This window comes from Microcoleus sp. B5-D4, assembly GCF_036705145.1.
Classification (GTDB): Bacteria; Cyanobacteriota; Cyanobacteriia; order Cyanobacteriales; family Microcoleaceae; genus Microcoleus.
In genome coordinates, this window is record NZ_JAUBTV010000053.1 from 1 (window position 1) to 51,838 (window position 51,838).

General features: G+C 45.5%; 40 protein-coding genes, 2 tRNA genes and 1 pseudogene. 20 read left to right on the top strand and 23 right to left on the bottom strand.

The features are described from left to right. Positions 1-69: 69 nt before the first annotated feature. The 3 genes from QUB10_RS22045 to QUB10_RS22055 all read right to left on the bottom strand — a co-directional run bounded on the left by QUB10_RS22045 (position 70) and on the right by QUB10_RS22055 (position 5,210). On the bottom strand, positions 70-1,287 hold the full coding sequence (locus QUB10_RS22045) for a GTPase (RefSeq protein ID WP_333205422.1): 1,218 nt from the start codon (positions 1,285-1,287) through the stop codon (positions 70-72). 100 nt (positions 1,288-1,387) lie between these two features. After that, positions 1,388-3,946: a GTPase gene (locus tag QUB10_RS22050; RefSeq protein ID WP_333205423.1), complete on the bottom strand. Its 2,559-nt coding sequence runs from the start codon at positions 3,944-3,946 to the stop codon at positions 1,388-1,390. Positions 3,947-3,959: 13 nt separating this feature from the next. Next, complete coding sequence (locus QUB10_RS22055; RefSeq protein ID WP_333205424.1) at positions 3,960-5,210, bottom strand: hypothetical protein; 1,251 nt, start codon at positions 5,208-5,210, stop codon at positions 3,960-3,962. Between the two features lie 215 nt (positions 5,211-5,425). On the opposite strand from QUB10_RS22055, the gene QUB10_RS22060 reads away from it, so the two are divergent. The 3 genes from QUB10_RS22060 to QUB10_RS22070 all read left to right on the top strand — a co-directional run bounded on the left by QUB10_RS22060 (position 5,426) and on the right by QUB10_RS22070 (position 8,658). After that, positions 5,426-6,829: an NB-ARC domain-containing protein gene (locus QUB10_RS22060; RefSeq protein ID WP_333205425.1), complete on the top strand. Its 1,404-nt coding sequence runs from the start codon at positions 5,426-5,428 to the stop codon at positions 6,827-6,829. Beyond that, positions 6,826-7,611: an exodeoxyribonuclease III gene (gene xth / locus QUB10_RS22065; RefSeq protein WP_333205426.1), complete on the top strand. Its 786-nt coding sequence runs from the start codon at positions 6,826-6,828 to the stop codon at positions 7,609-7,611. The genes QUB10_RS22060 and xth overlap by 4 nt, the downstream gene beginning before the upstream one ends. Positions 7,612-7,782: 171 nt before the next feature. Next, positions 7,783-8,658, top strand: a complete 876-nt coding sequence (locus QUB10_RS22070; protein ID WP_333205427.1) for an SDR family oxidoreductase — start codon at positions 7,783-7,785, stop codon at positions 8,656-8,658. Between the two features lie 174 nt (positions 8,659-8,832). Here the strand turns inward: QUB10_RS22070 and QUB10_RS22075 are convergent, their stop codons facing one another. Together QUB10_RS22075 and QUB10_RS22080 are read right to left on the bottom strand one after the other, a co-directional pair. After that, positions 8,833-9,954: an EAL domain-containing protein gene (locus QUB10_RS22075; RefSeq protein ID WP_333205428.1), complete on the bottom strand. Its 1,122-nt coding sequence runs from the start codon at positions 9,952-9,954 to the stop codon at positions 8,833-8,835. 618 nt (positions 9,955-10,572) lie between these two features. After that, positions 10,573-10,646, bottom strand: a tRNA-Pro gene (locus QUB10_RS22080). Positions 10,647-10,737: 91 nt separating this feature from the next. On the opposite strand from QUB10_RS22080, the pseudogene lipA reads away from it, so the two are divergent. From lipA to QUB10_RS22095, 3 genes and pseudogenes are all read left to right on the top strand, one after another. Continuing rightward, positions 10,738-11,613 (top strand): annotated as a pseudogene (gene lipA / locus QUB10_RS22085) (lipoyl synthase); the annotation flags it as partial. A 992-nt stretch (positions 11,614-12,605) separates the two neighbouring features. Further along, complete coding sequence (gene sigC, locus QUB10_RS22090; protein ID WP_333205429.1) at positions 12,606-13,871, top strand: RNA polymerase sigma factor SigC; 1,266 nt, start codon at positions 12,606-12,608, stop codon at positions 13,869-13,871. 465 nt (positions 13,872-14,336) lie between these two features. After that, a complete protein-coding gene (locus tag QUB10_RS22095; RefSeq protein WP_332943884.1) occupies positions 14,337-14,864 on the top strand; it encodes a transcriptional repressor in 528 nt (175 codons plus the stop codon). A 542-nt stretch (positions 14,865-15,406) separates the two neighbouring features. Here the strand turns inward: QUB10_RS22095 and QUB10_RS22100 are convergent. From QUB10_RS22100 to rpmH, 10 genes are all read right to left on the bottom strand, one after another. Continuing rightward, positions 15,407-16,996: a peptidoglycan-binding protein gene (locus QUB10_RS22100; RefSeq protein WP_333205430.1), complete on the bottom strand. Its 1,590-nt coding sequence runs from the start codon at positions 16,994-16,996 to the stop codon at positions 15,407-15,409. A gap of 785 nt (positions 16,997-17,781) precedes the next feature. Further along, on the bottom strand, positions 17,782-17,958 hold the full coding sequence (locus QUB10_RS22105; protein WP_242724391.1) for a hypothetical protein: 177 nt from the start codon (positions 17,956-17,958) through the stop codon (positions 17,782-17,784). A gap of 591 nt (positions 17,959-18,549) precedes the next feature. Then, positions 18,550-19,011: an SH3 domain-containing protein gene (locus QUB10_RS22110; protein WP_333205431.1), complete on the bottom strand. Its 462-nt coding sequence runs from the start codon at positions 19,009-19,011 to the stop codon at positions 18,550-18,552. A gap of 183 nt (positions 19,012-19,194) precedes the next feature. Beyond that, complete coding sequence (locus QUB10_RS22115) at positions 19,195-20,703, bottom strand: AAA family ATPase (RefSeq protein WP_333205432.1); 1,509 nt, start codon at positions 20,701-20,703, stop codon at positions 19,195-19,197. Positions 20,704-20,825: 122 nt separating this feature from the next. Continuing rightward, positions 20,826-21,338, bottom strand: coding sequence for a YceD family protein (locus tag QUB10_RS22120; RefSeq protein ID WP_333205433.1), 513 nt, complete (start codon positions 21,336-21,338; stop codon positions 20,826-20,828). Between the two features lie 97 nt (positions 21,339-21,435). Then, complete coding sequence (locus QUB10_RS22125) at positions 21,436-21,909, bottom strand: R3H domain-containing nucleic acid-binding protein (RefSeq protein WP_333205434.1); 474 nt, start codon at positions 21,907-21,909, stop codon at positions 21,436-21,438. An 11-nt stretch (positions 21,910-21,920) separates the two neighbouring features. After that, complete coding sequence (gene yidC, locus QUB10_RS22130) at positions 21,921-23,069, bottom strand: membrane protein insertase YidC (RefSeq protein WP_333205435.1); 1,149 nt, start codon at positions 23,067-23,069, stop codon at positions 21,921-21,923. 203 nt (positions 23,070-23,272) lie between these two features. After that, on the bottom strand, positions 23,273-23,665 hold the full coding sequence (locus QUB10_RS22135; RefSeq protein WP_333106065.1) for a PH domain-containing protein: 393 nt from the start codon (positions 23,663-23,665) through the stop codon (positions 23,273-23,275). Beyond that, on the bottom strand, positions 23,637-24,041 hold the full coding sequence (gene rnpA, locus QUB10_RS22140) for a ribonuclease P protein component (RefSeq protein ID WP_333205436.1): 405 nt from the start codon (positions 24,039-24,041) through the stop codon (positions 23,637-23,639). Before rnpA ends, QUB10_RS22135 begins: the two co-directional genes overlap by 29 nt. Before the next feature lie 42 nt (positions 24,042-24,083). Beyond that, entirely contained in the window at positions 24,084-24,221 is a 138-nt protein-coding gene (gene rpmH / locus QUB10_RS22145; protein ID WP_006632320.1) for a 50S ribosomal protein L34, read from the bottom strand. Positions 24,222-24,454: 233 nt separating this feature from the next. Between rpmH and QUB10_RS22150 the strand changes: the two genes are divergently transcribed. Next, positions 24,455-25,297 (top strand): restriction endonuclease, encoded by an 843-nt coding sequence (locus QUB10_RS22150; RefSeq protein ID WP_333205437.1) that lies wholly within the window; start codon positions 24,455-24,457, stop codon positions 25,295-25,297. An 80-nt stretch (positions 25,298-25,377) separates the two neighbouring features. Here the strand turns inward: QUB10_RS22150 and QUB10_RS22155 are convergent, their stop codons facing one another. Continuing rightward, complete coding sequence (locus QUB10_RS22155) at positions 25,378-25,644, bottom strand: hypothetical protein (RefSeq protein ID WP_333205438.1); 267 nt, start codon at positions 25,642-25,644, stop codon at positions 25,378-25,380. A 120-nt stretch (positions 25,645-25,764) separates the two neighbouring features. On the opposite strand from QUB10_RS22155, the gene QUB10_RS22160 reads away from it, so the two are divergent. From QUB10_RS22160 to QUB10_RS22200, 9 genes are all read left to right on the top strand, one after another. Next, on the top strand, positions 25,765-26,427 hold the full coding sequence (locus tag QUB10_RS22160; RefSeq protein WP_333205439.1) for a class I SAM-dependent methyltransferase: 663 nt from the start codon (positions 25,765-25,767) through the stop codon (positions 26,425-26,427). Between the two features lie 125 nt (positions 26,428-26,552). After that, positions 26,553-26,789 carry a DUF433 domain-containing protein gene (locus QUB10_RS22165; protein ID WP_333205440.1) on the top strand — a complete coding sequence of 79 codons (237 nt, stop codon included), beginning with the start codon at positions 26,553-26,555 and terminating at the stop codon, positions 26,787-26,789. Further along, positions 26,789-27,142 (top strand): DUF5615 family PIN-like protein, encoded by a 354-nt coding sequence (locus QUB10_RS22170; RefSeq protein WP_333205441.1) that lies wholly within the window; start codon positions 26,789-26,791, stop codon positions 27,140-27,142. The genes QUB10_RS22165 and QUB10_RS22170 overlap by 1 nt, the downstream gene beginning before the upstream one ends. 22 nt (positions 27,143-27,164) lie before the next feature. Beyond that, positions 27,165-27,875, top strand: a complete 711-nt coding sequence (locus QUB10_RS22175; protein ID WP_333205442.1) for a M15 family metallopeptidase — start codon at positions 27,165-27,167, stop codon at positions 27,873-27,875. 436 nt (positions 27,876-28,311) lie between these two features. Beyond that, positions 28,312-29,385, top strand: a complete 1,074-nt coding sequence (locus QUB10_RS22180) for a glucose-1-phosphate thymidylyltransferase (RefSeq protein ID WP_333205443.1) — start codon at positions 28,312-28,314, stop codon at positions 29,383-29,385. A 240-nt stretch (positions 29,386-29,625) separates the two neighbouring features. Continuing rightward, positions 29,626-30,183, top strand: a complete 558-nt coding sequence (locus QUB10_RS22185) for a hypothetical protein (RefSeq protein ID WP_333156789.1) — start codon at positions 29,626-29,628, stop codon at positions 30,181-30,183. A 237-nt stretch (positions 30,184-30,420) separates the two neighbouring features. Beyond that, the gene (locus QUB10_RS22190; RefSeq protein WP_333205444.1) at positions 30,421-32,559 is read left to right on the top strand and encodes a glycosyltransferase; all 2,139 of its coding nucleotides are present in this window, start codon (positions 30,421-30,423) and stop codon (positions 32,557-32,559) included. Positions 32,560-32,873: 314 nt separating this feature from the next. Next, entirely contained in the window at positions 32,874-33,944 is a 1,071-nt protein-coding gene (locus QUB10_RS22195) for a glycosyltransferase family 1 protein (RefSeq protein WP_333205445.1), read from the top strand. A gap of 94 nt (positions 33,945-34,038) precedes the next feature. Next, entirely contained in the window at positions 34,039-35,124 is a 1,086-nt protein-coding gene (locus QUB10_RS22200; RefSeq protein WP_333205446.1) for a glycosyltransferase family 1 protein, read from the top strand. Positions 35,125-35,230: 106 nt separating this feature from the next. On the opposite strand, the gene petG is transcribed toward QUB10_RS22200, so the two are convergent. Beyond that, entirely contained in the window at positions 35,231-35,350 is a 120-nt protein-coding gene (gene petG, locus QUB10_RS22205) for a cytochrome b6-f complex subunit V (RefSeq protein ID WP_006632329.1), read from the bottom strand. A 180-nt stretch (positions 35,351-35,530) separates the two neighbouring features. Between petG and QUB10_RS22210 the strand changes: the two genes are divergently transcribed. Continuing rightward, positions 35,531-35,911, top strand: coding sequence for a cytochrome c (locus tag QUB10_RS22210; protein WP_333205447.1), 381 nt, complete (start codon positions 35,531-35,533; stop codon positions 35,909-35,911). 64 nt (positions 35,912-35,975) lie between these two features. Here QUB10_RS22210 and QUB10_RS22215 read toward each other — a convergent pair whose 3' ends face one another. The 5 genes from QUB10_RS22215 to QUB10_RS22235 all read right to left on the bottom strand — a co-directional run bounded on the left by QUB10_RS22215 (position 35,976) and on the right by QUB10_RS22235 (position 45,589). Continuing rightward, positions 35,976-41,330, bottom strand: a complete 5,355-nt coding sequence (locus QUB10_RS22215) for an SdrD B-like domain-containing protein (protein WP_333205448.1) — start codon at positions 41,328-41,330, stop codon at positions 35,976-35,978. 695 nt (positions 41,331-42,025) lie between these two features. Beyond that, the gene (locus tag QUB10_RS22220) at positions 42,026-42,385 is read right to left on the bottom strand and encodes an NIL domain-containing protein (RefSeq protein ID WP_333205449.1); all 360 of its coding nucleotides are present in this window, start codon (positions 42,383-42,385) and stop codon (positions 42,026-42,028) included. A 228-nt stretch (positions 42,386-42,613) separates the two neighbouring features. Next, on the bottom strand, positions 42,614-43,492 hold the full coding sequence (gene cysW / locus QUB10_RS22225) for a sulfate ABC transporter permease subunit CysW (RefSeq protein WP_333205450.1): 879 nt from the start codon (positions 43,490-43,492) through the stop codon (positions 42,614-42,616). After that, positions 43,482-44,342, bottom strand: a complete 861-nt coding sequence (cysT, locus tag QUB10_RS22230) for a sulfate ABC transporter permease subunit CysT (RefSeq protein ID WP_333205451.1) — start codon at positions 44,340-44,342, stop codon at positions 43,482-43,484. The genes cysW and cysT overlap by 11 nt, the downstream gene beginning before the upstream one ends. Positions 44,343-44,443: 101 nt before the next feature. Then, positions 44,444-45,589 carry a sulfate ABC transporter substrate-binding protein gene (locus QUB10_RS22235; protein ID WP_333205452.1) on the bottom strand — a complete coding sequence of 382 codons (1,146 nt, stop codon included), beginning with the start codon at positions 45,587-45,589 and terminating at the stop codon, positions 44,444-44,446. Positions 45,590-45,971: 382 nt separating this feature from the next. On the opposite strand from QUB10_RS22235, the gene QUB10_RS22240 reads away from it, so the two are divergent. The 3 genes from QUB10_RS22240 to QUB10_RS22250 all read left to right on the top strand — a co-directional run bounded on the left by QUB10_RS22240 (position 45,972) and on the right by QUB10_RS22250 (position 48,341). Continuing rightward, the gene (locus QUB10_RS22240; protein ID WP_333205453.1) at positions 45,972-48,128 is read left to right on the top strand and encodes a WD40 domain-containing protein; all 2,157 of its coding nucleotides are present in this window, start codon (positions 45,972-45,974) and stop codon (positions 48,126-48,128) included. Further along, a complete protein-coding gene (locus QUB10_RS22245) occupies positions 48,113-48,295 on the top strand; it encodes a hypothetical protein (protein ID WP_333205454.1) in 183 nt (60 codons plus the stop codon). Before QUB10_RS22240 ends, QUB10_RS22245 begins: the two co-directional genes overlap by 16 nt. Beyond that, positions 48,269-48,341, top strand: a tRNA-Thr gene (locus QUB10_RS22250). The genes QUB10_RS22245 and QUB10_RS22250 overlap by 27 nt, the downstream gene beginning before the upstream one ends. A gap of 625 nt (positions 48,342-48,966) precedes the next feature. On the opposite strand, the gene QUB10_RS22255 is transcribed toward QUB10_RS22250, so the two are convergent. Further along, positions 48,967-51,504: a hypothetical protein gene (locus tag QUB10_RS22255; protein WP_333205455.1), complete on the bottom strand. Its 2,538-nt coding sequence runs from the start codon at positions 51,502-51,504 to the stop codon at positions 48,967-48,969. Between the last annotated feature and the right edge of the window lie 334 nt (positions 51,505-51,838).

Genomic DNA, 51,838 nt, shown 5'->3' on the forward strand with positions numbered 1-51,838 from the left:
AATGACGAGCGGGCTACCTGTGTATTTTGTTTGTTTTGTCAAGTACAATTTATACCAAATTAGATGAGCTTACCCTGCCACAACACCTTGATGTAAACCGCTTCCTGCTACATCTATAGAACGTAGAAATCCTTGTTCAGCAGCGGTTTTTGCAAAACTTCTCGATGCCAAAGTGGTCAGCTTCACCCCGGCCGTCTCACCAATTTTTTTAAGCAAGTTAACTTGGCTTTTTAGTCGCTCCATATCCATACCAGCCCCCAGATTTTGGGCTGATATATTTTGATTTTTATCTAGGCAAGCAACAAAACTCTTGACTAGATCACCTTCTAGCACTTTTTCAACCTCCTGCCGGATATCTTCAACTGCTACATTTACAGCATCTTGCAGCTTGGTTTCTGCTTTCTCATAGTGCTTCTGCACATTCAGTTCAGCTTGTTTATTCAGGTTTTCAAATTTCTGCTCGCTACCTACTGCTGCGGCAAGAGTGTTGCCTTCGCTAGCAACTCCTGATGACATCTCTAGGGCTATATTTTTAACCTTGGTTCGCAGGCGATCACGCTCTTTACGCACTGTGCGAGATAACCGTGTCAGCACTTCAAAAAAAGCAGAATCTTCGCTAGAGTTGCGACTAAAGCTCAACTGAGCCTCATCAACGCAGCTTAGAGCAATTCGGACTGGTGTATCAAAACGAGCAAGGGAGCCACGACGCTCTACAAACTGATTGAGAGCATCAATAAAAGTTGAAAACCGGCTGATTTCCGTCAGAAAATCATCTTGGCCGTCCATGCCTTCACAGTAGTCTTTGGCATCGATAAAGCAGAGCGGAAATTCATCAATACTGTAAGGCTTCAGTGCCTCGGCAAGACTTGTGCGGTAGTTGGCAATCTTTTGCTCTTCTTCTCCTGCTTCATCAGACATTTTATTGATAACCAGCATCATTTTCCAGCGATAGCCTTTTTCATAGGCTAACTTCTTGAAATTCTCTGCTGTCAATGAGTCAAAGAGCATATAGGTGAGGCAAAAAACCAGCAAGTCTGATTTGTTAATGGCATCATAAGTAGTCTCATCGTGATCTTGGCGGTCTGTAAAAAGTCCAGGCGTATCAATTAGCTGGATGCCGTTCCAGTCATAATTGGTAGTTTTATCAGTAGCAATATCAGCATTAATGCGGATATCGCGCCGTCCTGTCATGCCAGAAATGATGGTTGATTTACCTGCACTGTACTGCCCCACAAAAGCTACTCCGAGAATCCCCTGATCTCGATACTCTTTTAATTCATCACGCACTTTTTTTCGGATAGCTGTTAGTTCGGGTGTGTTTCCCTGAGCCAGTAAGTTGTCAAAATTTACTAGCGTTTTCGTGAAATATCCAGCAACATCAGCAGCTTTAAATTTCGGGTGGTTCTGAGTCATGGTAGTTTAGTTTTTTTTGGGAAGATTCGAGATTGCTAAATGAAATATCCTCTTGAAGGATGTGTTTAATATCCTCTAGGGATTTTTTTAGTCGTTGAACTTTAGATTTTGTGACAATCTTCATGCTACGTCCGAAATCTCTTTCGACTCTAGCAATGGTGTGGTTGATGCACTTATCTGTTAGAGTTTCCTGTTGTTCAGTAGACCAGTCAATGATTCGCTTTGCATAAGCACGATTTAGATAATTTGCTGTCCCTGATAACTTCTTTTTTGCTTCTTCAAGCTGAGTCGCGATCGCTTCTAGCCCTGTAATCAATTCTTCAAAATAGATGTTGATGTTCGTGGTTACGGAATCAGAATACTTACCAAATTCCCTGTGAGCCTGCTGTAGAGTCTTTTGCCTCTGAGTGTTGAGCTGACTTTTTAATGAAGTTGAGATATTTATAACAGCCTCGCGTCGCTTTTCATCTTTGGATTTAAAAAGTCCTGTCATCATGCTAACAACAGTAGTTCCTATCCCTATAAAAATCCCAACAGGAGCGGCTACGAATAACGCTATAATAGTTCCTGCTATCCCTAGAATGCCTCCACCAATTCGCACAAAATCTCGAAAATTGTTTGAATCCTGCTCAGGAAAGTTGAAATCGCTACTACCAAGCTCAGATATTAGCTGTAATTCATTTCCTATTTCCTCCAGAACTTCCTGAACTTCCTTATTGAATTTTTTGCTAGTCTCTTCATAAGCTATCTTTAAGCGTTTCTCAAAGCGAAGTGCTTTTAACTTTGTTTCCCATCCCAGCTTCATGGCAACTTCGTTACAGTTCCAATGATCTTCTGCAAAAGATGGAACAGCTTCTATAGCCTCTTGAAAAATCCTCTCGATTTTTTGCAGTAAAGAGTCTTTAGCATCCTTAGCTGTTTTTCGGATGTCCTTTTGGATTCCCTCGCGCTCATTTTTCAGAGTTTCTGTCAATTTTTCATAGACTAAAGCTTGTTTATTTACCCACTTATAAGGCTTATCGATTTCGCCTACGGTAGAACCGAGCAAAGTTTGAGAGCGACGAATTACCCCATGATCAACGAGAGATAGACGGATTGAACCTAGAAACTTCTGCATCCGACTTGCCTGAAAAAGCTCCTGTTTCTTCTTTGCGTGTTCTGGTTCGCGGGAAAGCTGCGCCGCCAACAGCATCACAGGAACAATATCGAAATAGTCATTAGCATAATGCTCACGAGCGTAGCGACGGATACGTTCAATGTGCCCGCCTAGACCACTTTGACCATCCATTTCAAACAGTTTATCGGGGTTTTTTAAGAAATCCTCCAACCGATGAGAGTGGCGTAGGTTCTTCTTGACATTCAGTAGAATAATTAATGGCTTGGCTTTTTCCTTTAATAGCCGCAAGAAAGCAAACTCACTCTCTTGGATACTCTCATTTGTCACCACATAACAAATCACATCTGACTCGTCGATAATACTTTTAGCAATTTGTTCATCACTTTGGCCACCCGGAGCACCAATCCCAGGAGTATCAATGATGCGGATATTCTTCCACTCGTACACCCGATTAAACCGAGTTGTGCGCTGCTTTCCTACACCTATCGCATCCCATCCATCATCTGTAACTATGGCGTGAAGAGTGCTTTTGCCAGCCTTAGTCTTGCCCATAAATGTGATGCTGAAATGATTGAGAGCGCGTTCCTTGGCCCGAAGCGACTCGCGCACAATTTCCATTTCTTTGATAATTTCGGCACTTAGAGCATTTCTAGTATCCTCAAGTTGCTTGGCGACTTCCTTAGCAGTGGTAGCTTGACCTTTACCGCTTGTTTTATGTTTGATGTCTTCGATAGCCACTTGAATATTTGTTTCCAAGTTGGAAAGGGCTGATAGAGCTGTTAGAAGTGCCGATTTTGCAAATTTATAATCTTCATCAGCGATGACTGCACACTGACGAATCGCCTCATCATATTCTGGCCCAGTTAACAGGATTTCCCGGCGTATTTGCTCAACTTTTTGCTCACTCCCAGTGAGCTTTGCTACATTATCCACTAATGCGCGTGAAAGGAGAGAATCAGCCCCTGCAAGGAAACGCGCACCGATAGAGGGTTTCTGTTGTTGGTTGTGTTCGCCTATGAATCGGGTATCAGCGAAGGCTCCTGCTTCTACAAGCTGCCGCTGTACTTCTCCCGTTGGCCAGTTCCAAATCCGTGCTACTTGTTCCGCCATCTGGCGTTCTAATGCAGAACAGAAACCGTCAACATAGGCGATCGCCAACATTTGCGACATGGCCTCGCTTTGCTCACCGGGCGACACTTTTCGAGCTAAATCCTCTACAGAAAGCTGGTTTTCCTCTTGAGCTAGAATTTTTTCCATCTCAGCGAGAGTGCGTTGAGAAGCGCCGATCTGCGTTGCTAGTTCGCGTAGTGCTTTCGACTCTTCACTGTGAATCTGCTGATCCGCACAGACCATGTGTGTGACTAATAGGAATGGGTAGTCTAGGTGTGCGGTGGTTTTTGAGATTAGGTCAGACATTTTAACTTATTCACTATTTTGATTTATCACTGATAAAGGCAACACACCAGCCATCGTGCAAGGTGCTGGATTTAGTCTGATCTTCTTCCTTATCCAAAAAAATTAACCAATTATTTGTAATTTGCCCACCCCCCTTGTTGCTGGAGTCAAGCTGAATCGTAACCGATACGGTAGTATCAGATGCTACCATATCTAGAATTTTGGCGTTTCTAGGTGCAAAGAAAGATGATGCAAAATCTTGAGACTTACTACACCAGTAAGAAGTGCCACTATTTCCCTTGTTAACAATGTCATCTAAATATTGCTCCATAAACTTTGTAGCTGACTCTTTTACTGGATCGCTGGTTGGTGACGGCTGACTAGAGGAGGTAACGACCGTAGGTAATGGAGTTTGTTGAGCAATTGGTATTGCTTTAAAGCTTAGAGCTGCTAAGACAATAACTCCTCCTGCCAGCAAAATTTTTTGACTCTGTGGATTCTCCTGAAGATGATTTTTAGATATTTCTAATACTTCTTGAAACTTTTGCTGTTTCATTAACTGAATAACTTGAGTCAAAATTTCAGGTTTATTTGCAAATTTATCTGTTGATAATTTTTTTGAATCTGAACTAACCTCTGCCTTTAGCTCAAACTCTCGATTCCACGCCGGAAAATCCTCACCCGCCTGCTGCCCGTAAACCTTCACAGAAGCGATCGCCCCCGCCTTCAAATTCGTCAACTCCCTGCGGACAATCCTAACAGCCGCTTCCTCATCAGGAACCACATCCGACTCCAGCATCACTTGCAAACAACCGTCTTGCAAACTCGCAGTCGCCGTAATTCCCTTATTTTGCAACGGCAGATTTAACAAAGATGCGATCGCCTCCACATCCCCAAGCTTAGCCCGTTCCTTCAAACTAAGCTGATTTGACTCCGTATTTTCACTAGAACTTGCCCGCCCCTGTGTAACATCCGTAACAGGCAACTTTAGCCCCGCCACTTCCAACTCTTGACTCCACGCCGGCACCTTTGCGCCCGTCTGTCGCCCGTAAACCTTGACTTTCTCAATCGATGCAGCCCCCAAACCAGCGATCGACTTACTCACCCACGGGGCCAAGACTTGCTGACTAGGCGCTTCTGTGGCTTCCAGCATCACCTGTAAACAACCATCCTTAAGGGAAGCTGCGGCGGTGATGCCCTTGGCTTGTAGCTGGCGGTTCAGCAGAAGCGCGATCGCCTTTGCATCTCCCTGTTTCGCGAGTTCCAAAATATTCGGTTGTGTCATAACAGTTAGATACCAGTAGCGCTTAGCATAACCTTTTACTGTCTTAAGTATAAATTCTTTCCTAAATACCAAATCTTGTCAAGCCATATAAAGTCATATTTAGTAGTTTTTTCATCCCAACTAGGTCATAAAAAGTCACATTTAGTTGGTTGCTACTGAAAAAGTCATATTTAGTTGGGTTACAATCAGGTCAACCCCTTGCATCTGCCTGACCGATGGACGTTGAAGAAGCTTTAGAATTTGTAGACCGTCTAGCTTTGACTACTACGGGAAAACACTTAGATAGTCTGCAAAAAGCTATACTACGTGGCGCTTGGGACAATCAGAAATATAAAGAAATTGCACAGCATCACAAACGTTCAGAGAAATACGTTAAAGAGGTTGGCTTTAAATTATGGAAACTTCTATCAGTTGCATTAGAAGATGAAGAGGTTTGCAAAGCAAATATTAGAGAAAAATTACAAAATTGGCGATTTTCCAATATCTCATGTTTCGGGAAAGACTATATACAAATTGGTAGCGTCTCCGCTGAGACTTTGCACTCCCTAAAAATCTCACAACCTGAACCGCAAGACAAGGATAGATTTAACGAAAAAACAAGCAATTCCGAACCTGAAGTACATTTAGATTTAGCTGATGCACCAGAACCCAACCTATTCTATAACCGCACATCCGAACTCACCACCCTAGAAAACTGGATTTTGGGCCGCACCCGCCTCATCACCATTTTAGGCTTATCCGGTATTGGCAAAACCGCCCTTACACTCCAACTAATCCCACAAATTCAACACGAATTCGATCGCACTATCTGGCGAAGCCTCCGCAACTCCCCACCGCTGGCGTCACTCCAAACCGACTTAATTAAATTCTGTAGGGGCGGTGTCCCCGTGCCCGCCCCCTATCCCGAAGAAAGGGCAACCACGGGGGGATTGCCCCTACTAGAATATTTACGATCGCACCGCTGTCTCATCATCCTCGATGATATCCAAACAATCTTTAGCAGCCAACAACTCGCAGGAACTTACCAGCCAGGATATGAAAATTACGGCGCATTCTTCAAACAACTAACAGAATCATCCCACAACAGTTGCTTAATCCTGCTGAGTTGGGAAAAACCCAGAGAAATCGCCGCCTTAGAATGCGAAAACCGCCCCTGCAAATCTCTGCAACTCAAGGGTTTAGGCCCGGAAGCACAAGAAATCTTTAGAGAAAAAGGTTTAGGAGAACCGGAGAAATGGTCAGAACTAATCGACCTTTACCGAGGCAATCCATCCTGGTTAAATATAGTTGCAACTATGATTCAAGACTTATTCGGCGGTAGCGTTTCCGAATTCCTCTCCTATGATACCCTGTTCTTAGGTGACTTAGAATCTCTGCTGCACCAGCATTTCGATCGCCTAACCGCATCCGAACAACAGGCGATCGCATGGCTAGCCAATACCCCCGAACCTGCCGACATCTCAAAAATACCAGAAAACCTGCAATTATCACCGCCCGAACTCTTGAAAGTCATGCAATCTTTAGGACGACGGTCATTAGTTGAAACAGTCAAACAAAATGGGCGATCGCACTTTACGATCGCGCCAGTAATCAGAGAGTATATAACAAACAAAAAATGAAAATCGCCACCTGGAACGTCAACTCAATCCGCACCCGCCTAGAACACGTTACTAGCTGGTTGCAAACCAACTCCCCAGACGTTCTCTGCCTGCAAGAAACCAAAGTTCCAGACAAAGACTTCCCCCTAGAACCCTTTACAAACCTCGGCTATAACTGCTACATTTCCGGTCAAAAATCCTACAACGGCGTCGCCATTTTTAGCCGATCGCCCCTAACGAAAATCAGCACCGGATTTGCCCCCCTTCTCGGCGACGAAACCGCAGGTATTTTTGACGAACAAAAACGCCTAATAGCCGGGGTTATAGACGATATTTGCATTATTTGCGTATACGTTCCCAACGGTTCCGAAGTTGGCAGCGAGAAATATGAGTACAAACTAAAGTGGCTCAAACTGCTGCAAGAATACCTCAAAATAGCACTAGATAAATCCCCCAACTTGTGCATTTGCGGCGACTTCAACATCGTGCCGGACGATCGAGATATCCACAATCCCAAAGCCAATGCTAACTCCGTCGGCTTGTCTGTCGCCGAGCGCCTCGCACTAACAGAAATAATAGAATTAGGATTAAACGACCCCTTTCGCAAATTCACCACAGAAGGCGGCCATTATAGCTGGTGGGACTACCGCGCCGCCGCATTTCCACGCAACAACGGCTGGAGAATCGACCACCATTATCTCAGCCCTCCCCTGTACGAACAAGCAAAAAACTGTACAATAGATATTGCTCCCAGAAAATTAATCAAACCCAGCGACCACGCCCCCGTAATTGTCGAAATTTGATTTATAAGTTATAAGGTTAATAACAATTGACATCTTGCCCCATTCTCAATAAGCCTTCGATGGGCGGACAGGATGCCCACACCACAATAAAATTAACTCTTTGTGGAACAGGCATCTTCCCTACTATTGAGAAAAGTGCAATATGTAAGTAACAACCAACAACTAAAAATCATGTTCTTAGTAACCGGAGCAACAGGCGCACTAGGCCGCCGAATTGTACGAGAAATCAGACAGCAAGAGAAGCCTGTCCGCGCATTCGTTCGCCTCGCATCTCGCTACTCTGAACTAGAAAACCGAGGCGCCGAGATTTTTATCGGCGACTTAAAACAAGACAAAGATATTAAAAAAGCCTGCCAAGGAGTGCAGTACATCATCAGCAGCCACGGCACCGGCGGCGACGTTCAAGCAGTACACTACCGCGCTAACATAGAATTGATCGACTGCGCCAAAGAAGCCGGAGTGCAGCACTTTGTCTTTATTTCGGTACTGGGAGTCGATCGAGGATACGAAGATTCCGCAGTATTCAAAGCCAAGCGAGAAGTTGAAAAATACCTGCAAAACAGCGGATTGAATTATACAATCTTGCGGCCTGCCGGTTTTGCTTCCAGCTTGTTACCCCTAGCAGAAAGATTTCGAGAAACCGGACTTTACCTGCTGATTGGCGATGGCAAAAACCGCACCTCTGTTGTCAGTACCGACGACTTAGCTCATATTGCCGCAAACTCGGCAACAGTCGAAGGCGCCCGCAACCAAATTCTGCGAGTCGGTGGCCCGGATGTGCTGACAAGAGACGACATTCCCCGCATTTTTGGACGATTATTCAAGCGCGAACCGATAGTAATCAACCCGCCACTGATGGTGTTTGACGGTTTGAGAAATGCGTTGGGTTTATTGAATCCTCAAGCTCAAAAAGACTTAGGAACTTTGCGCGTATTGCTGGGTAACGAGTATTTCTGCACTCCCGAAGAAGTGCAAAACTTGGAATCAATCTACGGCATGAGAATGGAATCCTTAGAAAGCTTTCTGCGACGCAATTTGAGCGTTTAAAATGCTAGTTATTCTCGTTACCAGGCAGAGCCTGGTAATGAAGATTCGGAGGGTCTGCCTCCAAATCGTTGTCTCATTTTAATGGAGGCAGAGCCTCCTGATATGCGTTCCCAGGCAGAGCCTGGGGACGAGCAAAACGAGCAAATGTAGCGCCAAATCGCAACTGGAAACCATCTAAGCAGAAATAGGTACTGCTTGAGCACCAATATAGCTCGTAACTGCGATCGGCGGAGAAGTCGGCTTAGCAATCAAATAACCTTGAACAAAAGTTGCTCCCCGTTCCCGCACCCACTCAAACTCTTCCAAAGTTTCCACACCTTCAGCAATAGTTTTAATTTCTAATTGAGCGGCAATTTCTAACATCTTTTCAGTAATTAGTGCCTTATAATAATCTTGATGGACGTTGCGAATTAATTCCATATCCAACTTAATAAAATCAGGACGCAGTTGGTGCATCAAATTTAAATTAGAAGAACCGCTGCCAAAATCGTCCAGGGCAATTAAAAATCCCGCTTCTCGGTAAAACCTCAGAATATTAATCAAGTGATCCATATCAGGAGGGTGCTGAGATTCGGCTACTTCAAAAACAATATTGCTGTGAGGAATTCCCGCTTCATCAATAGCCTGTACTGTCCTTCGCAGACACGTAGCGGGATCGTAAACTGAAGTCGGAGAAAAATTAATAAAAAGTAGTTCTTTGATATCGTAAACATGGGCTTCGCGGATAGCGCGAGTCCGGGCTAAAACATCTAGTTGAAAAATTAGGCCTGCTGATTCTGCTTGGGCAAAAATCCGACCCGGATAAATTAAGTTTCCTTGTTCGTCAATTCCTCGGAGCAGGGCTTCATGGGCAAAAATTTTAGAAGTGTCTGAGGTATAAACAATGGGCTGAAAATGCGTAGTAATGCGTTCTTCGGACAATAAATCTAACAGCCAATCAGACTGGCTGAAGTTAATAAAAGAGTCTAAGGAAGTGCTGCGATAAAAATCGCTAAGTTTTGGCTGTTCAACTTCGCGCATCCACAAAACTTTAGTCTCTTTCAACTCTTGACTTGTCAGCACCGATGATGCTAGGGCGTTAAACTTTTCTTTTGCTATTCCGTCAAGCATAATGTACAAACACTTGCTCTCTTCTAACAGCCGGAATTCAAGTTCAGCCTTGGTTAGTGCAGAAATAACCTTGGTCAGCGTGTGCGATACTGGAAACCACAGGTATAGACCTCCCCTGCCCTCTATTTTGGCGGGTACTGTTTCGCAGCGAGAGCAGGAGCCGAAGGCTTTGCCACTTATTTGCATTGGAATATCCTCCGGTTTTCGGGTTAATTTTAGACCCGCTAAGAACTAGCTTTTATTATAAGCTCATTCAGCTATTAATTCATCTATCTCAAGATGTAAATCTTAATTAACTTGTATTTAAGAATTATTGCAGTATTTATACTTGCCTCCGGTTTCAAACCTTGCTCAAAGTTCTCAGCATTGAGTAAGTACCTGCGATCAAACACAGTCCCAAATCATCACAGAGGGAGAAGGCAAAGACTTGTTCTCTACTCTCTACTGCTGCTCTGATTGTTTACGTTTTATTCTATAATTCCGTCTGCCAAAACAGTCGCTAGAGTTGATTTTTTCGCAAAGGAAAATTAACCCGCCCGTGAAGCGCAGCTATCCCGTAGGGAATCGCCCGATCGACTAATTTATGCGTACCACAAATATACACACCCGGACGATCGCCCAAAACACACTCACTTGCGGGGGCAGATCCAATCTAATTTTATAATCTGGATGACAGGATTTGAAGCAGTTTTGGAGATACTCAGCTACTTAGAAGAGTCGGACTGAGCGAAGGATGAGCGGAAAGTGGAATATCCTAGAGGGTAATAAATTTGAAACCCGTTACCTGTGAAGAGTTAAAAGCAATCGGGATGACAGGATTTGAACCTGCGACCCCCTCGTCCCGAACGAGGTGCGCTACCAAGCTGCGCTACATCCCGAAATTAGTCACTAGATTTTAAGCTTATCACATTCAAGTAAAAATTTAGCAACCTCGTATATAATTATTTGTAAAACACTACTCAGGCGGAGACAGACGTGACAGTTAAGCCCCAGTGGTTGCGAGTTAAAGCCCCTCAGTGGGAGCGCGTCGGCAACGTCAAAGAAATTTTGCGGGATTTATCCCTGAATACGGTTTGCGAGGAGGCGTCGTGTCCGAACATCGGCGAATGCTTCAACGCAGGTACTGCGACATTTTTGATTATGGGCCCGGCTTGTACCCGCGCCTGTCCTTACTGCGACATCGATTTTGAGAAAAAGCCCCAACCTTTAGATCCCACAGAACCCCAAAGATTGGCGCAAGCAGTGCAGCGACTCAAACTCAACCACGTCGTGATTACCTCTGTCAACCGGGACGATTTGCCGGATGGGGGCGCGTCTCAGTTTGTCGAGTGCATTCAAGCAGTGCGATCGGCGATGCCCGATACAACTATAGAAGTTTTGATTCCCGACTTGTGTGGCAACTGGCAAGCTTTAGAAATTATTCTCGCAGCCCGCCCAGAGGTACTCAACCACAATACCGAAACCGTAAAGCGACTTTACCGCAAGGTGCGGCCGCAAGGAAAGTACGATCGCACCTTGGAACTATTGCAGCGAAGTCGCGAACTCGCACCTGGGGTTTACACCAAATCCGGCATCATGGTGGGACTCGGAGAAACAGACGCCGAAATTCGGGAGGCGATGCAGGACTTACGGGCTGTCGGCTGCGATATTTTAACAGTTGGACAGTACCTGCAACCGACTCAAAAGCACTTGAACGTCGAAAACTTTGTGCCTCCAGAACAGTTTGATGCTTGGAGAAAGTTTGGCGAATCTTTGGGATTCTTGCAAGTTGTCGCTTCTCCCTTAACTCGCAGTTCCTATCACGCCGAACAGGTGAGGGAACTGATGAAACTTTACCCCCGCTAGCAATTTTAATTTGAGTTGACTCGCGCCCATTGGTGACAAGTTAAGACTTAACTGCATTTGTCAATCAGTAATATTACTCAAAAAAAACTGCTTTTTTAGGAGTGGAAAATTTACGATTTGAGAGGGAGTAAATATAAATATCATGGGAGGCATGATTCCTCGATCGCCCAAATCTCAGTTTTATGCCCAAAATCCGAGTAAATGTTGAGCATAATTGCTGATTGACAATGCTTTCTTAGCTTAACTTGTTACCAATGACTCGCGCGCGTTAGCGAAGCCCTCGAAGAGGATCGCACCATTCTCACTAAAACCCGATCAACCGGGTAACAGCGAGGAAAAACTTGCGCTTTATATGCAGGCCCAGGGCAAAAAACCCGGTTTCAGATGCCGGTGTGCTGGGCCTGATGTTAAGCCCGAAGCAGCCGCCAATAGCAAAACAATTATCGGTCGATCGCCCCCTCAAACTCATGACTTACGCAAAAGACATCGAGAAACCCGGTTTTTGCGTCAGCCAATAACTCGGTACTGGGGACTCTAGCCACTCTGAAACCCATATTCTATAATGGATTAAACTCCCGCGCTCACGGCAGCGTATTTAATCCACAGCGCCGAGTTATATAAAGTTTTATTAAAAAAATGGCTAATTTTCCGAAGTGATCGGGAACCAGCTTATCGGTGATGAAGATTAACTTAACTTCTGACTAACGTCACTTGTTTCTAGCCAGTCACTATCTATACTAGCTACATAAACAAAGAAGTAAAGCACACTTTTCGGGCCTTCAACCTGTTACATCAGAAAGTTCTTAGCGTTTTCCAGAATCTTGGTAAAACAAGTGGGGCAGCAAAAGTTCGATCGAACAACAGCAGAAAAGTCAGAAAAGTTACTAAAGAAACACAAAGCGGTGATGCTTCGTCTTAACCAAATGGGCATCTTAATTATAAATAACCGCTAAGCGTAGCATCTTTTCACCGGAGCAACTGAGAAAATCACTATGCCAGCCACCTCTTTTTACGCTGAAGCTGAATTCGACGAACAACTGCAAGTCAATCCCTTGCAAGGTGATGTGTTGGATGAAGATGCTGAAGAAGCTGGAGACGAACTGCTCGACCAAGACCCAGCAGAGACAGAAGATGCAGACCCAGCAGCCAAATTGCAAAAAAATGCCAACCGTCGCACTACAGATTTAGTGCGCCTGTACCTCCAAGAAATAGGTCGGGTTCGTCTCTTGGGTAGAGACGAAGAAGTCTCGGAAGCTCAAAAAGTTCAGCGCTATATCAAATTGCTGGAATTACGCAACACCGTCGCCTCCCAGGAAGAAGGACTAATTGGACGCTTCGTGCATTTAATTGAAGTGCGCGATCGCTTGTCCGCACAATTGGGACATAAACCTTCCCTGGAACGCTGGGCATTAACCGCCGGTGTCGGTGACGTGCCAGAACTCAAGCGAATTATGTCCGAAGGCAAGCGCCAGTGGGCCGAGTTAGCAGAAATGACGGTGGAGGCGATCGAAAGAATTCAAGCTGAAGGCGTCGAAGCTAAAGACCACATGATTAAGGCGAACCTGCGCCTAGTGGTTTCGGTGGCGAAAAAATATCAAAATCGCGGTTTAGAATTGCTCGACTTAATACAAGAAGGTACTCTCGGACTGGAGCGAGCTGTAGAAAAGTTTGACCCGACGCGGGGCTATCGGTTTAGCACCTATGCCTACTGGTGGATTCGGCAGGGAATTACGCGGGCGATCGCCACTCAAAGCCGCACCATTCGCCTCCCCGTCCACATCACCGAAAAACTGAACAAAATCAAAAAAGCCCAGCGCAAAATTTCTCAAGAAAAAGGTCGGACAGCTACGATCGAAGACATCGCTGTCGAGTTGGACATGACAGCGCCCCAAGTCCGAGAAGTTTTGCTGCGAGTCCCCCGTTCGGTTTCTTTGGAAACTAAAGTGGGCAACGAAAAAGATACAGAGTTGGGCGACTTGCTCGAAACCGACAGCATCTCCCCAGAAGAAATGCTGATGCGAGAAGCTCTGCACCGCGACTTGCAGCAACTGCTGGCAGATTTGACCAGCCGCGAGCGAGATGTAATTCTGATGCGCTTTGGTTTGGGTGACGGACACCCCTATTCGCTGGCAGAAATCGGTCGTGCCCTCGACTTGTCCCGCGAGCGTGTCCGCCAAATTGAAGCCAAAGCTTTGCAAAAACTCCGCCAACCTAAGCGTCGCAACCGCGTCCGCGACTATCTGGAGTCTTTGACTTAAATTGGGACGGTCAGTCAGCGCGATTAATCAGGGAGCAAGGCATCTGGCACTTGTGCAGAAGGCATGAGGCATTCGGCAGAAGTAACAATATTTACTTCTCAACCACTTCTCTGTCCTCTGCTGCAAGTCAATCGATTTTAGATTTTAGATTTTAGATTAAAGAATTGAAGTATTGACCCCACGGATGAATCCGGGGGCTTGTATCCTGGATGCTTTCATATCGTTTCCGGTTGTATCGGAATGATTTAACCGCAGAGGGCGCAGAGAACGCAGAGGGAGAGAATACAGAGATGAATAATTCCGATGCTACCGGATTTGAGATCACTCATAAAACTGGTTAAAAGTCAAACAATATCAAAAACCAAATTTTTTCCTCAACCTTTTTTCAATAAGCTGCGATATTTGCAAAATATCTCGATCGTTGTGTATTATTGTCAATAGGCAGACTTTCTTGAGAGGGTCACTATGGCACTTTATACCGCGTCCTCATTCAAATCCGAACTCAATGACAAAGGCTGGCGGATGACTCCCCAACGGGAAACCATCTTGCACGTGTTTCAGAACCTCCCCAAAGGCAATCACCTGAGTGCCGAGGATTTGTACACTTTGTTAAAAAATCGCGGCGAAAACATTAGCTTGTCCACCATTTACCGAACTTTAAAGTTAATGGCAAGGATGAGCCTCCTCCGCGAACTCGAACTAGCAGAAGGTCACAAACACTATGAAATAAACCAGCCTTACCCGCATCACCACCACCACCTAGTCTGCGTTCAGTGCAACAGAACGATCGAATTTAACAACGATTCGATTTTGAAAATTGGCATGAAGCAAGCTGAAAAGTCTGGGTTGCACCTGCTAGACTGCCAGCTAACCATTCATACGGTGTGCCACGAAGCTTTGCGGATGGGATGGCCGTCTTTGGTTTCTAGCAATTGGTCTTGTCCCAGGTCGATCGCCCAGAACGGCAGCACCGCACCGGATTCAATCGAGTGACCTTACACTATTTTCGCATTTCAAGTACGACTTGTTACAAGTTTTAACAAAAATCGGTAGCCCAAGTGCGATCAGAGTTACGCAGAAACCGGGTTTCTTAAGAAAAATACATCATTTCAGGAGTCAGGAACTCAGGGCTAAAGCCACTGAGCTTGTAAGAAATTACAAGCTATTCTGACCAGCTTAAGTCTTAACTGACTACGTTATTTGAGTCACGACACCGGCGAATGCGAAGCTAGTTTTCCGCTCTGTCATCTGCAATTAAACAGTCTTAAAGTCACTGAGAAAGTGTTGCAGGTTTAAAAAGCTCTTATAACCTTGGCGAAGCTAACATTACCCGAAAGGGACTCGGAGACAACCATATCTCCATAGAGGGGCAACCATACCCCTCTAACCCCGCAAGGGGATTCAAGGCGATTGAAATCGCCGTGTCGTTTTCCACGAGCGGGCTGAAGCCACTGAGTTTCCCACTTACCGAGTATTTTTTATGAGTCGGAAACAAGAAACCCGATTTCTTTGATGTAGCGTCCGCAAGCCAGGGGCTAAAAAGTTTGGCTCAACAAATCGTCGCTGCTAACCCCGTAGCTGCGCTGAGCTCGATCGAGGGCGTCTCTCGTCGAACCATCAAAAACTCCGCTGATCGAGCCTGTGTAAAAGCCGAGGTCTTGCAGCCGCCTTTGTAATTGCTGAATGCTCGATCGAGAGTTGAAACTGCTGCTAATTGGAACAGCAGGAACAGCTAGCCGCCCAGCTAATCCGTTTTGGAGCGCAGCCAAAGTCGCCGGAGTGGCAATACCCGTCGCCGGTGACAAATTGCGTTCCTGCTGAAACGACAGCACCGCAAACTCGGTCTCGGCTCCAAATACTCCGTTCACCGGGCCGGGGTTTTTGCCCAGACTTCTGAGCGCAGACTGAAGTTGTCGGACAGCAGGCCCAGTATCGCCCCGTCGCAGACCAGCGGCAATTTGCGGCAGAGGCGCTGCTGCCTGCCTGTTGCCTTGCCGCAAAGCCGATCGAGTGCTGCGATCGACCCTTCCAGTCCCGAACAGCCCGCTATCTCTCTGAAAGCGGATCAAAGCTGCTTGAGTTGGTCGATCGAACCAACCGTGAATCTGGCTCCTGTAATAACCCAATTCTTGCAGCCGCCGCTGCACAAATTCTACTTGTCGGCCTCTGTCGCCCAACTCCAGAAAATCTCCGGCATTACTCTGTTGGTCATCTTCCTCAGTCCACGAGGTAATTTCAGCTTGCCTCATCTGGGCATCGATAGCAGTCAAAGTAGCAGTGTCAGCGCAGCCGTCAGAAACGAGATTGTAATCTTGCTGAAAACGAGTCACAGCGTAGAGAGTGCGTTCGCGAAACTTGCCGTCAACGCCGCCTTCAAAATAGCCCAAAGCTTTTAATTGCCGCTGGATCAAGTCTACCGTCGCCCCTCTGTCCCCAAACCGCAGCCCCTTGCAACCGCCATTTCCCGAAATATTCCCTGGAAGCGTCACGGGGGGAACCGGCCGGGTGGAACCAAACAGCAAAGCTAAAGTTTGTCTATCGGCAACTCCAGTTACCCGCAGTCGATTAATTCGCTGGAAGTATCTAACCGCATTTTGAGTAACTTCGCGAAAACTCCCTGTGGGATGGGCGCTGAAGTAGCCTAGCTGCTGCAACCTGCGCTGGAGTGCCGAAACATCTGCACCCGCGTCTCCAAAACGCAGCTCCCGATAATTTGTATAGTATGTTGTCAAAGAGGTATTAAAAGGTCGATCGTCATCCCCGGCAAAACTGTTGAGTGCTATCACAGTAGCTCGATCGGGCCTACCAGTCAGCGACAGTTGATAGTCTCGCTGAAAGTTAGTCAGCGCCTGTTTAGTAACCGGGCCGAGTTGACCTGTCGATGATCTGGGAAAATAACCGAGTTCCCGCAACCTGTCTTGAATCGCTCGCACATTGGGATATCCCGGATCTATTTGAGCAAAAGCCGCACCGGCTGCACTCAAAACCGACAGCATCAAAGCCAGAGACAGCAAACGGACGTAAGTCTGACTCGATAGGTTTTGCCAATTGGGCTCATCAAAAATTTTCGACTCTGCGGGTGCTTCGCAAACAAGAGCAAGTTCGAGGTAAGCAAGGGATTCCATAATTTTTTAGTGTGAAATTGTGGGTGGGTTGTGTGAGCAAACTGCCAAAAATGATTTTTGGCACGCTTGGCTTGGATTCTATCAACGCTAAGTTCTACCTGGAAAGCGCGAAGCACCCGTTTTTCTAAAAAATTTACCGTCAATAATAATTACAGGTAACAACTAAGATAGCATCGCTGCTTCTAGAGACGCGAGACTCAGCAAAAAAGTTTGCAGGCATAATCTTAGCCTTTAATGCCAAAAGACAATAAGGATCGCGAATTAAATAATTTACACTCTTGAAAGTGGGATGGGCGTCCCGCCCGTCCAGAAAGGGCGGGCGGGACGCCCATCCCACAAGAACCATCACGCATTCTAAGTTATTTAATTCTCATTCCTAAGTTCTGGGGTAGTGCTGGCTAATATTTTATCGGGCTGCCGCAGAAATTACCACAAGACTTGGGCGCAGGTTGTCATCACCTTAATTTCTTGTCTGGTAAAGAGTCTGAAATCGCAGGTTTTTTGTTAAGAAACGCGGCTTCTTCATGTGGCGAGTGCGTCTAGGAAAGTACCGCTGATTAACCAAAAAACTAGCCACTAAAAATCCCCACTTTTGCTAGTTGCAAATAGAACGGGGATTTTTTGATAAGCTCACATCTTGCATCATTCTTAAGAACAGGCAAGATGCCTGTTCCACAAAGAGTGAATTTTCTTGTGGAATAGGCTTCTTGCCTGTTCATAAAAAGCTTAGTGAGAATGGTGTAACATCTCGTAAGTTGACTGTGTATTAAAAAATCGACGATCGCTTAAATTAAGCCGAACCGATCGCAAATTACAGCTACTCCCGCTGCAAAAATAGTAATTGCGATGGCTACTAGCGGGTTTTGGCCTCTGCTCACCGCAAAAGAGGTAACGACCCCAGCTCCCAAAGCTGCAGTAACAGCAGCAGTCGCCAAATCTCGATCGGGACGTTTGTCGTACATATTTTTTATTGTTGGTAGCTGTTAAGCTGAAAACTTACATCTTGTTATCCAAGCTACCATTCTTGCCTCTGCGCCAGTGACAACAGCCTGGGTTTTGCAACTAACCTTAAAATTTTGCTAATTTTCTTAACATACTCTCCTGAACAACATAAGTTTTACTTATGTTTGTTCAAGTTTTTCTGTTGACTTTTAGCTATTGAAACCTTTTGTCTGCTGGGCTTTTATGTCAAATTCAGGATTTTGCAGGGGGCGATCGCACCCGCAGTCTCAGCGCATAAAACTGCCATCTCAAATATCGTAAATAAATTTAACTTGACTTTGTGTTACAAATGTGTATATCGCTATGGGCAACAATAGACAGGAAAAAACCCGGCGTTGGTGAACAATTTTCACACTGCGATTGCTTCGCTGCCCTCACAATGAGATGAGTATATAGCGGTTCTCAAGGGTTGTGAGGTATGGGGGCGAGTCCGATGCCCGATGCCCTGTTTGGCCAATGCCCTGTTTGGCCAATGCCGGATGCCCGATGCCCTATGAGCACCTCATGTTACTGAGAAAGGCTATATTTTTTGTCTAATTACTATCTAAGTTTTATTCGCCCTCAATTCTTTCAGTATTGCCGCCTTTGACCCAACCTTCGCGATTGCCATCCTCAATCCGAATTCGCTGCCACTCTTTGTCGGGCGACTCTTCCAAAACTACGACTCTTTCCTTGTAACCAACACCGCCAATGCGGTTCGAGTCTCGGCTACCAGTATCCCGGAGAATTAAGCCGATCGGCTGAGTCACCATCGCGCGGTAAGCTCCCGGTTCCAGCGGTTTGGGAGACGGGGCATCGCTAGATGTAGAAACAGGGCTAGCCTGGGCTGTTGACTTCGGCGCAGCGCCCGCAACCTGAACTGCTGTTTTGTCGTTGGAAAAAACAGGTTTTTCGGGGATAGTAGTTAGCTTAGCCGCAAAGTAAAGTGCAGCCGCCACGCTAGCACCTGCCATCAGGACGATCGCTAGCAGAAAACCCACTAAAAATTTGAAAACGCTATATACACTGTTCATAAAACCGCAAATGAAGGAAGTTCGGCAACGGATTGTGTAACGGATGTAACGGATGTCAGGCAGAAGGCAGAAGGAAGAAGGAAGAAAGTTGATTGTTGAGTGTTGACTGCTGAATGTTGAGTAAAATCTGGTAGCTGCCAACTGACAACTGGCTACTAACTACTGACTACTGACTTCAAAAGCTTAACCTTGAATCCGGCGGCTCAGACTGCCGTATCTAGAAGCAAGGCGAGCTTTCCCGGCAGCGGCCCAATCTTGGAGAAACTGGATTTGTTCTTGAGCTGTTCTTGCTAAGGGCACCATCTGACTAGCTGATTCTAAAATATCATCTGTCGTAAAGTCTCGATTTTGGCTAAACCCAATGTGCATGGCTTCAATCAAAGTTTGCTCGATTTCAGCCCCTGAAAAATCGGGAGTTTCGTAAGCCAAGCGCTCTAAATCGTAATTTTTGATGCTGTGCGATCGCAACCGCAACAAATGTACCTCAAAAATCGCCCGCCGTTCCTCCTGGCTGGGCAAACCCACAAAAAATATTTCGTCAAACCTGCCTTTTCTCAGCATTTCTGGCGGCAAAGACTGGATGTTGTTGGCTGTTGCTACCACAAACACCGGCGAAGTTTTTTCTGCCAACCAAGTAATAAAAGTCCCGAACACCCGGCTGGTTGTCCCGGAATCCCCTTTACCGTCCAATCCCGCAAAAGCTTTGTCAATCTCGTCAATCCACAGCACGCAGGGGGCCAAAGCTTCGGCTAGCTGAATCATTTGCCTGGTGCGGGATTCCGATTCTCCGACTAATCCGGCAAACAAACGCCCGACATCCAAGCGAAGTAAAGGCAAATGCCAGTGGTGGGCGATCGCCTTTGCTGTTAAGGATTTTCCGGTTCCTTGAATTCCGACTAACAATAAACCTCTGGGATGCGGCAAACCGTATTGGCGGGCTCGATCGGAAAAAGCACCGCCGCGCCGCAGCAGCCATTCTTTGAGATTGTCCAAACCGCCGATATCGGAGATATTTTCGCGGGCTGGGTAAAAATCCAGAATTTGAGTTTGGCGAATTGTTTGGCGCTTTTCTTCTAAAATCAGTTCCGCGTCGTCGGAATGGAGTTCGCCTCTGGTGGCGATCGCCTTTGCCAAAACTCGGCGGATTCGTTCGATCGACAGCCCTTGACAGGAGCGCACCATTTCATCCAGCAAACGCCCTTCAATCGCTTGTCCGGTAGCCCCTAACAGTCTTTCCACCTCAATTTTGATTTCCGCCGCCGCAGGCAGGGGAAACTCCAAAACAGTCATCACTTCGCTGAGGTCTTCTGGGATCGAAACTATAGGAGATACGATGACAATATTTTTGGGTACAGATTTGAGGAGTCTCGCCAAATTCCGCAGTTTGCGGGAAATCGAGACATCTTCCAAAAACCGCTGAAAGTCGCGCAGAATAAAAATTGCCGGCGCGGTGGCGGGTAATTTTTCGAGAAATTCCAAAGCTTGCAGCGGATTGCGCTTGCCAAAACCGGTATCGTTGGGATTGCCTTGGTAGCCATCAACAAAATCCCAGATGTAGACAGCGCGAGAACCCTGTTTTTTGGCGCATTGGGCGATCGCCGATTCTACGCGCTCTTCTTCCCGTGTGGGAATGTAAATCAGGGGGTAGCGCGATCGCAGCAGTAGTTCAAACTCGTCGCTAAAAATAGTCATTAGTCAGTTGTCAGTGGTTAGTTGTTAGTTGTTAGTTGTCAGTGGTTATTTGTTATTTGTTCTTTGTTATTTCTTATTAGCTAATGCCAACTGCCCACTGCCAACTGCCCACTGCCAACTGACTAAGGCAATTGCCGTTTAAGTGCTTCCAGAGACGCCCAGCGACTGTCTGAGATTGTTTCTGAGCTTTCTGTATTTGCATCATCAGTTAAAGAAATTCCCGGACATTCAGTATCGCATATCTGTTTGTGCGGCAGTTCCAAACACATTTGCTCGTACACCCAATCGCCCGGAGAGAAATAGCCACCTGGGGACAAATTTTCCACCAAATCTTCTAAAGCAACTTCTATTTCTGCTGAACTGGAATCTGTTTGATTTGCTGTTTCTTCGAGCCAGATTAGTTCCGAGGAGTTAAGTGCCAAACGATGATTGTATTGTTTCAAGCATCTGTGGCAGGTGAGAGTAACTATTGTTTCTGCTTTGGCCTTCACCTCAAGATAATTCCCCTGGTGAGTCACTTGCAGTCGCCCTCGCACCGGAGTAAGAGTTTCTAAATCGGGGATAAATTCTTCAAAATCAATGACCTCTTTCCGCTCAGTTTTTGTGAGTAGATGAGGGATATAAATTCTCTCCATAATCTTTTGCCTTCCTACTTCTTGAATTCAAAGGTCAAAAGGAATAGTTAATTTTTAACTTCTTCCTTCTTCCTTCTTCCTTCTTCCTGATTTACCGTCAGCGCAGCCGCACTACCAAACGCCGATCGGGTTCTTGTCCTTGACTGTAAGTTTCTATATCCTCACATTCGCTCAAAAAGCTGTGGACTTGACGGCGTTCTGCCGAAGACAGCGATTTGAGTTCAAATTCAACTCCCGTCGATCGGGCTTGATCTGCTGCGTACTCTGCCATCGAGCGCAATTCCTCTTGGCGGCGGATGCGATAGCCATTTAGTTCAACTGTATAAGGAATTGACTCCTCTACTTCCTGACCTATATTCTGAACCGTATTACAGAGGTACTGAATGGCATCTATTACATTACCGTTTGGCCCGACTAAGATTGCAACTTGTTCTTTAGTCAGATTGCTTTCATCTATTGTCATCCAATAGCAATCTTCTCGTTGTTCGCATACCACTTTGGAAGGAATTGCGGACAGTTGTAGCAATTCTTCTAACCATGCCTGTCCGCGCTGCATTTGAGAGTCTTTCATTGTTGTTAAAATCAAGCCTTTTTCTTAGAACGCTTGGGTTCAAATGGAAGTGCATCTAATCCTTGTTCTTTTTGGGTTTTCGCCTCTGCTTCGTCCACTATTTTTTGCAGGTTTTCTGGCAGCGGTTCTCGCGACAAAATAAACGATTGAACTGTTTGGAAGATGTTAGCAATCAGCATATACATCAACACGCCTGCGGGCAGCGGGAAGAACAAAAACATCCCTGAAAATATGACTGGCGTCAGTTTGTTGACTGTAGCCTGTTGGGGGTTGTCGTTTGGCCCTTGTGCTTGTCCTGAAAGGGTTTGGTTGATATACAAACTGATGCCGAAGCCCAGGATCATTACCAAAATATCCCAGTGGATTGTACCGTCTGAGTCGATCGCGCCAACGCGACCTAGAGCTTCAATAAACAGGAATCCTTTGTTACTAGCCAATCCGGGGATTGTGCCTTGAACTGTGGCTTCACCGGGCGCTAATGCCGTGATGTTTCCCTGTTCATCTACCTTTATCAGATCTTCGCCTTTGATGACTTTCCAGCCGGGTTCAAATTCGATTTCGCTCTTATTTTCAGCAGCTAAAACTTTGAGAGGTTTGCCCTCTGGGGTTTGAAAATTAATCTTGGTTGTGTCGCCGACTGCGAGTTTGTCGCCGCCTGGAATTACGCCCACAACAGGAGCATGAAAAGTACCTGTGACGTAAATATTTTGGGGCGGTGTAGCAAAAGCTTGCGGTTGAACAGTTTCGATTTGCTCTTTGGGCAAAACTTGAACGTTGACGCTGTAATTTATGTCAGAAAACGGCGAACCCCTGAGCGTTGCAAACAGTGCAAACAGCACTGGCATTTGCAGCACCAAGGGGAAGCATCCTGCTAGAGGATTACCAAATTCTTTGTATACTTTGCTCATTTCCTCCTGCTGTTTGGCAGGATTGTCTTTATAGAGTTTTTGAATTTGATCTACTCGCTCTTTCATCAATGGCTGCGCTACTTTCATGCGCCGCATATTGCGAAGAGAGCCTGCGTTGAGAGGATAAAGAGCAAAGCGAATCACGAGCGTCAGTGCTACGATCGCTAAACCGTAGCTTGGCACGATCCCGTAGAAAAAATCTAGGATCGGGAGCATGAGGTTGTTGGAGAGAAACGAGATACCGAAATCCATTCGCTTTGAGTTAATTTAGGTGCTCTATGTTTGCTGTTGAGAACTATTTTTACCCGCTGAAGGCGAGCCGCCTCATTTTTCAGGGTTTTGTCTCTATCTTAGGACATTGCCCGTCGATCGACCGCCCGGTCTGCGGGTTTGTTTTAATGAGTTTGCTAATACTCGCACTCACTTTACCCTGATTTGAGGGCGAAGCGGTTCGCTTATTTAGCTTGGGCCGCGTTTGCTTTTTGAGCGGCTATGGGCAGTTTTTCGTTAATGTAGTCATACATTGCTCGAAATTTCGGCATAGCTCTGAGTTCCAAGCGACTGCCATTTTTCATGGTGAGCACCATGTCTCCGTAAGTCCCGAAACCGCGAGGTACTGTGACGATTTTGACTATATCTGAGTAGATAACGTCTGTCTGTTCGCCCCCCATCCAACCGCTAGTTACGGACACTCGGCGGCTCGTGATCCGATACCGCAGCCACAGAGCCCGGACAATTGCTCCTACTGCTAGGGGGATTCCCACCACAGTCAGCCCCAGGAGTAAATTGAGGATCAAGTCTCCGGGCGCGGGGCCGCCTTCATAATATACTTCCTCTCGAATTCCCATCTAGTACCTCGGCTTCTACCAACAACTGCTCTAATTCTTGCAGAATTTCTGCATAATTGCACTCTTGTGCGATCGGACGCACGACAATTACTAAATCCCACCCGAATTTTAATCGGGGCAATAGCTGTCGCAAAGCTGCCCGAATCTGACGCTTAATCCGGTTGCGAACTACAGCGCGTTTGCTGACTTTCAGGCTGATGGAAATGCCTGTGCGAGTCGGCTGCAAGGATTTCTCGGCTGTCGGTTTGCTTAATTCGACGCTTTTTGGTTTACGCAGAGCTCTTAAGCTGAAATGAGCCGAGTTACGGCGCATTCCCTTGCGGTATACGGCGTTGAAGTCTTTTCGGTGCTTAAGTCGGTTTGTATCGGGCAACATGGCGTAGGGCGATCGTTGAGGCTTCTCAACCTGGATGCAGTGCTAGACTGCGAGGCGGTGGCGACCTTTGCTGCGGCGAGCTTTGATTACCAATCGACCGGTTGCGGTACGCATTCTGGCGCGAAAACCGGATGTTCTTTTTCTTTTGCGGCTGGTTCCGTGCAGGGTTTGCTGTGTCATTTTGATTTCTCCCGGCTTGTTACTTTACTTTTGATTAATATTCACAATCTTCTAGTATACCATAGAGTTGTTTTGTTGGCAATAATGTTTTTATGGGTTGATATGTATTGAGAGTAAGAGTGAAGTTGCGATCGCAGTTAAAGTAGAGTTATCAGCTCGCTGTAGTTTTAAAGCTCATTGTCGTTCTCAACTAAATTTCAGCTTTAGACCTTGAAAAATTTTAATAAGCTGCAATGCCATACACGCCCAAGCTTGACTTATCTAAGTACGATCTGCTCTCTGCAAAGGAGAAGCTCTTTTCGTTTGTTTGCGAAAAAGCAAAGTCTTGGGGCCAGGATCCCAATGCAGAATGTGTCCTTCTCTCCCCCAAGCAATCCCATGATATTGGTCTCGATCGATTATGGCGTGTTATGTGGGAGTCAGGTTCATATAATTGGGGCTTTTATCTCTCTTGTGGTGGTGTTACGTTCGTCAAATATGATGGAAATTGGGATACTTCTGAACCTGAGATTATTCTTGGCGAGCCAGATGGTTGGTATCTAGAACCCCATTATACTTTTGATGTTGGCTTCGTTCCACATACTACTTATGCAGACTTTGAGGACGACCAATCAAATACAATTATCACGATCGCTAATTTTATTTCTGAACAATTAATGCGTGAGATTGCTCGTCATCCCAAGATTTTACAAACGATCGAGAGGCGGCGCTTTGAAGAATTCATTGCTGAATTGTTTCACGGTTTTGGGTACGATGTTGAGTTAACTGGGCAGACACGAGATGGTGGCAAGGACATAATTGCAGTCAAAAATGTTGATTCGATCAATCTGCGGTATCTAATTGAATGTAAGCGCCCAGATCCAGGAAATCCCGTGACTGTTTCTACTGTTCGTGAACTGTTGGGGGTAAAGGCTGACAACTCAGCAACTAAAGCTCTTCTTGTTACTACCACTGACTTTACGAAAGACGCAAGATCGCTCATTGAACGTCATCGCTGGCATCTAGAAGGCAAAATCTATAATGATATTATTGCGTGGATTAACAACTACAATCGCATAAAGGGTATTGAATTGTAGCAACCGCGACATAACAACCGCGCTGCACCGGAACGTCCTAATATCGATACCTTGCGATCGCAGCATTTCCTCTAAGCGTTCTACACGTTGCTGGACTTGCTCCTTCGCCAGTCGCTCTTGCTCCTTCGCCAGTCGCTCTTGCTCTGTGCGTTGTCTTTCCCGCTCTGTTGTATGCCGGAGTCTGTCAGCCAAATGCGCCAAATGCGCGTGTCTCTATCGCGGCGGACTAGGCCTGTTTCTTCCATGCGATCGATCGCGCCTGTCAGCCTCCCGCCTACCTGTTGCAGTTTGTCGCCAATGCTGGAAGTCGGCAAACCGTCTTCTTGCCACAAGCCCAAAGGGTGCAAGTCGGTTTTTTGGCGATCAACTGCTACGCTAAAACCGGGAATCCGCCCTCTGCCGGATATGTTAACAATTCTTATTGTTCTTAAACTAGAAAGAGTAAATCTAGTTCGCGATCGGAATTTATGTTGCTTCCACCCGACCAACGCACCAAGTTAGACGACACCGACGACAATTTGTTCTATTCCAATCCCCGGTTTGTAACGCACGTAGACGATGGATTTATTCAGCAACTAACCGATTTATATCGGGAACGGCTGAAACCGAATACTCGGATTTTTGATATGATGAGCAGTTGGGTTTCTCACTTGCCCGACGAGATGCAATTTGCCCATGTTGAAGGGCACGGCATGAATGAAGACGAGTTGGCAAAGAATCGCAGACTGAATCATTATTTTGTGCAGAATTTGAACGCAAATCCCAAATTGCCACTGCCGGATTCAGAGTTTGACGCGGTTGTCAACTGCGTTTCGGTACAGTATTTGCAGCACCCGGATGCGGTTTTTGCCGAGATTCACCGGATTTTAAAGCCTGGTGGCGTAGCAATTATGAGCTTTTCCAACCGGATGTTTTATCAAAAGGCGATCGTGGCTTGGCGGGAAGGTTCTGAGGGCGATCGGGTAGAATTAGTCAAGGGTTACTTTGATTCTGTCAAAGGAGCGAACATACCCGGGTTTAGCAAGCCGGAAGTAATTGTTCGCAAGGCTAACTTGCCGAGTTTTATGCAAATGCTGCGAATAGGAAGCGGCGATCCATTTTATGCGGTAGTTGCTTACCGCCAAAGTTAGGATATTTTGGGCAGTAAGGACTTTAGGACTTTAGGTGGAGATTGAAAGCACTAAAGTCCTTACTACAAACCGATCGAAAGCTACGCTTTTTAGGTTAGGATCTATTTAATATTTGCTCCTAAAATATGGAAAACCAACTTTTGCAGCGCATCACACTCGATCCCAATATATGTCACGGAAAACCCTGTATTCGCGGTCTCCGATATCCAGTCGAGTTAATTCTTGAATTACTCAGTTCTGGTATGAATGCTAAAGAAATTATAGATGACTATGACGATTTAGAAAATGAGGATATTCTAGCTGCTTTGCTATTTGCCGCGCGGCTGACTCAAGTGAAAAGCATATACCGAGTATTAGTGTAATGAAGTTTTTGGTAGATGCACAATTACCACTACGTCTTGCGCGCGTGCTGCAATCTGCTGGTTGCGATACTATTCATACTAAGGATTTACCTCGACGAAATGCAACTCGCGATTCAGAAATTAACTTGCTTTCCATCCAAGAAAGCAGAATTGTTATCACCAAAGATAGAGATTTTCTCGATTCATTTATGATCGAGCAGCAACCTTACAAGCTGTTGATATTGACTACAGGCAACATAAATAATAACCAACTTATAGACTTATTTGTGAATAACTTGCCGCAGTTGGCTGAACTCTTTCAGGAACATTCCTTGATAGAAATGAATCGCGATACAATTGTAGTTCATCAGTAATAAATTAGGGTGACACCTGGATATGAAACCATATCACCAAATATCTATTAACGAATGCGGCGAACCTTTAGTCCCGATTCCACCAGAACATTTTGCCTTTGAAATCCCGCACCCTTATCAAAAGTTGGGTGCACCCTATCACAACAGCAAAGCAGATTCCCCTTTCTACTTGCGGCAAGGAGTTGTAGATAGTTTAATCGCCGCTCAAACCCAGCTACAGCAAAATCATCAAAATTGGAAAATTCTGATATTTGACGCTTATCGGCCGGTGGAAGTGCAGCAATTTATGGTAGATTATACTTTTAATCAAATTGCCATAGCTCAAGGCTGCGAATTTCCGGTTTCCGAAGACAAACGCCAAGTGATTATAGAACACGTATATCAATTTTGGGCAGTACCGAGCCTCGATCGCGCGACGCCTCCCCCTCACAGTACAGGTGCAGCTTTAGATATAACTTTACTAGATGAAAATAATCGGCGAATTGATATGGGCTCTCCGATTGATGAAATATCAGAACGTTCTTATCCCGATTATTTTTGTAATAGCAAGGAGCCGCAAAAACAGGAATATCACCGCCGCAGGCAAATCTTAAAAGATGCGATGATAGCTGCGGGTTTTCAGCAACATCCTAACGAATGGTGGCATTTTTGTCTGGGCGATCAGATGTGGGCTTGGTTGACAAATCAAAACAATAGTGGTAGTCAATTGATAGCCCGATATGGCCGCTATTAAAAGGGTACGCAATTAGATCTGGACTGACGCACTCGCAACCTTAAGAAACCGGGTTTTTTGACAAAAAACCTCAGCTTTTAACTGCTTCCTGTGGCAATAAACCTGGTTTCTGACCGAAAGCATCCAGGATACCCGCCACGTGATTCATCCGTCCAGAAATAAAAAACCTGTATCCGATCAAGGAGCCCCCGAATTTATCTCGCGCAAGTCAATGCTTTAATTCTAAAATCTAAAATCTAAAATCTAAAATCTAAAATCGATTGACACTCTATGCGTCCTGGACTATAAAAGTTCGATCGACATAAATCAGTTGTATCCGAAGACACGCCAACTATTGCCAGCGGGGTAGCGGTGGTTTAAAATCAACGAGAGCGAACAAGTGCAGGCAAATCAAGCAAGCACTGCAAACCCTAAAGGATAACTCAGAGTTCACCAAATGAAAGCACTCATCCTCTCTGGCGGTAAAGGAACACGCTTGCGTCCCCTCACCTATACGGGTGCTAAGCAGTTGGTTCCTGTAGCAAATAAGCCGATCCTGTGGTACGGAATAGAAGGAATTGTGGCGGCTGGGATTACGGATATTGGGATTATTATTAGTCCCGAAACCGGGGAAGAGGTGAAGACGAAAACAGGAGATGGATCTCGCTTCGGTGCGAAAATTACTTATATCTTGCAAGCAGAGCCGGCAGGGCTCGCTCACGCGGTAAAAGTTGCCAGACCGTTTTTGGGCGATTCTCCGTTTATTATGTATTTGGGAGATAACTTAATTCAGAATCAGTTAGATCCGTTTTTAGAGATTTTTAACACGCAGAAACTAGACGCTCTGATTATGCTGCGTCCCGTTTCCAATCCCTCTGCTTTCGGTGTGGCAAAAGTTGATGAGAAAGGCAGAGTTTTGCAGTTAGTAGAAAAACCCAAAGTTCCGCCGTCAAATTTAGCACTGGTGGGAATTTACTTTTTTGCTCCTACTATCCATGAGGCGATCGATCAAATTCAACCTTCGCCCCGGGGGGAACTCGAAATTACAGACGCTATTCAACAACTCATCAATCAGGAAAAACACGTAGAAGCCTGCAATTTAGAGGGTTGGTGGCTGGATACGGGGAAAAAAGACGATTTGCTGAGTGCAAACCAAATCATTTTAGATAGCCGTATCGTAGCTTCAACTGAATTAACAGTAGATGCAAAAAGTCAAATTATCGGGCGAGTGCAAATAGGAGAAGGAACGGAAATCATTAATTCTACAGTTCGCGGGCCAGTGGTAATTGGGGAAAATTGCCGCATTGAAAACTGCTTTATCGGGCCTTACAGCAGTATTGCCGATCGCGTGACGATGATTGATGCTGATATCGAACACAGTGTAATATTGCAAGGGGCGAAAATAGTTGGCATTCACCAGCGAATTGTTGACAGCGTGATCGGGCAGCGAGCTCAACTCACCAATGCACCGGCTCGTCCAAAAGCTCTGCGGTTTATGATTGGTGATGACAGTCAAATTGAGTTAACTTAAATTGAGATATTGCCAATATCGGAAGCAATAATCTTGATTTAACAAGAGATAAATGTTCTTGTGGGGTGTAGGGGTTGGGCATCCTGCCCGCCCTGGAACAGGCTTTCCGGCCTGTTCCACAATTAATTACAATCAGGGAAACAGGAAAGATGCCTGTTCACAATTAGTTACAATGATTGAAACAGCAAAGATGCCTGTTCCATAATAAGTCAGAGTAAGTTATCTCAAGGAGAGGAAAGTTTGGAGTACGAAGAAATACCAACTCAACAGATAATACATAAATTGCGGCAAACTTTGGAGCCGCGAATTGGTATTGCTGAGTTGTCGCTGTTGGGAACAGAAAATAGTGCGATTCCCTTCGGGATAGCTTCGCTTCACGCCCAAAATGAAGATGACGAAGATATCGCCCTTTTAAAGGCAGGTTTCGACATTTATAACATCCCCATTACCTCTTACCAAAGGCGACTCGGTTCCGCAGTCATCGTCGTTAGGAAAATAGTCCGCAAATTGCTCAGACCGGTACTCGAACGACAAGTAATTTACAATTTTGCTAATACCCGGGTCGTGCATACATTAAGCACACAGTTGCAAAAATTGCAAGAAAATCAACAAACTCTCTTTGAAAAAATTGAATCGGAATTCAGCAGCGAATATCCCGAAGTTACAGCACAGCTTGAGACTCAACAAAGAGCGATCGCAACTTTTCAGTCTGAAATAGAGCAAATTAAAGCAGTGCAGCAGCAACATACTGCTATTTTAGAGAAGATTACCGCTCAATTGCTCGATCGACAAAAATAAAGCATCAAAGATGACCCAAAATAATTTGGTCACAAGGCCCCAGATTTATTCGCGAGAGCAATGCTTCAATGCTTCAATCAAAAATCGAAAATTATTCAATTCCTCAATCTAAAATCCTAAATCCCAAATCGAAAATTCCTCAATCCTTCAAATTTTCAATGATTCAATCCCAAATCAAAAATTCTTCAATCCTTAAATTCCTCAATCTAAAATCTAAAATCTAAAATCTAAAATCGAATGACTGCACTGCCAATATGCTCCTTAATTATAGTCAACTATAACGGTCTGCGCCACACGAAAGATTGCTTAAAATCTCTACAAAAACTTGCGTATCCCGAACAACAACTAGATTTAATTGTAATTGATAATTGTTCTCAAGACGATTCCGTTAATTCCCTGCGCGAACTATTTCCCAAAGTTCGGATTTTTGTCAACTCCGCCAACAACTTTGCTAAAGCCCTAAACCTCGGCATCAGCGAAGCAAAAGGGCAATATATCGGCTTTCTAAATAACGATGCTACCCTTGACAGTCGCTGGTTAGAGATTCTGGTAAAACGGCTAGAAACTAATAAAGAAGTAGGTGCGACTAGCGGCAAATTGCTGTTTAAAGACGGGCGAATTAACAGCGCCGGTATTCAGCAATTACCTAATTTTTATTGGCAAGATGTCGGCTTTGGCGAAAAAGATGCGGGACAGTACGATACAGAACGGGAAGTCGAAGGACTTTGTTGGGCGGCGGTGCTTTTTCGGAGAGAATGTCTGGAAGATGTCGGGCCAATAGATGAAGATTTTGTGATGTATTTTGAGGATGTAGAGTTTGCCAAACGCTGCCACAAACGCGGTTGGAAAATGCTTTATACTCCCGCCGCTATCGCCCATCACGAGTATCGGGGTTCGAGTAAAGGAAGCAAACTTACCGAGTATTTCTGCAACCGCAATCGTTTTTTGTATTTGGCAAAACATGAACCGTTGCAATTAGTCAAAGGAATTCATACTTCGGATTTTTTTACTAACAAGCAGTACGATTTGCTGTTCGAGAGTTTATTTGTAGCGATTAAAAAACTGCTAGATTATCAGAAACCAGAAATCATCGAAACTGTATTGCCGCAGTTGTCGGAAAAGTTGGCGGTGATTTACAGTCGGATGAAGATCGATCGCATTTTATCTCGGTTACAGGTGGTTCGGGGCGATCGCAAAATGTCGATCGCTATTTACGATCACGGGCTACATTTTATTGGTGGCGGTCAAAAATACGTCGCTACCCTCGCCTCGCTGCTACAAAATGAATTTGACATTACTTTTATCGCCAACAAACCAGTTGCTGTTTCCGACTTAGAATCGTGGTACGGACTCAACCTTTCAGGATGCAAAATTAAAATTATGCCCTTGGCGTTTTACGAGAAACGCGGAATGCAGTGCATCGATTCCAGCATCATCGTGGAGGATATGGAAAATCCCTTTGATGAAATTGCCAGAGAAAGCAAAAACTACGATATTTTCATCAACGCCAACCAACTGGAAAAAGTTAAACCACTGTCGCCAATTTCAGTATTTTTTTGTCACTTTCCCAATACCTTCCGCAACCGTCACTTTGCTGTCGATGATTACACTTTCATTATTGTCAACAGTCAATTTACCGTCAAGTGGTTGGAGAAACGCTGGAACCTACAGCCAACTTTTCTGCTTTATCCGCCGATAGAAATGGCAACAGTTAAAGTGCCGAAAGAAAAAATAATTTTGGCTGTGGGACAGTTTGAAGCTGGGGGAACAAAAAAGCAAATTGAACTAATTAAAGCTTTCCGCAGTTTGCTAGCAGATTATCCCGAAGATTTTCAAGGATGGCAGCTAATTTTAGCCGGGAGTAGCATTCCGAAAAATCCTTATTTAAAGACTGTTCAGAATTTATTGAAGCAAGATTCAAGGGCGATCGAGCTAAAAGTAAATGTTGACTTTGATGAGGTAAAATCACTTTATGCTAGAGCAAGTATATTTTGGCACGGCTGCGGTTTGGGTGAAGTCAATCCTCAAAGATTTGAGCATTTCGGGATGGCGACTGTGGAAGCAATGCAAAACAGTTGTGCTCCGATTGTTTTCAACGGCGGCGGCCAACCGGAAATTGTCGAACATGGGCGATCGGGCTTTTTGTTCAATACCGTTGAGGAACTGTGCCAGCATTCACATCAACTAATTGTTAATCCCGATTTGCTAGCAGAACTTCAAGCTGGTGCACAGCAACGCAGTCAGAACTTTAGACTTGCACATTTTGAGAAAAAAGTCAATAGTTTTTTTGATATTATTCACCAAGAGTATGCTACAATTCGGCTGCCAAATCCGGCCGATATAGCTCAAATGCTCGATATGGAGCGCGATCTATAAATTTCGTAGGGGCGGGTTTTACCAACAATATTAAATGATTACAAAGAATTTATATAAACCCGCCCCTACACCGCCAATAACTTACATCAAATCCGACTTTTGTGCAACCATAAAATCTAAATTTTGATTGTTCGTTGGGTGGGGGCGGGTTTAGGAGATTATGGGTTTTAGGCAATTATTGTTGGTAAAACCCGCCCCTACAATTGGGATAAATTTTGGTTGGGTGGGGCGGGTTTAGGAGATTATGGGTTTTAGGCAATTATTGTTGGTAAAACCCGCCCCTACAATTGGGATAAATTCTGTTCGATAAAATCATGTCTAATTCACTGTTAATCAATTTGTCCTTCTTAACTCCCGAACCAACCGGAATCGGGACTTATGCCACTAATCTTTTCCCGCAACTGCAACAGCTAGAACCAACATTACTCGCTTCCCAGCAAATTGACAATTATACTTGCCACCAAATTCCCGAAACTCTGACACCGAATCGCGGCCCTAAAGGACAAATTAACAGACTGCTATGGACTCAGTTTGAGTTACCTAAAATTTACAAAAAATTGCAGTCCACCCTGATATTTTCGCCAATTCCCGAAGCACCTTTGTATTCCAGATGTCGCTACATCGTCACAGTTCACGATTTAATTCCTTTGCGATTTCCCCAACGGTTTTCTCGATTAACAGCTTATTTCCGCTACTACATACCGCAGGTATTGCGGCAAGCAGAACACATCATTTGCGATTCTCAAGCAACGGCGGCAGATGTTGCTAACTTTTTCCAGATTCCGTCTAAGAAAATGACCGCAATTCCCCTAGCTTGCGATAATATTAATTTTAGATATCTCGACTTGCCCGCCAAAAATTATTTTCTTTATACCGGCAGACACGATCCTTACAAAAACTTGGAAAGATTAATTGCTGCATTTGCGAGTTTGCCCGATCGCACAAACTACGAATTGTGGCTAGCAGGGCCTCCCAATGCCTACACGCCGCAGTTGACAGCACAAGTTGAAGAATTAGGTTTACAATCTTTGGTAAAATTTCTCGGTTACGTTCCCTATTCTCAATTGCCCGTACTGATGAATCAGGCGATCGCCCTAGTTTTCCCTACACTTTGGGAAGGATTCGGCTTACCAATTTTAGAAGCAATGGCTTGCGGCACACCCGTCATCACATCCAACCTGTCATCAATGCCAGAAGTAGCCGGAGATGCCGGATTATTAGTCAATCCTTACAGCGTCCCAGAAATAGCCGAAGCCATGCAAACAGTAGCCACAGATTCAAAAGTGCGATCGAACTTAAAAACTGCTAGTTTAGCCAGATCATCTCAATTTAGCTGGCACAAAACCGGAAAAGCAACCGCCAACATATTACAGCAATACCTTTAAATCTCCCCTCTCTTCCTTTCTCCTCTCTGCGTCCTCTGCGCCCTCTGCGGTTAAAAAAACTCCCACTCAAAAACCGCAATCTACATATTATCCCATGCCCAATCCCCAATCCAACCTGCTCATCAACCTCTCCTTCCTAATTTCCAAACCAACCGGCTTAGCCATCTACGCCAAAAACCTATTTCCCCACCTAAAATCCCTCAACCCAACATTACTAACAGCGGAAAAATTTCCCCATAACAACTGCTACCAAATTCCCGCCAACCTAACACCAGAACAAGGAACCAAAGGACACATCAACCGATTGCTGTGGACACAAACCCAACTCCCCAAAATTTACAAACAGCTAAAATCTAACCTATTATTTTCCCCAATTCCCGAAGCTCCTTTATTTGCAGGTTGCCGCTATATAATTACAGTACATGACTTGATAGCGCTGCGATTTCCCCGCCGCTTCGATCCTCTGACACCTTACCACCGCTATTACATTCCCCAAGTGCTGCGGCAGGCTCAACACGTCATTTGTGACTCTGAATCAACTGCCAAAGATATCGCTAATTTTTGCAAGATTCCTAATAATTTAATTACGCCAATTTTCCCTGGATATGATAGCAGTTATTTCCGTTTTCTAGATTTACCAACAAGCAATTATTTTCTTTATATCGGCCGCCACAATCCTTATAAAAACGTGCAGCGAGTTGTAGCAGCCTTTGCTGCTTTGCATCATAATTCCGAGTACGAATTGTGGATAGCAGGTTCGGAAGACAAACGCTATACCCCGCTGCTGAAGAGGCAGGTTCAAGAATTGGGATTGGTCGATCGAGTAAAATTCCTAGATTACCTCCCCGCAGCCGACTTACCCAAAGTCATCAACCAAGCGATCGCCCTGGTTTTCCCCAGTCTTTGGGAAGGATTCGGGCTCCCCGTGCTCGAAGCAATGGCCTGCGGCACTCCTGTCATCACCTCTAACCTGTCTTCAATGCCCGAAGTGGCGGGGGGGGACGGCGCCTTATTAGTCAACCCCTACAGCGTCGAGGAAATTGCCTCTGCTATGCAAGAGCTTGCAGTCGATGCCAAAGTTCGATCGCAATTGCGGGAGCTCGGTTTAGCCAGAGCCAAACAATTTAGCTGGGAAAAAACAGGCTTGGAAACTGCGGCTATTCTCGATCGATATCTTTAACAAACAAAGGCGAATAGCCCAACACGGATTTGGACACGGATACACGGATGAGTCGGGGGGCACTCAAGGCAGGGCGGGCACTCAAGGCACCGCCCCTACAAGCCTTTTACTTATTGATACCCAACTGATCGCCGCGCTTGTACTGCTGATAAGCAGCAAAAAACAGCCCCGCCAGAGTAACAAAGATTAGACCCAGAACAATACCTGAAAGCAGCGGTTCTACCATGAGAGCTCCTTAACGTTAAGATTTAACAACCTATTTTTAATATTACCAGCACTTACACAGATGAATTTTCCCAAAAGCAGCCTTCCGTGGGGCTCAGACCTTGCTCTCCCCGCTGCGAACGATTAAGCTATGTTATGAGAAATAAATTTTCTTGTAGATACTATTTTTAATTGAACCCCTTTGAATAACCAACTTGCCAGGAATGAAATTAAAAACCCGATCGAGCGGCTTGCCATATTTGCGCTAGCGGTGTTGCTTGCCATCATGTTGGCAATTATCACAATACGTCAATTTCAAGTAGCCGATCCTTACGTCAAAAGCGTCCTATCCCTCACTGGCAACCCGTTTCAGGGTTCCGCCATCTTTCAAATGAACTGTGCGGGTTGTCACATCTCCGTTTCAGACAGTCAAGTCGGGCCCAACTTGCACGGAGTTTCCGATCGCAAATCCGAATTGGATCTGATCCGGCAAGTCACCAGCGGGCAAACCCCACCAATGCCGCAGTTTCAACCGAGTCCGCAAGAAATGGCCGACTTGCTGAAGTATCTCGAACAAATTTGACCAAAGAAGGGGAACGGAATTCGTTCCCCTTCTTTGGCTGACACTCGAAACTTTGATCGGCAGACTAAACCAGCAAGTTAAAACTCTGAGCCGATAACTGGCTCGGCTGTACGCCCGTCAGTATAGCCAAAATCTGGTCGCTGTTGGCAATTCCGATCGCCGTTGAGCCGTTAGTTTCGGTTAATGACAGTTGATTGAAGTCCAAGCCTCCCACCAACTCGATCGAATCAACTCCTGCGGTGAAGTTGAAAATCGTGTCAATTCCTCCGCCCGCTGACAAGACAAAGCCATTGCTGCCACTGCCACCGACGAGGGTATCGCTGCCAATGCCACCAAAGAGCAAGTCATCGCCGGTGTCAGCAAAGAGCAAATCATCGCCGCTGCCGCCAATTAAGGTATTGTTACCCTCGCCGCCGCAGAGAGTGTCATTGCCTTGATCGCCAATTAGCACGTCGTCGCCAGCGCCTCCCAAAATTACGTCCTCGGCTTTGCCCCCGTACAATAAGTCATTGCCTTCGTCGCCAGAAAGAGAGTCGTTGCCACGATTGCCATAAATCGTATCGTTACCGCGATCGCCAAAAATCAGGTCAAACCCTTTGCCACCAAAGAGAGTATCGCTATCGATGCCTCCGAAGAGAGTATCGTTGGCTATATTGCCATTGATGTAGTCGCCGCCCCCTCGACCAAAGATCAAATCGTTGCCGATCAACCCGAAGATAGAGTCACTGCCGGCACTACCCACGATCGTATCGTCGCCGTTAGGGCCATTGATCACATTACCCGCTGAAGGAGTGCCGGGCTCATTGGGAGTAGCGATCCTGGGGAAGTTCTCAGGGCAAACCAAATCTGTCGGTACAGGTGCAGGCGTCGGCGTCGGTACAGGTGCAGGTGTCGGCGTCGGTGCAGGTGCAGGTGTCGGCGTCGGTGCAGGTGCAGGTGTCGGCGTCGGCGCAGGTGCAGGTGTCGGCGTCGGCGTCGGTGCAGGCGTCGGTGCAGGCGTCGGCGTGGGTACAGGTGGCAGTGGCACTGGCGGCGGAGTCGGAGTCGGAGTCGGAGTCGGAGTCGGCGTCGGCGTCGGCGCTGGGAAGTTGCCGAAGTTGATGCCGCTGACAATAGCGCCGGAAGTTAGGGTGATGTCGGCGGGTTCGGGTGTGCTTTGGGTAAACCCAGTTTGGTTGACTTCCCTGACGCGGTAGGTTCCCGGCGTTAGGTTGGCGAACAGGTAGTTGCCAGTGTTGTCTGTGGTAGTAGTAACAGGAGCAGTTCCAGCTACGACATTGGTTAACTGAATTTGGAAATTGGGTAAACCCGGTTCTCCAGCATCCTGAGTGCCATTGTTGTTGGTGTCTTGGAACTTCAGACCTCGGATCGCCCCGGGTTGGGGCAGGAAGTTGCCGAAGTCAATGCCCGTGATCTTATCTCCACTCTTAACCGCAAAGGGGGCGGGGTTGGGGGTCGTCTGCGTCCAGCCGTTTTGCTGAACTTCCCTTACCTGGAAAGTACCTGCGGGTATGTCGTTAAGAGTGTAGTTGCCCGTGGCATCGGTGATGGTAGTCGGTTCGCCCTGCTGAAACAATCCATCCGGAGTGATACTGTCGAGGAAGATTTGCCAGTTAGCTAGCCCCAATTCTCCGGCATCCTTAATGCCGTTGTTGTTGAGGTCATTGAATTTTTGACCGCTGATAGTGGCCGGCTGGAAGTTGCCGAAGTTGATATTAGCGATGTCTTGACCGCTGGTGACAGTGATGTCGGCCGGGTCGGGGGTAGTTTGCGTCCAAGTAGGCTGCAAGACTTCCCGCACCTTGTAGGTTCCTGCTGGCAAGTCGAGGAATTTGTAGCTGCCGGCGGCATCGGTGAGGGTGTTCTGTTCCCCGGTGTCGAGAGTGCCGTTGTTATTGGGATCGAGGAAGAATCGCCAGTTGGCAAGCCCTAGTTCCCCGGTATCTTGCACCCCGTTGCTGTTGAGGTCATTGAACTTCAGACCACTAATCGAGTTGGGTCTGAAGTTGCCGAAATTGTTGTTTTGGGAATCTGTGCCGCTGGTGACGGCGATCCTAAACGCGCCTGAAAGGGTAGGGGTGGCTGGGTTGACGGGGGGCACAGTTTGCGTCCAGCCTGTTTGTGGCACTTCCCGCACTGTATAAGTGCCGGCTGGCAAGTTGGTGAACTGGTACTTACCGGCGACATCGGTGACGGTGGCGTTGGTGCCTGTTTCGGCTGGTACGGGGTCTTGCACGCCGTTGGTGTTGGCATCCAAGTAAATTGTCCAGCCTCCTAGGGGTGGTTCTGCTGGCAAATCTTGAGTGCCATTTTTGTTGAGATCGTTAAATTTAATCCCGCTGATTTTGCCTAGTTGGAAGTTGCCGAAGTTGGTGGGAGTGGCTGCGGTGTTGGTGATGTTGACGCCACTGTTGGTAGTGATGCTGCCAGTGGGGGCAAGAGTTGGTTGCCAATCAGGCTTTGGCACTTCCCGCAGGGTGTAGGTGCCGGGCCCAACGTCGGTAAAGGTGTAGTTGCCGGTGGGATCTGTAGTTTTGGTTTGTGCCACTGTACCGGTGGCGGCGTTAACTAACTGAATATCAAAAGGAGTTGCCGGTGCTACCTCTCCCGCGTCTAGGGCAGCGTTGCCGTTTTTGTCCTCGAATTTGGTACCGCTAATGGTGATGTTTGTGAAGATACCGAAGTTGGTGGGAGTGGCTGCGGTGTTGATGACCGGAGTACCGCTTAGGGCGGTAACGGGAATTGCGGCAGCGGGAAAAGAGATCCTAGAGCCGGCTGGCGCCGTGGCTTGTATTAAATATTTGCCCGGGCCTATATCCGAGAAGAGATAATCTCCGGCTTCGTCAGTCAATACCGGCGCACCCACGATCGTATCTGTGTCGGGTTCTAGCGTGTTGTTGTTGTTGGTGTCTTTGTATAAAGTGACCCTGACGCCGCTTAATGTGGTGTCGGTGGCATCTAAAACGGCGTTGCCCGCGACATCGGTGTAGGTTTTGCCTGCGATGGATGTCAGTTGGAAATTGCCGAAGTTAGCACCTGTAACATCAGCAGTACCAGTTGTCACCGTTGGTCTCAAAGTCTGCACCCAATCGGTTTGTAACGTTTCTCTGATCTCTGTATTGGCCTTAGTATCCGTGAGAGTGTATTGGCCCAGAGTGGCAGCAACCGCAGATGTTACATTAGTCTTCGTACCTGCGGTAATAGTCCAGCCGCCTAGACCTGGTTCAGTTGCCGCGGCACCTTGCAGGCTATCCCCGTTAAGGTCGTTGAATTTCTGACCCACGACCACAGGGCCGTACTCGTAAGCACCGATGTCAACACTAGGTTTGCTGACAAGAGTATTGTCGATTTTCCGAGGGAAACCTGTACCGCGTTGGTCAGTAGTTAAACCGGCCGCTGTTGCGTCGGCGCTGTTGCCACCGCCAATGGCTTGGTTAGTGCTAGTTGTGACCGGGCTGTTATCAACTAGGGCAAGGGTGAAAGGAGCCGGAGCCGTTGCGCCATTCAATCCGGCAGAGCCGACTGGTGCTAATACATTTGTCAAAGCACCGGTTAGTTGCTGAGTCGCTGTAAAACCAGTGCTAGTGCCGAGAACCCCAATCAGGTTGTTGTTCCCGGTGAATGTCCCGGTAACATCTGTGTTGGTAGTAGCAACGTTGCCAGCGACGATCGTGTTTTTGACTGTAACTGTACCGCCGTTGTTGTAAATTCCTCCGGCATTAGCAATCAGACTAGCCGGTGTGCCAACTGTCGCGGCTGTTGCAGAGTTATAAGCGATCGTATTATTGGTCAGAGTAGCTGTAGCACCTAAGTTGACGAAAATTGCACCACCAGCAGCTTGACCGGCACCTGCGGCAACATTACCAGCATTGCCACCCGTAACTGTGTTGCTATATAAGGTGCTGTTGGTCATGGTCAAAGTGCCACCGCCAACAAAAATCGCGCCGCCTAAACCTGCACCGCCGCCGCCAGCAGTAGCACCAGCACCGCCAAAAGTGCCTCCTGCGCTTGCACCATTGCCACTACCGCCACCGCCGCCGAAGCCGCCAATGCCTCCTGCGCCGATAGCACCAGGCGCCGCACCTGTACCAAAAGTACCGCCAGCACCACCGCCGCCACCAAAGGCGCCAGCACCGCCAACACCGCCATTGCCACCATTACCTGCAATACCAGTACCAGGAGGACCGCCAAGGCCACCGGCACCACCACCACCGCCGCCACTACCGACAACACTACCAGCACCACCAGCACCACCAGCACCACCAGCACCACCGTTTGTGCCGCCAACACCAGTACCGCCAGTGCCGCCAATACCGCCAGTACCGCCAGCATTACCAGTACCGCCAGCCTCGCCATCTTCGCCAACCCCACCGGCAGCGCCATTACTTGCTAGACCATTTCTACCATTTCTACCATTTGTCCCTGCTGTGCCTCCAAAGACAGTAGCCAGATCCGCGTTACCACCCTTGCCACCATTCCCCGCCGCACCTGCACCGCCAACGGCAGAGTTATTAGAAAAAGTAACTCTGTCAACTGTGACTGTACCGCTGTTGATAAAAAGTGCGCCACCTAATCCCGCAGCGCCACCACCACCGATGGTTCCTGCGTTGCCTACTGCTTTTGCGGAATCAATGGTGAGGTTTGAGATGTTAAATGTTGTGTTATCAACTACGAAGGCACGGTTGTTATTGCCGCTGATCTTGAAACCGCCGCCAACAATAGTGGTGGTGTCGGTAATTCTCGGCAATTGCCCTGCGAGGGTAATATCGCCAGTGAGAGTGATCGTGTCACTGCCGCTGTTGATGTTGGCAACATTGATGGCATTTACCAGTCCGTTAAAGTCGCCCGTAGTTTGGTTCAAGTCAGCCAGTACGCCACTATAAGCTTCCCTCGCCTCAGCCGAAAATGCCAAAGGTGTTTCAATGTTTCCCGTAGTTACTTCGAGTTCCCAATCTCCACCCAACGCAGCATTCCCAGTCAAGTTATCGGAAGCGGCAATATTTGCCCCGGTGAGCTGGCTCAGCCTTTCCACAAATGCAACACCTGCTTCTGTGGCGGCGACGTTGCAACCGTAAAGCAGAATTTCTGGTTTAGGCGTAATTGAAGAGTTCGAGTTTGCTTCGGCTGCTGGCAAAGCAAACCATTTTTCTAAATAATTGCGGTAGCTTTCAATGTTGCACAGATTTAGTTCTGTCGCTCCCAGTTGTAAGCTGGCTGCTGCGCCGTGAGACAAAATGTGGACGGCTGCAATGTTTTTCCGCTGTTTAAGTGTTTCGGCGATTTGCTCGATGCCGTCGCGATCGGCTTTCAGAATAACAATTTCTGTATCGGGATTGACCGTTTCTGTTAAACTTTCGCAATCTTTAACTTGTGAATCAGCAAAAACTATCTGGTGTTTCCGTTCTTTATAGAGTTCCACGTTCAAATTCTCCTGGTACACGCACACATCAAATTCATATCACAAACCAACCGCAGCAATGATCGATCTTTTTCCAGCGCGGATGAGAGTCGTTGGCGAAGCCCTCGAAGAGGATCGCCCCTAATTTAACCTAAAGGGAATATTGACAAAAACTTTTTTTTATGCTCCCCTGTCCTAACTGAGTTAGTTTGATTGTTTAGAAGTTTTAAAGGGGGATATTGTTCCGGCTGTTACAACAATGTTGGGGAAGACTTGCGCGCTGTTTATTGATATACCAGAGATGGAGAAAACACCAGATTTTATAAAAATTGTCAATCTAATAGTTAACTGATGACGATCGATATTTGTTAATCAAGAGTCATCAGTCACGTTTATGAGCTGTAAGCTGATATTATTTGGTAGTTGGTGGCTGCTGAATGATCTGTATGTGCGCTCCTCTTCGAGGGCTTCACTAACGAACAACTCCACTCAAATTGCTTGGTAGGGAGGAATGCAAGTTTTCTGAGTTTTATGAAGGCTTGCATTCCTCACGAGAACCTTGATAAATGTTATTTATCAGGCAGAGATAGGCTGACTCATGAGTAACATTCCTGGAGACTATTAGAATCAATAAACTGACTCGAAAAAATTAAAATTAGGCGGACAGTCCAGAATATTAACTCCTCTGCCATTTGGGTGCGTCCAAGACTCACTAATTACCAAGTTTCTTCATCAGGATTATTGGAATTGCTCCAGATTTCCACATCTAAATCATTGAGATAAATCAGAGCAGTTTCAATCTGTTTACTTGTACCGTTAAGTTCCAAATCAAACCAACCGTCATCTAAAGTTTTGACACCCAAAAAAGCGGCATTAAAATTCACCGTCAAACCGTATTCAGAAATCAGGTTAGAAATCACAGGTTCCTGATGGTATTCTTTAGGAACACGAATGCGAATGCGGGTTTGAGTTGGTCTGCTGTCACCACTATCAGAGTGGGGAATATCTGATTCTTGGGTTCTGTGAAAATCGCCGATCGCCTCAAATTCCGATTCGCTAGTATTGTTAGCTAACATTTGGGACTCCTAATTTTTGTTTCAGTTTACACTTTGCATTAATATCTTGTAGGATATGTCGCTGTGATATTTTCGAGCTTCCAACCAGATTGTCGATAGCGCCGCACCTACTAAGGACTCGTTTGAGGGATGAGGTTCACAGCCCGCACCCTAAAGCCCTACTGACTAATGACTAATGACTAATGACTAATGACTAATGACTAATGACTAATGACTAATGACTAATGACTATTCTTCAACTTCTTTGATCCTAGTTTTTCGTTCTAAAATCTCCTTAAGCACGAGGGTAACAACTGCTAAAAGACCTAGAACTACCGCCGCCGAAAATGCGGCTTGCGTCGCATACTGCTTGTAAGCATCCTCTACAAACAAAGGCAAAGTTTGCGTTTTTTTAGCAATATTTCCCGACACCACAGAGACGGCTCCAAATTCTCCCATTGCTCTAGCATTGGTCAAAATTACTCCGTAAAGCAATCCCCAGCGAATACTCGGAAGCGTGACATTCCAGAAAATTTGCCAGTCATTTGCTCCCAAAGTTTTCGCCGCCTCTTCTTGATCTGTCCCCACTTCTTCCAAAACAGGAATCACTTCGCGCGCCACAAAAGGCAAGGTAACAAAAGCAGTAGCCAGCACCATTCCAGGGAAGGCAAAAATAACCTTAATATTCGCCGCCTCCAGCCACGACCCGAACCATCCCAGCCGACCGTAAAGCAGTACAATCATTAAACCTGCCACTACGGGAGAGATGGCAAAAGGCACGTCTAAAAGGCTGATTAATAGCGTGCGACCCGGAAATTTGTTGCGGCCAATTACCCAGGCTGCACACAAACCGAATACTGTATTTATAGGCACAACTATCAGAGAAATTACCAGGGTAAGTTGCGCTGCGTGCAGAAAATCCGGCGAGGTTAAGTTAGACAAAAATGGCTCAAATCCCTTTCTGAAGGCTTGGTAAAAAACGTTGAGAGTAGGGATAAATAAGACAAGAGCGAGATAGCCGATCGCAATTCCGATTAAAGTTGGTTTTACCCAAGCTTTTTCCTGACTCCGACTAGAACCTGCGGGCGGAAATGTGTAATCAGCGGGTGAATTGATATTAGCCGTCATAGCGTCTTCTCCATGCTTGTAAGAGATTAATTGCGAACAGCATTGCCAGGGAAATACCTAACATGACAGTGCCGATAACTGTTGCTCCTGCATAGTCGTACTGTTCTAACCTTTGGAAAATTAAAACCGGGGCGATTAAATCTTTGAACGGTATGTTAGAAGCTACAATTACAGTAGATCCGTACTCGCCAACCGCTCGCGAAAATCCGAGTGCTACTCCGGTTAAAATAGACGGAAATAGCGGCGGCAAAACTACTCGCCAGAAGGTTTCAAATTGAGAAGCACCTAAGCACCAAGCTGCTTCTTCGATTTCTTTTTCCATCTCGTTTAAAACTGGCTGTACGGTTCTAACTATAAATGGCAAGGAAATAAATATCATTGCTATACCTACGCCCAAGCGAGTAAAGGATATCTTGATTCCCAAAGGTGCAAAAAGCGAACCAATCCAACCGTTATCGCTGTAAACTGTGGCGAGAGTTAAACCTGCGACGGAGGTGGGCAGTGCAAAGGGTAAATCGACGACTGCATCGACAATCCGTTTTAAGGGAAAGTCGTAGCGGACTAATACCCAGGCAATTAATGTGCCGAATACTCCGTTAATTAATGCCGCAATTAATGCCGTAAAGAAGGTGACATCGTAGGCGGAAAGGGCGATCGGACTGGTGGCAATTGCCCAAAATTCGGCGGGGTTTGCTGTGCTAGCTTTCAGCAGCATTGCTGTAACTGGGAGCAATAGCATTAAGCTGAGATAGCCTAGGGTGATTCCCCAAGGTAATGTTATTTTGCCGATCGCCTTTTTGATATTTTCGATCGGAGATTGAGGGTTACTGATTGCAGATGATCCAGCCATAAGTCAATAGTTGTGAGTGGGAAAGAATAAGTGCGCTCCGGGGCTGGTTTTACCAATAATAATTGTCTAAAACCAATCATCTCGTAAACCCGCCCCGACCACTACTGTCTAATTGAACCTTGAATTTTGTCAAAAACAGCTCCGTCATCGAAGAATTTCTTCTGAATATCTCCCCAACCTCCTAAGTCTTGAGCTGTAAATAGGGTTTTGATGGGGGCATATTTTTGGACAAATTCTGGTTCCGCCGCTACTGTCGCATCTACGGGGCGGAAGCCTACTTTGGCAAATTCTCGCTGAGCTTCTGGGGTATACAGAAACTTGACAAATGCTTCTGCGACTTCGCGAGTACCGTGTTTATCAACGTTTTTATCGACGATGGCAATCGGATTGTCGATCGAAACATTGACTTCGGGAATACTATAAGTCGGTTTTTCGCCTTTCTCACCTGCCAGAAGAATCTCGTTTTCGTAGTTAATTAAGGCGTCGCCTTGGCCTTGTTTGAAAAATACATCGGTGGCTTCGCGGGCGTCTTTAGTCAGGATGGGGACGTTTTTGTAGACTTTAGTAGTCAAGTCTAATGCTTTGGTTTCGTCTCCTCCGGTTTTAACAACCGAGCCCCAGAGTGCGAGGAAATTCCAGCGGGCAACGCCTGATGTTTTAGGATCGGCAGTAATCACTTTTACTCCGTCTTTACTTAAATCTTCCCAGGTTTTGATGCCTTTGGGATTGCCTTCGCGGGTGACTATTGCTCCTACGGATTTGCTGACTATGCCTTCGTTGGGGACTTCTTTTTCCCACCCGGGCTCAATGAGTCCGGCTTTTTCGATTTTTGCGGTGTCGAGGGCGAGGGCTAGGTGTACGATGTCTGCTTCTAAACCATCAATTACGGCCCGAGTTTGGGAACCGGAACCGCCGTAGCTTTGGTTGAAGGTGACGGTTTGGCCTTTTTCTTTTTGCCATTGTTCTACAAATTTGGGAATTATGGCTTCGTGGGCGGCTTTGGTGACGGCGAAGGATACTAGGGTTAATTCTACATTACCTTTGTTGGCTGCTGGGGTAGCACCGCCTGGAGTGGCTGCGGGATTGTTTGTGGTTCCCTGGCCGCAGGATGCAACGGCGAGACTTAAAGTTATTCCCACTAAAAATAGCGATACAAATCTTTTCATGGCAGTAAATGATTGATTTGTGCTGGCTGATGGCTGTTGTGGCCAGTGAAGGTGTTGAGTTAGGCGTTGCCATGGGCTCATTATATTTGTTCCTCTAGATAAAGTACGGTTATTAGGTCGGAATACCGTAATTATGGTTGTGAAGTACGATTATAGACAAGAGCGAGTCAAAAGGCAACAAAAAAAACAAATTGGGGGAACTCAGGGTCGATCGCATATCCTGAAGTCTTTTCCGTCGGTGTTTTCGAGTCAGATTCGGGGTAAAATGTAAAGTGTATAAATAAATATTATTATTAAGTTAAGGTGCTAAGCTGGCGCGGCTGCACGATTCGCCTGCATGATTCTCCTTACATATACAATCGGCCGATCGCCCAAATGTAATAGCCCTGCCAAGAGTCCCCGCCCCAGGGGGATATGTCTGACTCGCGCGATCGTCCTTAAGTAAGAAAAAGTTTTAACTGGTATGTCCTTACCCCGCCCAGTCTCAGACACCCTAATTGAACTGTTGAAGCCTGTAGCCTCTGAATTGGGAGAAAGATTGGGAGCAAGCGCTGTCAACGAACGCTATGCAGAAATTGAGCCCTCTGGTTCTTCAACTTTGAACCAGCAAATCAAAAAAGACCCCCGCTGGATTAAAGCACAAGTGAGATATTTGCAGCGGCAGCAGGCCAGAGAACAAGAATTAATCGCCCTCGCCGACGCCGAAGAAAGGGTAAAGGAAGAACGGGCTAATCGAATTAAAGCACAAGAAGTAAGAGATAAGCGGGCAATTAGTCGGCTTTGCCGCGACTTAATGCGGGAGTTTCAATCAGAAGCAATTCGAGTTAAGCTGAACGAAATTCAAACTATTTGGGACAGGGACAACTGGTTTTCTAATTTGAGCAGGCAGGAAACTGAACAGATTTTGCAGCAGCAACAGCACCGATTGCTGCTGTTAGTTGCTCCCGCAAAAATTAGCCAAGATTGCCCTGATTCGTTTCGCCACAATCTGAATATCGAGCTGCCGGCTAAGTTAAGAGCTTTTTTGAACCAGCACTACCCCCCGCACGGAGATTTGTGCCCGGTTCAGTTTTACGGAGACTATTTCAAAAAATCCATTTCCGATATTGATGTGGAGCGGTTGCAGACTGTGTTGTCTCCCGTCCCTACAGCTATACTGTACAGCGATATCAGCGATTATGAAGTTAATTTTCATGTTGGTTTTTGGGGAGTCATCAATCAGAGCGTTTCTCTAGTAGCGATGCAGCCTTGGAATTGGGAAGAGGTTTATCAACAGTTGGAGGCAGAGGGAAAAGATAGAAAGGTGAGCCTGCGGATTATTCGGCAAATAATTGTGACGATTCACAAGTTATTAGCCGCTTTTTTAGCTGATTTGTATTATTTAAATATCGATTTTACTCACGAACCTCAGCTATTTAATTTAGAGGCGGAATTTGCCCACGAATGGTTTTCTAAAGATTGGGCAAAACCGTATATTGAAACTCTTAAAGAAATTCAGGATCAGCAGCGAATAGTCTATAAGGGAGAGATGCGGCGGCTGGCGCTGCGAGAGGCGAAAGCTAGGGCGGAACGCCAGCGTTTGGAGGAGGCTGAACTCAAACGCAGACAGGAAGCTGAGGCGGCAGCTAAGCGGGTGAAGGAATTAGCTCACAAATTAAAACATCAGAAATGGCGGTGTGTATATACGCTGCCGGGACATTCATCGTTTGTGAATTCTCTGGCGATTAGCCCTGACGGCAAAATTTTGGCTAGCGGTAGTTGGGATAAAACTATTAAGATTTGGGATTTAGAAACCACGGAATTAATTGGCACTCTGACGGGACATTCCGATCGCGTAAATTCGGTTGCTATTAGCTATGACGGAAAAATGTTGGTCAGCGGCAGTTCGGATGAAACAATTAAGTTTTGGAATTTGCACAACGGTGATTTGCTGTGTACTTTTCCGGGACATTCTATGGAGGTGAATTCGGTGGCGATTAACCCGAAGCGCCAGGTAATTGCTAGCTGCGGCGGTGCTGATAATACGATTAAGCTTTGGAATTTGCGGAGTGGTGAGTTGCTGCGGACTTTGAAGGGTCATTCTGACAATGTGAATGCGGTGGTTTTTAGCCCAGACGGTAAAAAATTGGCGAGTGGCAGTTCGGATGCGACGAGCAAGGTTTGGGATGTGGAAAGCGGCAAGTTGCTGCGGACTCTTTCCGGGTTGAATGTTGGGGTGAATTCTGTGGCGATCGCGCCCGATGGTCAGATTCTTGCTAGCGTCAGCAATGATTATACGATTAAGCTGCGGAATTTGCATACGGGGAGTTTGTTGCGGATTTTAAATACTAATTCTGGGAGGGGAAAGGGTGTAACGAATTTAGGAACGAATGAGGCGGTGCATATTTTGCAGAATTATGTGAGTCGGGGCGAGTCGGTTGCTATCAGTCGGGACGGTTTGACTTTGGCTAGCGGGTGCGATGATAATACGATTAATATTTGGAATTTGCAGACGGGGGAGTTGTTGACCAGTCTTAAGGGACATTCGGGTACGGTGTACTCGGTGGCGATCGCACCTTCGGGCAATTTGCTCGCCAGCGGGAGTGCGGATCAGACGATTAAGATTTGGCGCTGCGATTAGTTAATTGGCAGTGGGCTGTGGGCAGCGGGCCGAGAATTCCGGTTTTGCCCTTACGGGGAGGGGTTTTGAGCGAATTTGAAAAAAAAGTTGGCTGGGGGGGTTGCGCTAATGACTATAAGTTTGCTATATTAATTTTCACTGCTGGTGTAACTCAGTTGGTAGAGTAGCTGATTTGTAATCAGCCTGTCGCAGGTTCAAATCCTGTCACCAGCTTTATAGCTCAAACCAAGGTTAGATAAGACTTCTAGCCTTCTGCTCATTTCTAGGTATGAAGTGGGTCTAGAACTACAATACCTGTTTCATACCCACTAAGCTCTTCAAGCTAGGCTTTATAAGTAAATCAAAATTATTTAGATAGAAAGATAATTACTGCCTAATAATTCTACTTGCCTAGACCCTAAGCTGTCACATCTCACTCTATCCCTCTTAAATCGAGTTTTAAGGTTCCTCTACACAATAAATGTAATTCATACCCATACGTGCCTTATCGCTCCATATAGCTCAATCTAGAGGTATATAATATGATTTGTTTTAGTTATAGAAACTTGAGTTTGCATTGAAATAAATTATGTAATAAAAGCACATAGGGAAAGCTGGTTACTCTAACCTCAACCATTTAGCTATCGTCTCTACTCTGTTCCTAGAGATTCTCATATTTCATATATACTTTCCTATATCACTTTTTACATATAATGTCCTATCTTAGTAGTGTATATATACCTGTTTTATTTGTTTACATCTACTAAATATTCATTCTTTTTACTGACTTAAGTCAAAGGTTGAATGCTTTTAGTAGAAAGAGCTAGAGTAAATCACCACATTTACTATAACTAGAAGTTTATTGCAGGCTACTCTCTACTTTGAGACCAATATTTAGAGCATCGTGCATAGCTTCTAAATGCTTCAAGATATCTTTGGAAGTAGTAGATTTCCAGTTTGGGTTCAACTTTCTAATGGTGTCGTACAGATACTCAGGAGATTTCTGCAACCATGCTTCGATATTGCCCGCTTTAGAATCTAGTAGAATGTCAATTAGTTGAATCTTTATTCTGTACATCCACTTATCTACATGGGAATCGTACAAAGCATCAGGAGTTAAAATGACACCATTACTCGCTCTAAACCCAATTGGTAGCTTAGTTATTTCACACATCCAGTCTAGGGTGTGTTTCCAAGCAACTCGATCTACTTCGGGTGTTCCTGTTAGGGTTTTTCCTGTGAAAACATAAGCTAGACGTTCTGGATTAGTATTGAGAACCTGATTACTTCCTACTTGTATATACTCCTCATTCTTTTTTGACCAATTCGACCAATTCTCACCGATACTAATCACTAAATTCTCAAGGTCTTGAATAGATAAAGGTTTTCCAGTATTCAACCAAATTAGTTTTCCCTTATCTACTGCGGAATCAGCGCTAAAGGGTGTTAAATATTTAACAAAGTTATTCTTTATTGCACTCCAACTCTGCTTAGACCGTTCTAAACCGATAATCTCGGCAACTTTTTTCTGTTTACCTACCTTGTTTTCCCCTACTAAAGTAGAGAAATTGCGAGATAAGAAAATATTGACTAAATGACGTAATTGATTCTGCGCTTCTGCTACAAAACGCCCGTCTCTTACTCTTAAAAACTTCTCAAAAACACTTCTTTGCGAGAAATTTAAGGTAGTAGCCACCTTAGTAGATACTTTACCTGGGTTTTTTTCATCAGTAGCAGGCATTTTAGCTGTCAATAACTGAGTAACTTGGATTTTTTCTTCATAGATGATATCTAGAAAAAATTTTTTATTTTCCTCCCGTATTTTTAGCTCTACTCCAGGAAATTTGGCGTTAAATTTCGGATAAAGATATCCTTGTAACTCCTTTAAAGTTGGTTTTTGCTTTGGAAATTGATTTTTTAGATTGGAAGGAACCAGATTAAGCCATTCGACCGCACTACTTACCTTTGTAGGTATTCTCTTATGTGACATGAAATCATCTAGAAGATAGGTAATACTATCGTCTACTTGAGAGAGAAAGTATACCTGCCCTAGAACATATCTCGAAAAATACAGATCCGTAGTAGAAGGTCTATAATCTGCATTTTCTATCCCTTTTTTGACTAGCTCCGTGCATTCTGCTAAGACATTATTATTTAGTTTTTGCCGACTCAAAACCGAGCTTTTTAGTTTTTGCAACTTTGCTTCACGGATACCTATTTTTTCTATCTTCTTAGGATCTTGAGATTTTGCAGCTAATCCATCTAGTCGAGAGAGTTCATTATTTATCGGCTCTATTATTAGGTTAAAAACCTCTTTCTCTTGCCAGTAACCTTCTATCGCTTTATTAGCAAGAAAATAGAGTAGAGGATAGCTAGGAATGTCCTTAATAGGTAGTGCCTCCAGTTGCCAATGGTCTTTATAATTGACCAATGTTACTTTACACGGGACATTTGCTATCATGCCCGACCATTCTAGAGAGTTTTGGGCTATTAACTTTACATCTGATAGATTAGTCAGCTTTGTTTTTGGTGCTTTTGGAATACGAGACTTTACCTCCTTACTTATGGCTATACTACCATCATCATTTATAATAGATGTTTTGGGTTTAATGTTGGAATGTACGAAACCCTTGACCTCTACGGGAGAATTCACAAAATCACTATGTGCATTCTGTTCAAACTTGCTAGTATCTACCAATCCTTTTGCTAGTTTATATTCTTTTTCCCAATTAGCAAAACTTATTATTTCAATGACTTTAGAGCGAACTTCCTCGAAATCGTTATTAAGAGCGACCTCTTTATTTAATAAATAAAACACATAGTAAAGGATGTTTCCTAAAATATTCTCACTAGCGGGAAGGCACAAGTAATGAACTATATTGGAAAAAACTAGGCGCTGTATTTCAGAGGATTTATTATGATACGAAGATAATGCAAATTTTTGAATATGTTCCCTTTCCTTGTAAAACCGACTCAACCATAAATTAATATCAATTTTATATTGATTAACTAAGCTTTTACCTTGATCTATCCGATCGAGTAAGATTTTACAGTGTCTGGCATCGTCAAGCTGAGAGCATGAAATTTTTTGATATTTAATTATCCCTTCGTCAATAATGTCTTGAATTTTTTTCTGAAACTTTTCTAACCTTTGTTTTTTAGCCTCTGAATCAGTGTTTTGTGTACTGTCATGGCTCTTGGTTCTCCATCTACACTTATTTTTGCCTGTATCTTTGTAATGAGAGAAGTGAGAAACTCTCTCTATACCTTGCTTAAAAAAGACAAGTTCTCCACATTGACCACAAATTAGACCTAGCTCTTCATAAGAGTCATAGTTTAGTCTATTATCATCGGCTTTAAACTTTTCATCCAAAAACATAGATTTTGCCCACTTCATAAAACTTAATCCCCTATTTTGGGTAATTTTATTTAAGCCAATAGAACCTTATAAGAGTTTTAGTAATTATTTAAAAGTTCTCCCAGCATTACCTATGAATTTAACAGTAGTCCTCTGCATATACTGTGACTTAAATCACCTAATTGTCGGAAACCCTAAAATGCTATACCAATAGTTTTAGCTATTTATCAGTAGGTGATTTTATCCTGAGAAGTGTAACTATGTAACTATGTAACTGTAACTCAACTAACTTTAACCCCACATTCCGCAGATATTTAGACAAATTTAATAGTTTTAAATTGGGAGGCATAAAGCCATGGAATCAATATATAGC

Bases quoted from the DNA above. Each gene is read 5' to 3' on its own strand.
- QUB10_RS22220 (WP_333205449.1), bottom strand. From the start codon at position 42,385: ATGTTAGCTAACAATACTAGCGAATCGGAATTTGAGGCGATCGGCGAT.
- QUB10_RS22110 (WP_333205431.1), bottom strand. From the start codon at position 19,011: ATGAACAGTGTATATAGCGTTTTCAAATTTTTAGTGGGTTTTCTGCTA.
- rpmH (WP_006632320.1), bottom strand. From the start codon at position 24,221: ATGACACAGCAAACCCTGCACGGAACCAGCCGCAAAAGAAAAAGAACA.
- QUB10_RS22135 (WP_333106065.1), bottom strand. From the start codon at position 23,665: ATGGGAATTCGAGAGGAAGTATATTATGAAGGCGGCCCCGCGCCCGGA.
- QUB10_RS22195 (WP_333205445.1), top strand. From the start codon at position 32,874: ATGTCTAATTCACTGTTAATCAATTTGTCCTTCTTAACTCCCGAACCA.
- QUB10_RS22055 (WP_333205424.1), bottom strand. From the start codon at position 5,210: ATGACACAACCGAATATTTTGGAACTCGCGAAACAGGGAGATGCAAAG.
- QUB10_RS22100 (WP_333205430.1), bottom strand. From the start codon at position 16,996: ATGGAATCCCTTGCTTACCTCGAACTTGCTCTTGTTTGCGAAGCACCC.
- QUB10_RS22060 (WP_333205425.1), top strand. From the start codon at position 5,426: ATGGACGTTGAAGAAGCTTTAGAATTTGTAGACCGTCTAGCTTTGACT.
- QUB10_RS22165 (WP_333205440.1), top strand. From the start codon at position 26,553: ATGGAAAACCAACTTTTGCAGCGCATCACACTCGATCCCAATATATGT.
- QUB10_RS22115 (WP_333205432.1), bottom strand. From the start codon at position 20,703: ATGACTATTTTTAGCGACGAGTTTGAACTACTGCTGCGATCGCGCTAC.
- QUB10_RS22240 (WP_333205453.1), top strand. From the start codon at position 45,972: ATGTCCTTACCCCGCCCAGTCTCAGACACCCTAATTGAACTGTTGAAG.
- QUB10_RS22180 (WP_333205443.1), top strand. From the start codon at position 28,312: ATGAAAGCACTCATCCTCTCTGGCGGTAAAGGAACACGCTTGCGTCCC.
- QUB10_RS22175 (WP_333205442.1), top strand. From the start codon at position 27,165: ATGAAACCATATCACCAAATATCTATTAACGAATGCGGCGAACCTTTA.
- QUB10_RS22235 (WP_333205452.1), bottom strand. From the start codon at position 45,589: ATGAGCCCATGGCAACGCCTAACTCAACACCTTCACTGGCCACAACAG.
- QUB10_RS22050 (WP_333205423.1), bottom strand. From the start codon at position 3,946: ATGTCTGACCTAATCTCAAAAACCACCGCACACCTAGACTACCCATTC.
- QUB10_RS22170 (WP_333205441.1), top strand. From the start codon at position 26,789: ATGAAGTTTTTGGTAGATGCACAATTACCACTACGTCTTGCGCGCGTG.
- QUB10_RS22120 (WP_333205433.1), bottom strand. From the start codon at position 21,338: ATGGAGAGAATTTATATCCCTCATCTACTCACAAAAACTGAGCGGAAA.
- QUB10_RS22070 (WP_333205427.1), top strand. From the start codon at position 7,783: ATGTTCTTAGTAACCGGAGCAACAGGCGCACTAGGCCGCCGAATTGTA.
- QUB10_RS22075 (WP_333205428.1), bottom strand. From the start codon at position 9,954: ATGCAAATAAGTGGCAAAGCCTTCGGCTCCTGCTCTCGCTGCGAAACA.
- QUB10_RS22190 (WP_333205444.1), top strand. From the start codon at position 30,421: ATGACTGCACTGCCAATATGCTCCTTAATTATAGTCAACTATAACGGT.
- QUB10_RS22150 (WP_333205437.1), top strand. From the start codon at position 24,455: ATGCCATACACGCCCAAGCTTGACTTATCTAAGTACGATCTGCTCTCT.
- rnpA (WP_333205436.1), bottom strand. From the start codon at position 24,041: ATGTTGCCCGATACAAACCGACTTAAGCACCGAAAAGACTTCAACGCC.
- QUB10_RS22160 (WP_333205439.1), top strand. From the start codon at position 25,765: ATGTTGCTTCCACCCGACCAACGCACCAAGTTAGACGACACCGACGAC.
- QUB10_RS22105 (WP_242724391.1), bottom strand. From the start codon at position 17,958: ATGTACGACAAACGTCCCGATCGAGATTTGGCGACTGCTGCTGTTACT.
- QUB10_RS22095 (WP_332943884.1), top strand. From the start codon at position 14,337: ATGGCACTTTATACCGCGTCCTCATTCAAATCCGAACTCAATGACAAA.
- cysT (WP_333205451.1), bottom strand. From the start codon at position 44,342: ATGGCTGGATCATCTGCAATCAGTAACCCTCAATCTCCGATCGAAAAT.
- petG (WP_006632329.1), bottom strand. From the start codon at position 35,350: ATGGTAGAACCGCTGCTTTCAGGTATTGTTCTGGGTCTAATCTTTGTT.
- yidC (WP_333205435.1), bottom strand. From the start codon at position 23,069: ATGGATTTCGGTATCTCGTTTCTCTCCAACAACCTCATGCTCCCGATC.
- QUB10_RS22125 (WP_333205434.1), bottom strand. From the start codon at position 21,909: ATGAAAGACTCTCAAATGCAGCGCGGACAGGCATGGTTAGAAGAATTG.
- QUB10_RS22255 (WP_333205455.1), bottom strand. From the start codon at position 51,504: ATGAAGTGGGCAAAATCTATGTTTTTGGATGAAAAGTTTAAAGCCGAT.
- xth (WP_333205426.1), top strand. From the start codon at position 6,826: ATGAAAATCGCCACCTGGAACGTCAACTCAATCCGCACCCGCCTAGAA.
- cysW (WP_333205450.1), bottom strand. From the start codon at position 43,492: ATGACGGCTAATATCAATTCACCCGCTGATTACACATTTCCGCCCGCA.
- sigC (WP_333205429.1), top strand. From the start codon at position 12,606: ATGCCAGCCACCTCTTTTTACGCTGAAGCTGAATTCGACGAACAACTG.
- QUB10_RS22200 (WP_333205446.1), top strand. From the start codon at position 34,039: ATGCCCAATCCCCAATCCAACCTGCTCATCAACCTCTCCTTCCTAATT.